The following is a 56,608-nucleotide window of genomic DNA, read 5'->3' on the forward strand; positions in this document are numbered from 1 at the left end:
CGAAGCGCATGCAAGCGAGGTGAACGAAACCACACGTGGAATGCGCCGATGCCAGCTCGGCATCGAGCACCAGCGCACGCTCGATATATGTCATCGCTCGCTGGGTCGCCACGTTTCTGGCCGCGCCGTCATACCAGGCGGCGAGAATTTCGCAGTCGGCCATGCCGACCAGCGCCGCCGCGCAGCCGGGATCGGCTTCGAGCACGGAGGAGAATTTCTTGCGTGCGGCCGCCAGACCCTCGGCGCTGCGGGCGGCAACCAGTTGTTGACCCTCCGCAAGCACCCGATAAGAACTGGAGCGACGATAGTGCCGCCAGAGCTGACGTCCGGTGTGGCTGCTGGTGGCCAGACGCAATTCTTCGATCAACCGCCCGCACAACGCGGCTTCCGCGGTAAAAGCATCGTCCAGGGCCGCGCGCTCACCCGAGGCCCAGCAGATCTTGCGATCCGGCAGCGTCAGGCAACGCACGCTCAAGTGCACTTCGGCATCGAGCACGCGGACGGCGGACTCGATCATCACCTCGGCCCGCTGACGCTCCAGCTCATCGAGCGTCGCGCCGACCACACTCACGTCGAGGCTGACTTCGGCACCGAGATGGGTAAGTAACGATTCGCGCAAACAGGCGCCGAGCCGTGCCGCCTCCGATCCAGCCGACAGTATCGCCGGGTCGAGCACGGCGATTTGCATTCGGGTCGGAGCCCGCAACACGATCTGCGCCAGCTCGAAAGTGGATTCGCTGGGCCGATACGGCACCATGAGCTGATAGCCGATGCGTGGCTCCGCCTTGATCGGCTCGATGCCGTCGAAGTACGGTGCCAGTTGCCGGCGCACCGCGACCACCAGCATCGACAGGGTTTTGTCGCCCACGTCGCGGTCGGGCCAGAGTTTTTGCAGCAGGAACTCGCGTCGCACGGGCGTGTCCGGCGAGCGCCCCAACAACACGATCAGCTCGACGCCGCGACGGCTGACCGCCAGAGGCTGACCCTCGACGCTGATACGCCGAAACATCTCATCCACCTGCAACGGTCCGAGCTTGGCTTTCACACGGTGGTCCTCTGCTGGGGAGTGTACCCCGCGACCGCGCCCGACACAGCGGGCCGTTCTCAGTCTCTTCCGGTGGCCACCCAACGACCGGTCTCGGCACTCTCATATATATGTAGCAGCGTCCGCAGCGCGCTGATGCCGAGGTCGATGCCGTTGGGGGCCGGCAGCGAGTGATCGAGTGCATGGACGAAGGCCCGCATCTGCCGCCCGAAGTGCTCGGGCGCGGCCCCGGAGGACACCGGGATCTCTCGAATTTCCCCCGGCACGGCCAGGAACAACCGGTTGGCGTAATGAAAAATGCGCAGCGCCCCGCGAGTGCCATGGACCCGAATGAAACTCGCTCCCGGCGTCCACTGACCGACGGCACCGACGAAGCCCGCGTTGTTGACCCAGCCGCGGCCGTGACTGAACAGCCCCTCCCAAGGCAGATCGGAACTCACGGTTGACTCGTCATAGGTCAGCATGCCGAGCGCGCCACACTCGTGCTCCAGCATCGCAAACTCCGGCTGCATGGCGCGGCCGGTGTAATTGCCGCGTCCCAGAACCCGCCGCACCGGGCTGCCCACCAGCCAGGGGAACACGTCGAGCAGGTGCACGCCGTGATCGAACAGCCCGAAGCTGCCGCCGCCCGGCGTTCCTTCCGGATAGTGAGCCGCCGACATGGGCACGAATTTGTCGGCGCCCTCGCCCACCACGCCACGCTCTTCGATCAATCGCACCTGGCCGATCACGCCGCTGGCAATCAACCGGCGTGCTTCGATGACCGCCGGCAGATAACGATACGATGAGCCGTACATGAGCTGCACGCCGTGGCGGGCGCAGCTTTCCTTCATCGCGACGGCATCGGCGACGCGATTGGCGATCGGCTTTTCGCACAACACATTGACGCCCGCCGCCGCCAGTTGCTCGGTGATGGCTCGATGCGAAGCCACTGTCGAGAGCACGCAGGCGATGCGAGGACGCACCTGCTCAAGCATCTGCCGGCAATCGGTAAAGCCCGGCGCCGCCACTCGCGCAGCGACTTCGCGCATCCGCTCGAGCCTGGGGTCGACGACAGCGACGATCTCGATCTCCGGCAACTCGCGATACGCGGCCAGGTGGGAATCGGCGACCGCGCCCAGGCCGATGATGGCAATCGGAACAGTTGGTGTGCTCATGGCGATAAGAGTGTCGCTCGCCGCGGTAAATCGACATCCCTGTCTCAGTAACGCGCGTTCAGCCGGCCCCACCGCCGCCTTTACCGGAATTCGCCGAGGATTTTACCGATCAGCCGCTACGGTCTGACCACCCGCGAGCGTCGCAGCCGTGGGGAACATGAATGCATCGCCAGCAACAACACCTTGGGGAGAACGGCGACTATGATCAGGAACCTTCACGGCGGACGGCCGCGGCTCGCATCCAGCCTCGCGCTATCCACGCTCTGCCTGGGGCAGCTCATCGGCGTCAGCGTGCGCGCGGACGATGCCGCCGCCGACACCGAGACACTCGATGAAGTGGTGGTGACCACCACCCGCTTCTTCCGTCCCATCGAATCCAGCTCCTCCACCAAGATGGACATTCCCATCGTGGAGACGCCGCAGGCGGTGTCCATCATCAACTCCGACATTCTCTCGACGTTCAATGTCACCAACGTCAGCCAGATCACCAAGTTCACCGCCGGCCTCGGCAACCTCACCGACAACGTCGGCGAACGTCCCAACTTCATTTCGCGCGGCTATGCGCTGGACCTGTTCGACGGCTACAAGCTCAACGGCATCTCCTACATTCCCGACCAGAACATCGACCCGATCGCGCTCGACCGCATCGAGGTGATCAAAGGCCCCACCGGCATCACCTACGGCCGCAACAGCTACGGTGGCGCGCTCAACTTCGTGCTCAAGGCGCCGCACCGGAACAATCGCAACTTCATCGAGCTCGCCAGCGGCAGCCGCGATTTCACCCGGGCCGCGGTCGACTTCACCACCCCGGTGCTCGACAACCTGACGCTGCGTCTGCCGGTGGCCTATGAAACCCGCGATGCCCAGGCCACGCCCGATCTGAAGAGCGTGACGTTCGCGCCCTCGCTGGCGCTGCAACTGAGCGACGATCTGTCGATCACCTTGTCGACGCTGTACCAGGACATCAACTCGCATCTCTCCTATGGCCTGAGCGCCATGGCGGCCGACGTGCCGACCCAGCAGGCCGGCGATTTCAACTCCTGTTACGCCACTCGGTGCGTGAGCCCGCCGGATCGTTTACGCAACCGCGAGTACTCGGTCGACTGGGACTTCGCCAAATCCAACTCGGTGCAGACCTTCCTGACCATCGACTATCGACTCAACGAGCGCTTGAAGCTCACCGTCAACGCCTCGAACTCCGATGGTCGCTTCGACAGCGATCAGCTGTACGTGAACGGCCCGATGGCCGCCGACGCCACCACCAGTTTCTATGTCGATCGCGTCATGTTCCGCACGCGCGGCCATTCGCTGGAGACCAATCTCACTGGCGATTTCGATCTGTTCGGCGGCACTCACCAGTTCTATGTCGGTGCCGACTACCGACGCTACCGCCGCTTCGAGCAGAACACCGCCGAGAGCGAAGTGCTGTATGCCCTGGTCGATCTGGACGAAGTAACCTCGCGCCGCACGCTGACCAGCATCTTCAACGACCGCGGTCTGACGCGGCCGACCTTCGTCGTCGACCGGCTGCGCGAAGGCACGCGCACCTACGCCGGCTTGGGCGCGCAAGTGATGGTCGACCTGCCCGGCGCGTTCAAGTCGCTACTCGGCGCACGCCTGGAGCGCTCGGAACTCGACTACGATGAAACACCAATTGCTCCCGGCGCGTCCTGGCTGGACTACGAGCTGCGCGACACCGAAATCCTGCCGCGCGCCAGCTTGATCTACGAATTCACGCCGCACATGAATATGTACGCGAGCTACACCGAAGGTTATGTGCCGCAGTTCGGCCAGACCCGCGGCGGCGGCAACATCGCCCCCGAAACCGGCCGGCAATATGAAGTGGGCCTCAAGGCCGAGTTGTTCGAGCGCCGCTTGCTCGCGACGCTGGCGGCCTACCACCTCAAGCGCGAAGGCGTGTCGATCAACGATCCCAACAACTTGCCCGGCGAGCAGTTCGTCATCGGCGGCCTGGAACAGACCAACAAGGGTGTCGAGGTGGAAGTGATCGGGCAGCTGGTGCGCGGCCTGAGCATCGCCGCTTCAGCCTCGGTCATCAGTGCCAAGCTCGGCGACTACGACAGCATTCTCGCCAACCGCTTCATCGCCGGCGTTCCCAAGAACACGGCCTCGGCCTTCCTCACCTATGAGACCCTGCCGGGCCAGGCGGGCAATCTCACGTTGTCGGGCGGCGTGGCCTACACCGGCATGCAGTATGGCGGCGCCGGCGAAGTATGGCGCATACCCTCCTACACCGTGGTGGACGCCGCCATCGGCTATCAGTTCAGCGACAACCTCAACTTGAAGCTGAGCGCCAGCAATCTGCTCGACGAGGTCTACGTCAACACCATCGGCTCACCGAACTATCTGACCCAGTTCGGCGAGCCGCGCACCTTCAAGCTGATCGCCAACATCTTCTATTGATCGAAGCCGCGGCACTGCCAGGGATGGCCATGCCGGCCCGAGCCGCGTGGATCGTTGCCGGGAATGACACAAATCGATGGACTAATCTGGCTCGCGGCTGCGTATATGTGTCATGGCTCCGCAAAAGTCGCGTTTCGATGTGGTCGGTCAACTGACCGCCCTGCGTCGTTACGCCCGCTCGCTGACTCGCGATGACACCAACGCCGAGGATTTAGTCCACGAAACCCTGCTGCGGGCCTATGAAAAGCGGGCCAGCTTCCTGGAGGGACGGGCGCTCAAACCCTGGCTGCTGTCGATCATGCACAACCTGTTCGTCGACGGGCAGCGTGCCCGTCAGGCCGAGAAGGAGCGCATCGAGCGAGCCGCCCGCCTGCAGGATTCGGTGAGCCCCGGCACTCAGGAACAGCAGGTCCGCCTGGAGCAAGTGCGCCGGGCGCTGGAGCAGTTGCCCGAAGATCAACGCGCCGCCATCCATCTCGTGGCGATCGAAGAGCTGAGCTTCGCCGAAGCAGCGGCGGTGCTGGATATTCCCCAGGGAACCTTGATGTCGCGACTGGCGCGGGCGCGGACTGCGCTTCGCGCGCTCGACGACACCTCCGCACAACGCCCCACAACCGCCGCGGCACGCCCGCATCTGAAAATCGTCGGAGGAGCGGATGAGCAGTCCCACTGATCCCATCACCGAAGCCGATCTGCAGGGCTACCTCGAAAATCAGTTGCCGGTGTCCCGGCGCATCGAGGTCGAGGCGTATCTGTCGACTCATCCGGACGATGCTGCACGCATCATGGCGGATTTGAGAAGCCGCGACGAACTGCGCCTCGCCTTTGCCGATGAGCCGCGGGTGGAGCACATCGAGACGCTCAAAGCCGCACGCCGTCTGGAACGAGGCATGACGCGCGACCGGCTGTTTCGTCAGTTCCGGCGCATCGCCTCGATCACGGCGCTCATCGCCGTGGGCTGGCTCGCTCACGCGCAGCTGAGTCCCGGCATCGGCGCGGTCGCCTCGACGATGCCGCCCGCTTACGTGAACGACGCCGTCATGGCTCATCGCACCTCGCTGCTGCGAGCCGTGATGATTTCACAACCGGAAACACTCGAGTACGACCCCGAGGAGATTCGCTCGGCCACGCACATCGTGTTGCCGGCGTTGCCCAGCGACTGGAGCGTCCGCGACGTGCAGATCTTTCCGTCGTCCTTCGGGCCCAGCGTCGAGATCGCTCTGCATACCGCTTATGGCGAAATCTCGCTGTTCGCGGTGCATGCCGGTGCGGTCGCCACGATTCCCACGACTCACTCACAACAGAGCGACGTCGCTGCCGTGTACTGGCAACGCGCCGATGTCGCTTATGTGCTGGTCACTCGCGCACCGTCGGGAGATCTCGACAAAGCCGCGACCCTCCTTGCGCAATCGCTTTGAACTCACCTTACAAAAGAGGTCTGCAATGGCAAATCAGGATCAACAAATCATCCAGGGCTTGTTCACCCGGCTCGGCGAAGTGGAACGGCAAGCACCGCCGCGCGATGCAGCCGCCGAAGCCTTGATCCAACAACGCATCGCCGAGCAGCCCGCCGCGCCTTATTTCATGGCGCAAACCATCGTGATGCAGGAACAGGCACTCCAGCACGCGCAGGCCAAGATCGAAGACCTGGAGCGTCAGGCCCAGGAGCGCCCGGCCAGTGGCGGTTTGTTCGGCGGTCTGTTCGGCGGCGGGCGTCAGCCGGCTCGCACGAATGCGCGTCCTGCGGCACCGATGCAAACCGGTCAGTCCGGTGGTTTCCTCGCCGGCGCGGCACAGACCGCGATGGGCGTCGCCGGTGGCGTGTTACTCGGCAACGCCATCGGTGGCATGTTCGCCGGCGATGCGAAAGCGAGTGAAGCCGCACCCTCAGAACCCGCCGATGAGCCCGCGCCCGAAGAAGAGAGCGGCTTCGACGACAGCTTCGGCGGCGACGAGTTCTGATCGACAGCGACCCTCGCCCGGGCGGCGATGCCTCATCGCCGCCCGTTGCAAGAAACATTAGAACAGCGCCGACACCCCGCCGCGGAGTTCCCCGATGATGTTGGAATGGCTGGTCGATCCAGCCGCCTGGGCCGGGCTTGCGACCCTGGTCCTGCTCGAGATTGTCTTGGGGATCGACAATCTGATCTTCATCGCCATCCTGGCGGACAAGCTTCCCGAACATCAACGCAATCGCGCGCGCCTGGTCGGCCTGTCGCTGGCGCTGCTGATGCGCCTGGTATTGCTGGCCTCGATTTCGTGGCTGGTCACGCTGACCGAGCCGTTGTTCACGGTGTTTGGCAGCGACGTCTCCTGGCGTGATCTCATTCTGATCCTCGGTGGTCTGTTTCTATTGTTCAAAGGCACCCTGGAGCTTCACGAACGCCTGGAAGGCGGCCCGATCGCCGCCGCCGGCGGCACCACTGACGCCGTGTACTGGCAGGTGATCGCTCAGATCGTCGTGCTCGACGCGGTGTTCTCCCTGGACAGCGTCATCACCGCGGTCGGGATGGTCGGCGAGCTGTCCATCATGGTGATCGCGGTCATCGTCGCGATGGCGGTGATGATGCTGGCCAGTCGCCCGCTGATGGCGTTCGTGAGCCGTCATCCGACCGTGGTGGTGCTGTGCCTGGGATTCCTGCTGATGATCGGCTTCAGCCTGATCGTGGAAGGCCTCGGCTTCCATATTCCGAAAGGCTATCTGTATGCCGCCATCGGCTTCTCCATTCTCATCGAAGCGGCCAATCAGATCGGACGCCGCAATCTCGCCCGCCGAGTGACCCTGTCGGACGTGCGTGACCGGACTGCGCAAGCGGTACTGCGCATCCTCCGCGGCGGAAAAAATGCGCCCGTCACCTCGGAAGAAGTGGCGGCCATCGTTTCATCCGGCGGCCCCGAGCCCGCGTTCACCGACGATGAGAGCTCGATGATCGAGAGAGTGCTGACACTGTCGAACCGACCGGTGCGCTCCATCATGATCCCGCGCGTGGATACGGTGTGGCTGGATATCGACGATGCGCCGGAGCGGCTGTTGCAACAGCTATACGACAGCGGCCATTCGCGTTTCCCCGTGTGCCGCGAGACGGATACCGTGCTCGGCATCGTGCACGCCAAAGATCTATTGCGTCAGCAGGAACCAGGCGACGATCGGGACCTGCAGGCAGCGCTGCGTGCCCCGCTGTTCGTGACCGAAGCGATGCCGGTGCTGAAGCTGCTCGAAGAATTCAAGACGTCACCGGTCCACCTCGCCATCGTGGTCGACGAACACGGCGCCTTCAAAGGCATCGTCACCCCCGCCGACATCCTCGCCGCCATCGCCGGCCACCTCCCGGAGATTCTCGGCACGCAGGACTCCGCCCCCGCTGCTGCCGAGCCCGGCGTCTGGAGGCTGCACGGGCGCGTGCGAATCGATCAAGTCGAGACCAGCCTGGCGGTGACCGGCATGCAGGTCGATCCAGATTTCGCCACGCTCGGCGGCTTCCTCCTGCATCAACTCGGTCATCTGCCGGCGCCCGGCGAAGGCTACGAGTGGAACGGCTGGCGGTTCGAAGTCATCGACCTCGACGGGCAGCGTATTGGGAATGTTCGCGCCGTGCGGGTGTAGCGGAGCGGCCAGCCGCCGTTGGTGTACTCATCCAGCTTGGACGTTTCACTTTGCACCGGCCGTCCACATCGACGCCGGTGTAGTAGTACTGGCTGCCAGGTCACGACGCTGATGGATTGCAGAGTATCGGCAATGTCCATATCCAGACCGGTCGCGCCTGAGCGTCTGTCCGGACCGCTCGCTGGCTTTCGCGGAGCGCAGTCTATCTCATCAGCGGCGCGCGACGAAGAACGCCCTGAGCAGGGCCGAACATTCCTCTGCCCTCACCCCGGACTCACATTCCAAGCGATGATTCAGCGCGGAATGCTGGGTGATGTTGAAGATCGATCCCGATGCGCCGGCGCGCGGATCGGTGGCCGCATACACCAGACGTTTCACGCGAGCGTGAACCATGGCGCCGGCGCACATGGCACAGGGTTCGAGTGTCACGTACAGCGTCGTGTCCAACAGCCGATACGTCGCGAGGTTTTGTGCCGCCGAGCGCATCGCGACGATCTCGGCGTGCGCGGTTGGATCGTTGCTGCTGATGGGCCGGTTCCAGCCCTCGCCGACGATGACACCGTCTTTGACGATCACCGCGCCGACCGGCACTTCACCGGCGCGTTCAGCTTCACGGGCGAGCTCGATGGCTCGCGCCATGAAGACGGCATCGGCCTCAGACGCCATCGAAGAATTCGACGACGCCGGTCTCGAGGGAATATTCCGCTCCGACCACCATCAGGCCTTCGTTGCGGATCAGATTTTCCAGCAGCGCCGAGCCATGACGCAGATGATCGACCGAGGCGCGCACATTCGAGCGCACGGCATGACCGACCAATGTATGCAGATCGTTCTTGAGCTCGGTACGCAGCAGCCCTTCGACCGACGGCCGCACCCGATCGACGATGGAGCGCAGATTGATGGACTGATTTTCCTTGGGCCGTTGCAGCTCTTCGATGGTCGCGAGCACAGCGCCACAACGTGAATGACCGAGCACGACCACCAGGCGGGTATTGAAGCGCGAGGCCGCGAATTCGACGCTGCCGACCTGCGAGGGCGCCACGACGTTGCCGGCCACCCGGATCACGAACAGATCGCCCAGGCCCTGATCGAACACGATCTCGGCGGGCACGCGTGCATCCGAGCAGCCCAGAATGATGGCGAACGGCGATTGCTCCTGCGTCAGCTCCACGCCGCGCGCGAGGTGCAGATGCATTTCGCCACTGCCGATACTGGAAACGAAGCGACGGTTACCGTCGCGCAGGCGCTGCAGGGATTCTTGAGCCGGGATCATTCGTCGCTACCCTCCGGGTGCCGGTCGTGACCGGCTGAACTGTGTTGGGGTCAAAGATTGTAGCCTGTGCCGGCAGCAGTTTCTTAGCTCAATCCGCGCTCGGTCATGCGCGGAAACAGCTTCTGGAGCACGTCGCGATAAATGCCTTCCAGCAGCGCCGGCGACGCAATTTGCTCGGTAACGCCGCGAAACGCGCTACCCTCCGAGAGCACGGTGACGAACTCGACGCGCGCAGCGGCCTCTGCCTCGGTAAGTTCGGGATAATTGACTCGGACCAGCTCCACCGCCTGCCCTCGAAGGCGCCGGTCGGCTGCGCGCACGATGTCGGCGACCGCCGGATTGCGGGTCGCTTCGGCCGTGATTTCCAGGAGCAGGACGCGCTCGCTCCATTCTTCCTCGGAGGCATCGACATGACGACGATTGGCAAACCGAGCCGCGAAATCGATTTCCTGATCGCCGGCGACCATCCACTCCAGGCGGCGGGCGACGATGCGCTCGACGATGGCATGCACGATGGCTTCCTTGCTGGGGAAGTAGCGGTAGATTTGCCCGACGCTCATGTGAGCTTCGGCGGCGATCTGGCCCATGCTGGCCGCGTGGAAGCCATGACGAACCACGCACGCCAGCGCCGCGGAGACGATCTGGTCGCGTCGGAGCTGGTCGCGTAACTCCTTGACCGGCCTTTTCTTTTCCGTTTCCACAGACATGTTCACATTGTTTTCACATTTGGCCCCTGGGCCTTTGCGTTCGGGCTCGGCATAATGGATGTTGAGAATGAACGTTCACACTCAAGTTCGACCGCAGATTAGTCCAAGGCGTTTTAGCGTGTCCAGTCCGACGACTCCCTCCGTCCCCAAGCTCCGCACCGGCTTCGCAATTCTGATTGCCGCCCTGACCGTGACCCTGGCCGGCTGTGCCCAGGATCAGGCCGGCGGCCCCAAGCGCCCGCCCACCGAGGTCGGCTTCATCACGGTTCAGCCTCAGCCACTGGTGTTGCAGTCGGAGCTCGCCGGTCGCACGACCCCCTATCTGGTGTCGGATGTGAGACCGCAGGTCTCGGGCATCATCAAACATCGGCGCTTCGAGGAAGGCTCGCAGGTCAAGGCCGGCGCGGTGTTGTATGAAATCGACGCCGCCCCTTATGAAGCCGCGGCCGCCGAAGCGAAGGCCGGGCTCGCCAACGCCAAGGCGTCGGTCGATGCGACGCGCCTGAAGTCCGAGCGCTACCGCGAGCTGCTCGCCATCGAGGGCGTCTCTCAACAGGAAGCCGACGACGCGCAGATGTCCTATCAACAGGCGCTCGCCTCCGTCGCGCAGATGCAGGCCTCGCTTGCGAGTGCACAGATCAATCTCGATTACACCAAGGTACGCGCGCCGATCTCCGGGCGCATCGGCAAGTCGACGGTGACCCCGGGCGCGCTCGTCACGGCGAATCAGGAAACGTCGCTCGCCACGATCCGCACGCTCGATCCCATTTATGTGGACATGACGCAATCGAGCGCCGAGTTGCTGAAGCTGCGCCGCTTGATTGGCGAGTCCGGCATGAAGGCCGGTCAGGCCAAGGTGCGCCTGAAACTCGAGGACGGCTCGCAATACAAACAGGCCGGCACGATCAAGTTCCAGGAAGTGGCGGTCGATGAGTCGACCGGCTCGGTGACGTTGCGTGCCGAGTTCCCGAATCCCGAGGGCGTGTTGCTGCCAGGAATGTATGTTCGGGCCATGCTCGATCAAGCCGTCGCGACGTCCGCGATCCTCGCGCCTCAACAGGGCGTGACGCGCGATGCCAAAGGCAACGCGACCGCGCTGGTGCTCACCGCCGAGAACAAAGTCGAACAGCGCACGCTCGTGGCCGAGCGCGCCATCGGCGATCGTTGGCTGATCAGCAACGGTCTGGCCGAGGGCGACCGGCTGATCGTCGAAGGCACCAGCAAGGTTCGCGTCGGCGACACCGTGAATCCCGTGGATGTGGGCTCAGGTACCAAAGCTGCCTCCGCTGAAGCCGCCTCTGCCACGACCGGAGGCTGAGCATGCTCGCCAATTTTTTCGTCGGGCGCCCCATCTTTGCGTGGGTGATCGCCATCGTCATCATGTTGGCCGGCACGGCGGCCATCACCACGCTGCCCATCGCTCAGTATCCTGACGTCGCTCCGCCGACCGTGGCCATCAGTGCCACGTACGTCGGTGCGTCGGCGGAAACGGTCGAGAACAGCGTCACGCAGATCATCGAGCAACAGCTCACCGGTCTGGACGGTCTGTTGTATTTCTCCTCCTCCAGCAGCTCGAACGGCCAGGCACAGATTCAAGTCACGTTCGAACAAGGCACCAATCCCGACACCGCCCAGGTGCAGGTTCAGAACAAGGTGCAACAGGCGCTGCCGCGTCTGCCCTCCTCGGTGCAGCAGCAGGGTGTGACCGTGGTGAAGTCACAAAATGACTTCCTCATCATCGTCTCGGTTTCGGACGAGACCGATACCGCGACCGCGAGCGACATCGCCGATTACATGGTCAGCAACATGCAGGATCCGATCGCGCGCGTGCACGGCGTGGGCGGCGTGCAGGTCTTCGGTTCGCAATATGCGATGCGCATCTGGCTCGATCCGGCCAAGATGCTCTCGTACAGCTTGATGCCGAGCGACGTGCGCTCCGCCGTCGAGTCCCAGAACACGCAGGTGTCCGCCGGCAAGATCGGCGGCATGCCCTCACTGCCCGAGCAACAGCTCAACGCGACCGTGACCGCGCAGTCCAAGTTGCAAACGCCGGATCAATTTCGCGCCATCATCGTGAAGCACGATCCGAGCGGCGCGACCGTGCGCCTCGGCGATATCGCACGCGTCGAGCTCGGCAGCGAAAGCTACGACGCCGTGCCTCGCTCGAACGGTCATCCGGCGTCCGGTCTCGCGGTGAAGCTTGCGCCTGGCGCGAATGCGCTCACGACCGCGGACGGCGTCCGCAAGGTCGTCGAAGAGCTGCGCGCGTCCCTGCCCCAGGGCTATGTCATCTCCTTCCCCCGCGACAGCACGGCGTTCATCAAGATCTCCATCGAGGAAGTGGTGAAGACCCTGATCGAGGCCATCATCCTGGTGGTCATCGTGATGTGGGTGTTCCTGCAGAACTGGCGCGCGACCTTGATTCCCGCGATCGCCGTGCCGGTCGTGCTGCTCGGCACGTTCGGCGTGCTGCAAGTGTTCGGTTACTCCATCAACACGCTGACGATGTTCGCGATGGTGCTCTCCATCGGTCTGCTGGTGGACGATGCCATCGTCGTGGTGGAAAACGTCGAACGCATCATGCGCGAGGAAGGGCTCGGCCCACGCGAGGCCACGCTCAAATCCATGGGCGAGATCACCCCGGCGCTGATCGGTATCGCAACCGTGCTGTCGGCGGTGTTCCTGCCGATGGCGTTCTTCAGTGGCTCGACGGGCGTCATCTATCGGCAGTTCTCGATCACGATCGTCTCCTCGATGATTCTATCCGTGGTCGTCGCGCTCATCCTCACACCGGCGCTGTGCGCGCAGATGCTCAAGCCGCATCACGGTGAGCTGGAACATCGCGGCTTCTTCGGCTGGTTCAATCGCACCTTCGATCGCGCCGTGACCCGCTACGAGCATGGCGTCGTCAAAGTCATCAAGCGTCCGCTGCAGGGCATGCTGGCGTTCGGCGCGATCGTCGCCGTGATGGCGCTGCTGCTGCTGAGGCTGCCGACCGGCTTCCTGCCCACCGAAGACCAGGGCCAGGTCATGGTGCAGTTCACGCTACCGGCCGGCGCATCGGTGACGCGCACGCTGGAAGTGGCCAAGGCGGTCGAGAAACATTTCCTGGAGACCGAGAAGGACAACGTCAAGACGATGTTCACCATCTCGGGCTTCAACTTCAGCGGCAGCGGCCAGAACGCCGGCATGGCATTCGTGAACCTGAAGAACTGGAAAGAGCGCAAAGGCGCCAGGAACCGCGCCGACCAGATCGCGATGCGCGCCACCATGGCGCTGTCCTCGATCCGTGACGCTCAGGTGTTCTCGCTCAACCCGCCCTCCATCGCCGGCCTCGGCCAGTCGGGCGGCTTCGAATTCCAATTGCAGGCGAATGCCGGCGTCACCCGCGACCAGCTGCGACAGATGCGCGATCAGCTGATGGGCATGGCGCATGCCGATGCCTCGCTCACCGCCGTGCGTCTGGGCAGTCTCGCGGACACGCCGCAGTTGCATGTCGAGATCGATCAGGCGAAAGCCAGCTCGCTCGGTTTGTCACTCGCCGACGTCAACACGTCGTTGAGCGCTGCGTGGGCCGGCATCTACGTGAACGACTTCATCGATCGCGCTCGCGTGAAGCGCGTTTATATGCAAGCCGATGCGCCGTTCCGCTCGGCACCCGAGGATCTCTCGCAGTGGTACGTGCGCAGCGAAAACGGCACCATGACGCCCTTCTCCTCCTTCGCCACCACCAACTGGACGTACGGTCCCGAGAATCTGAGCCGCTACAACGGTCTGGCCGCCTATTCCATTCAAGGCTCGGCGGCCCCGGGCACGAGCTCGGGCACGGCCATGGACAAGATGGAAGAGCTGGTCGGCAAGCTGCCCGCCGGCGCAGGCTTCGACTGGAGCGGTCTGTCCTATCAGGAGCGTCTCGCCGGCGGTCAGAAGGCCCTGCTCTACAGCATCTCCATTCTCGTCGTGTTCCTGTGTCTCGCCGCGTTGTATGAAAGCTGGTCGGTGCCGTTCTCGGTGATGCTCGTGATTCCGCTCGGCGTCGTTGGCGCCGTGCTCGGCGCGACGCTTCGCGGCCTGGAGAACGATGTTTACTTCCAGGTCGCACTGCTGACCACGATCGGTCTGTCCGCGAAGAACGCGATTCTGATCGTCGAGTTCGCCGAAGCGGCGTACCTGCGTGGCGCGAACCTGGTCGATGCGGCGGTCGACGCGGCGCGGCTGCGCTTGCGCCCCATCATCATGACGTCACTCGCGTTCGTCGCGGGCGTGATGCCGCTCGCGGTCTCCACCGGCGCCGGCGCCAACAGCCGTATCTCGATCGGTACCGGCGTGGTCGGCGGCACACTGACCGCCACGGCGCTCGCCATCTTCCTCGTGCCTCTGTTCTTCGTTCTGGTCCGCAAGCTGTTCAAGGACCGCCCAGCCACTGCGCCTGCCCCGGAAGGCACTGTTCGGAACGAAGGAGCTCAACATGCGTAAGCAAGCGATTTCCTTCTCTCTCGCGGCGGCCGTCACCTTGGCGTTGGCTGGCTGCACGATGGCACCTCGTTATGAGCGCCCTGCCGCGCCCGTCGCCGACACCTGGCCGAGCGGCGCTGCTTACGATCCTGCGCAGGCAAGTGAGAAGACGGCGGCGGACCTGCCGTGGCGCGAATTCATTCGCGACCAGAAGCTGCAGAAGGTCATCGATCAGGCGCTCGCGAACAATCGCGATCTGCGCAGCGCGCTCGCCAATATCCAGGCGGCTCGGGCGCAGTATCGAATCCAACGCTCGGACTTGTTTCCAAAGTTCAATGGCGAATTGAGCGCCACCCGCCAGAAGAGCCTGAGCTCGTTCAATGGCACCACGGGCTCGCCCGTGGAGACCGAGTTCTACTCCGCCAGCGTCGGCTTGAGCGCGTTCGAGATCGACCTGTTCGGTCGCGTGCGCAGCCTGTCGAAGGCGTCGCTGGAATCGTATCTCGCCACGGCAGAAGCGGGTCGTGCGACGCGCATCAGCTTGATTGCCGAAACCGCGAGCGCCTATCTCACCCTGGCCGCCGATAACAGCCGGTACGAGTTGGCTCGCAGAACCGTGGACAGCGCCCAGCGAACCATGGAAGTCACGCGCAAGCGACTGGAAGCGGGTGTTTCATCCCGGCTCGATGTGCGCCAGGCCGAAACGGTATATCAGCAGGCGCGTTCGGACCTGGCCAGCACCACGGCTCTGATTGCGCAGGATCGAAATGCGCTGGAGCTGCTCACTGGCGGTCGCCTTGCGGATGAGCTGCTGCCGGCGGAGCTGCCGGAGAATCATCAATGGCTGGCGGAGGTGCCGGCGGGGTTGTCGTCATCGGTGCTGCTGGCCCGACCCGACGTTTTACAGGCGGAGCATCAGCTCAAGTCCGCGAATGCAAACATCGGCGCCGCTCGCGCCGCTTTCTTCCCGACGTTGTCACTGACGGCCAGCAAGGGGCTCGCGAGCCCGGAACTGTCGGATCTGTTCGACGACGGCGTGTCGGTGTGGTCCGTGGCACCCAATCTCGTGCTGCCGATCTTCCGAGGGGGCGAGAACGTCGCAAACCTGTCTTATGCGAAGGCTCAGCGGGACCTGTATGTGTCGCAGTATGAGCTCGCGATTCAAACCGCATTTAAAGAAGTCGCGGATGCCCTCGCCGTCCGTGGCACGATCCAGGATCAACTGGATGCGCAGCGCGCGCTGGTCGATGCGGCAGCAGACAGCTATGAGCTGGCTGAAGCGCGTTATACCAAGGGTGTGGATACGTTTCTCAACGCGCTGGATGCCCAGCGGACTTTGTATAACGCAGAGAAATCGCTCGTGTCGGCCCGGCTGACTGCGAGCGATAACGTGGTGACGTTGTATCGCGTATTGGGCGGTGGGCTCGCGGGCGAAGAGTAGCGGTTCAAGCCATCGCCGCAGCGGGCGGAGCGCTCACTCGATGACGACTCCGAGTGCCAGCGCGTGTCCGTAGCCTTGCGCGGCGCCCGGATGACAGCTGCCGTCGGTGTAGACCTGCACTCGCTTTCCCGCCATCTTCGCCGCGAGCAGCATTGCAAACATGCGCTTCTGGCGCTCGTCTGAAACGGGAAAGTAGAAGCCGCCCGCGTAAGTACAAGTCGCCGGATTGGCCGTTACGCTCGCGACGAAATAAACCATCTCGCTGCTGGGTGCAGCCGGAAAGCCCTGCACAAACTCTGTAATCTCACCCCAGTTGGTCCAGCCAGGCGCCGCGTTCGCCGCGGGAGCTGACACAAGAAGAGCTACCGCGAGGCAGCCACACACAGGACGTAATGCGCGAGTGATGATTGAAAAGCTCATGAATGCTTTTTCCAGACAGCAGTTGCTCAAGGCCTGAGCACGACGTAGTCCACGTTTTCCATGGTGCTATCGATAGTGCAGCTGCCTGTGCCGACAACCTGCAGGTGCTGTCCCGTCGCCTGCGCGGTCAGCACGACCGACAACATTGCTTTGGCCTTCTCGGTGCCCAGGAGAAACGCGTAACGAAAACCACTGGGATGCGTGGAGGCGCACGGCCAGCTTGTGTATGTATCGGATTGCAGCTCGATGAAAACCTGAGTATCCATTCGCCCGACCACCAATTGGCCGACGGTGCCCGTGCTATGCCCCGCGTGCGCCGACAGCGTGACAAACAAACCGGCCATCGCAACGAGTGAATATCCAATTTTCATTCAAATCCTGCCTGTCAGAGAGTAGTCGGTTTACATGATCACCGTGAGCGCTCGTGCATAGCCGCACGCCGTCTCGGTCGTGGTCTGTACGGTCACCGGCATTGCCTTGGTTCTGGAGGTGAGCAGCACCGCGAACGCTTCCATGGCGCCGGCGCTGTCGCGGGGTATGGCGAACCAGTCACCAGGGCTCGCGGGAGCAATACCGGTGACGCCCGTCAAACGAAAGAAGATGCAATCCAACGTTTCATGGTTGGGCTGGATCTGACTGACTGCGGCGGTATAGGTGGCACTGGCTGCAGTCACCGGGGTGACGCCGGCGAGAACGGCCACAACAACGGTCAGTAGACGGCGATTCATTCGTGCTCCCTGCAGATTGCGAATTCTTATTTGCTGTCCTGGCTCGTTGCTTTCACAAAAGACTGCTGCCTGAAATGGCGACTGTCAATGCGCAGGTTGGCTCTCGTCGCCCGATTCAGGGATTGGACTAGCTATTCGGCCGGCGCCGCGACAGTTGGCGTTGATTCTTTCGGATGCAAGCTGAATCGAGCGATCGGAAATAGATCGATAGGGAGATCAAACGATGAGAATCATCGCGCTGCTGTTAGTTGCCCTGGACCCGTCTGAAATTTGTGTTCGAGGCATATCATGATACGTCCGCGCTACCAGATATCGGGGGTCGCAATGCCACCGACCTTCGGGTAGCCGGACGTGCCCCCACCCGAACAGCCGTCATACAGTATGGAAACCGTCGATCCTTCGGCCTTGGCGGACAGTAACAGCGCGTACATGTCCTTGTAGCGCGTTTGACTCGTGTCGAGCATCGCGAACGAGTTGCCCGAGGCGCACCCTTCGGGGTTTTGCATCGTGCTGACTTTCACGTAGACCCAGGTGCTGTTGCCAAACATATATATGCCACTCACCGTGGACGCGGTTCCCCAGGTGCCCGCAACAGCGGCTCCAGACACGATCATCGACGTCATGCAAAGGAAGGTGGCAAACCGATTCAATCCCTTGTTCCTCATACACACCTCAGATTACGCAGCCAACCATTGATTCCGAGTCAGACCGAGGGGTCCAGGCTTTTTTGACACCGGTACGATGGCCGATACTGCTCGCGGCGAGGACATTTGTTATTCGCCCTCCCTGGTCTGTCGATGTCTCTTCTGCCTTAGGTTGCGTGCGCAACGATTCGCTGTCAATCGCTCCGGCGCAGCCGAAAATCGAATCAGGGAATTGCTCAACGTGGCGGGCGGGCGTCTGCGCCGGGCTTGCCGCCGATTCGCAATCGACCTGCGAAAGCAAACATGCTTCATCAGTGTCGACCCGAGACAATTGACATTGAAATTATCCGGATGCAAGCTGAATCGAGCGATCAAGAATAAATCGATACGGAGATCGAACGATGCGAATCATCGCGCTGCTGTTAGTCGCCCTGCTCCCCTGCTCGACTTTCGCCACCGTGCGAGAGACGATCACCACCATCGATCGCATCAACGCGTTGCTTCAGTATGGCGGTGGCGACATCGTCATCGACGTCGACACGCCGGTGTCGGGCTGTACCAAAGGTTTCTGGATGAGCCCGAGCGATGACCCGGGATTCAAGACGGCGTATGCGCTGTTGCTATCCGCCTATCACACCCAGACGAGCGTTCGCCTGCAGGGCGAGGATACGCAACTGTGGAGCGGCTCCGGCAGTCTCTATTGTCGACTCACACTCGCCACCTTGCTCTGATCACCACGCGACCTGTTCGAGGAAACAGCTATGAAAAAGCTGATGGTTCGGGCCACCGCCCTCGTAGCGCTCTCGCTGACCGCGCAGTGCGCCCTGTCGGACTGTGCATCTTCTCACTGCGAGGACGTCCGCGTGCTCACGCTCTATACACCGCCGGCACCGGACAACAATACGTATCTGAAAGTCAGCGGCACGACCGCGAACTTGGGTTGTTCGTTGTACGCCGGCGTCTACGTGCGAGTGCCATCGGCCTCGACACGCTTCAAGGAATACATCGCCAACCTGATGGCCGTGCAACTGGCGGAACGTGCGGTTTCATTCGGTGTCGACAGCGGCCAGAGCACCTGTACCCTCAACTCTCTTTGGACCAACACGCCGTAACCGGGGAAAACGACATGCATGGAATGACGAAGGTGATGGTGGCGTTGGCTCTATGCTCGGCGATGGGTGCGGCATCGAGCGCCGAATACAACGGGCTGGTCTCCGACATACAGCCCAATCACAGCACCGCCAATTGCTTCTTCTTCCGGCTCGAGGGCGTCACCATCACGCCGGCATCGCCTGGCAATTGGTTCGCCGTTTCCTACACCAGCAACGGCGCAAAGGAGACGTTCGCGTCGGTGCTGGCGGCGAAACTCAGCGGCGTGCCCGTTAAGGTCACGACGCTCAGTACGACCCCGACCGTTTGCAACTACGCCGAAGCAACGTACGTCGCGCTCTGAGCCGCACCGGAGCCACCGAAGTCGCAAAGGCGTCGCTCCGGCGCCTTGCCGCATCGGCCACAGGCAATGTCACTTCTTCTTTGAGGTCTTTCTCCCCGACGCCGCCCGCTTCTTCGAGGCCTTCTTCTTCGGCCATCCCTTCTCCATCCGATCGTACGACTCCTTGCTCACCGTCGAGCGCGACTTCGGCCGGCTCTTCCCCGCGCGCTTGCGCCGATTGATGTTCGCCACGAGCGAGTTCTTGCGCTTGCTGGCCATGCAACCTCCGAGACCGGGTCGACAATCACGCCTCGGTAACGGCTGCATTCGGGAATTGGTTCGCCTGTCGGTACAAATCGCGCACCCTTGACCGCGAGTGCGTCGGCATCGCGCCGTGGTGTACCCTGGGCGTCTAAATCGACACCGCGGGCTTTCCCATGAGCGACTCGAATCTGCAGCTGCGATCCCTGATCACCGCCAACGGCGAGCTGCAGCTCTCGTTGCGTCAGGCAAAAATACCCGAGCCGGCCGCGGATGAAGTGGTCATCAAGGTATTGGCCTCGCCGATCAACCCCTCGGACCTCGGCCTGCTGCTGGGCCCTGCTGATCTCTCGACCGCCCAAGCCGGCGGCACCGCGGACAGCCCGACGATCACCGCGAAGATTTCACCCGACCTGATGAAAGGCATGGCCGCCCGCATCGACCAGGCCATGACCGTCGGCAACGAGGGTGCCGGGGTGGTCGTGAAAGCCGGCGCGGATGCGCAGAAGCTGGTTGGGAAAACCGTGGCCGCACTCGGTGGCGGCATGTACGCCCAATACCGGCTCGTGAAGGCCGCGGCCTGTCTGGTACTGCCGGAAGGAACGACGCCTGCCGAAGGCGCCTCCTGCTTCATCAATCCGCTCACCGCCCTCAGCATGGTCGAGACCATGCGACGCGAGAATCACACCGCCCTCGTTCACACCGCCGCCGCCTCGAACCTCGGACAGATGCTCAACAAGATCTGCCAGAAAGACGGGGTCCCGCTCGTGAACATCGTGCGTAACACCGAGCAGGCAGCAACCCTTCGCAAGCTCGGCGCGAAATACATTTGTGACAGCACGTCCGCGAACTTCATGGCCGAACTGACCGACGCCGTCGCCGACACCGGCGCCACGCTCGCGTTCGATGCCATCAGCGGCGGCAAGCTCGCCAATCAGATTCTCATTGCCATGGAAGCCGCCATCAATCGCAAGCAGACGACGTACAACCGTTACGGCTCGCCCGTGCACAAGCAGGTGTATACGTACGGCGTCCTCGACACTCGTCCCATCGAGATCGATCGCAGCAACGTCGGCATGGCGTGGGGCGTGGGCGGCTGGCTGCTGACTTACTTCCTGGAGAAGATCGGTCCGCAAGCCACGCAGCAGCTGCGCGCACGGATCGTGGCCGAATTGAAGACCACCTTCGCCAGTCACTACACCGCGGAGATCTCATTGATCGAGGCTCTGCAACCCGACGTGATCAGGGCTTACAACCGGCGCGCGACCGGCGAGAAATACCTGATCAATCCGAACAAAGGTTTCTGACAGATCCACGATGAATTCCGGCTCCAGTCCCTCGGCGCAAGCCGACAGCGCCGGCGTGCGCTTCGAAGAAATTCCCACGCGACACGGATTCCGCCTGGGCATCGCACAGCTCAACGCCGAGAAATCGTTGAATGCGTTGTCGCTGCCCATGATCCGGGCGCTCGATCCTCAGTTGCGACGCTGGGCGAACGATCCGGAGATTGCGTGTGTGATCCTGCACGGCGCCGGCGAGAAAGCGTTCTGCGCGGGCGGCGACATTCGCAGTCTCTACAATTCACTCAAGGAACAGCCGGGCGCTCTGCCGCATCCGGTGGCGCTGGATTTCTTCGCCGAGGAATACCGGCTGGATTATCTGATCCATCGCTATCCGAAACCGCTGCTCGTGTGGGGCAGCGGCATCGTGCTGGGCGGTGGCCTGGGATTGATGGCCGGGGCGAGTCATCGCGTCGTCACTGAGACGTCACGCCTCGCCATGCCGGAAGTCACGATCGGATTGTTTCCCGATGTCGGCGCGAGCTGGTTTCTACGGCGCATGCCGATCCGCCTGGGATTGTTCATGGCGATCACCGGCGTGCAGATCAACGGACGCGATGCCGTCGTCGGTGGACTGGCGGATCATTTTCTACGAGCCGGCGATCGAGAGGCGCTGCTCGCGCGGCTGCCCGGCGCCGGATGGACCGCCGACGCAACAGAAAACCGTAAGGTGCTGTCCGCCCTGCTCCGGGAGTTCGCGAGTCAGGCAACGGGCCTCATGCCGGCGTCCAACTTCAAAGCCAATGAGCAAGAGATCCAAACGTTCTGTCGCGGCGACTCGGCCGAGGAGATCGTGTCTCGAATCGCTCGTTACGATGGCGATGAGGAATGGTTGCAGCGTGCTGCGAAAACGCTGGTTGCGGGCTCACCCACGTCGGCAGTACTGGGCTTCGAACTGCAACGCCGTGCGCAGCACCTCGACCTCGCCGATACGCTGCGACTCGAGCTCATCGTCTCACTTCACTGCTGCGCGCGACCGGACTTCGTCGAGGGCGTGCGGGCGCTGCTGATCGACAAAGATCACCAGCCGCAGTGGCAACCGCGCACGCTCGCCGAAGTCACGCCGGAGTGGATCGACGGTCACTTCATCGCGCCCGCCTGGCCCGGCTCCAAACATCCGCTCGCGGATTTGTAACCGCGTTATTTCTTCGGCGTCGGCGGAATGTTCAGGCCCGCTTCCACCGCGGGCCGCGACAGGAACGAGTGCAGCACCCGCTGCACGTTCGGAAAATTCCTGAAACCCACCAGCTCGCCGGCCTCGTAATAGCCGACGAGATTGCGCACCCACGGGAAGATCGCGATGTCGGCGATGGTGTACTGATCGCCCATCATCCAGCCTCTGCCTTCCAGGTGCTTGTCGAGCACGCCGAGCAGCCGCTTGGATTCGTTGATGTAACGATCGCGCGGCCGCTTGTCTTCGATTTCCTTGCCGGCGAATTTATGGAAGAAACCGACCTGGCCGAACATCGGTCCGATGCCGCCCATCTGGAACATCAGCCATTGAATGGTTTGATAGCGCAGGATCGGATCCTGTGGCATGAGCTTGCCGGTCTTGTCGGCCAGATAGATCAGGATGGCGCCCGACTCGAACAGCGCCAGCGGCTTGCCGCCCGGGCCGTTCGGATCGAGGATGGCCGGAATCTTGTTGTTCGGGTTCAGCGACAGGAATTCCGGCGAGAGCTGATCGTTGGTGTCGAAACTGACCCGATGCACCTCGTACGGCAGACCGATTTCTTCCAGCGCGATCGAGGCCTTCACGCCATTCGGCGTGGGCAACGAATACAGCTGCAGCCGGTCGGGGTGCCGGGGCGGCCACTTCCTGGTGATGGGGAACGCTGAAAAATCTGCCATGACGGGGTCCTCGGTAGTGCTGCCATTGTCGCACTATCGCCGCGCCCGGCGACTACGCGATCGAGGAATAAGTGTCATGTCAGATTTTCCTCGTGGACGCGGAGCCAATCTGCAACCGACCGTCTGGCCGGTTTGTGGCGTGCAGGCCGCTGTAATCCACGTAGGTCGGATGCGGGGTATCCATGGCGTGCTGATGTGTGGCCGTAATGACCACCACTGCCGCGCCCGCGGCTTCACCGGCTCGAATGCCTGCTGCCGCGTCTTCAAACACCACACAGTCATCGGCGGTCCAGCCGAGCCGTCGCGCGGCGAGTTGGTAGCACGCGGGGTCGGGCTTGCCTTTGGGAATGTCTTCGGCGGTGATGAACACGGACGGTGGCGAGAATCCGGCCGCGGCCAGGCGCCGATCGGCGAGCGCGCGCGGCGCCGATGTGACAATCGCCCAGCGATCCCTGGGCAGCGTCGCGACAAATGCCTGCGCCCCGGCAATCGCGCGCACGCCTTCGATGTCTTCGATCTCGGCCAGCATGATCTCATGAGCTTCGGCGACGGGATCGATGCCAGGAATGTTCAGCTGACGCACCGAGTCCACCGCTCGCTGGCCGTGAATGCCGTGCAGGAAGGTGCGGGCATCGATGCCGAAGCGGGCGGCCCAGCGAGTCCAGACTCGTTCGGCGGCCTCGATGGAGCTGAGCAGCGTGCCATCCATGTCGAACAGAATCGCCGCGAACGAGCGGCCGTCGAACAGAGCATCGGATTGAGTCATTCCAGCGCCGGATTTCCAGAATCTGACCGTAAAGTAACACACCGCGCCGGCCCGACGCTCGGGCTTGCCCGGTCGCGGGCAGCCCGCCCATTGCCTCGTTCGACGCAAACCCGGTGCGCGTGTCAAACTGCGTGCATGATCATCCACCTGGTCGACGGCACCTACGAGCTGTTTCGTCATTTCTACGGCCTGCGCCGCTTCAACAAGGGCAACGACAAGCCGCTCGGCGCGGTCAACGGCGTGCTGCACACGGTGCTGGAGCTGATCGAACAAGGCGCGACGCACGTCGGCGTCGCGACCGATCACGTCATCGAATCGTTTCGCAATCAGCTGTGGGCGGGCTACAAGACCGGCGATGGCATCGAGCCTGCGCTATGGGCGCAGTTTCATCCGCTCGAGCGCGCGCTGGTCGCGATGGGGGTCGCGACCTGGCCGATGGTGGAGCTCGAAGCGGATGACGCTCTCGCCTCGGCCGCGCACCTCGCCTCGCTCGATCCGCGTGTCGAGAAGATCTGCATCTGGACGCCCGATAAAGATCTCGCTCAATGTGTGCAGGAGGATCGCATCGTGCAGATGGATCGCAAGAGCAAGGCGATGCGCAATGCCAGGGACGTGCAGGACAAATTCGGCGTGCCACCGGCGTTGATTCCGGATTTCCTGGCGCTGGTGGGCGATACCGCCGACGGTTATCCCGGGCTCGAAGGCATCGGCAAGGTCGGCGCGGGACGCCTCGTCAGCAAATACGGCCCCATCGAGAAATTCCCCCCCGAGGTGCTGAGCGGCGAGCGATTGGAGATGGCACTGCTGTTCAAGAAACTCGCGACACTGCGTACGGACGCCCCGCTGTTCGACAGCATCGATGCGCTCCAATGGCGTGGACCCAAGGAAGAGTTCACGGCGTACGCGGAGCAATCTGGCGATGCGCGTCTGCTGGAGCGCTGCCGGAAAGCGGCAGCGAAGCTCGCCGCTTAGCTATCTCCTGGAAAGATACTGCCGCGCTTCCTTGACGGCGGAGCGCGGCGAATCGGGCACGGCCAGTTCGATCAGTTGAGCGTAATACGCTCGCGCATTCGCCTCGTCCCCCGCCTCGCGAGCCGCGGTCGCCGCACCCAGGACGCTGTTGAAACGTCGCGGATACAGCTGCAACGATTTTTGATACGCCGCCAGCGCGTCGGTCGGCTTCTTTTGCTCGGTATAGAGATCGCCGAGCAACTCGTACGCCGGCAAGGTTGGCGCAGGCGTCACGGGATGTTTCGGTGTCGCGCCTTCCAGCGCCGCCGCCTCGCGCATGATCTCGACGCTCTTCGCCTCCTCACCCTGCACGTGCGCCGACCACGCCGCCAGTTCCAGATTCAGCACTTTGATACTTCGAGCAAACAGATCCTCATCCGCCTTGCGGGCGACGCCTTCCAATGCATCGAGCCGCGTGAGCGCGACCTGCACCTCGTCGTTCTTGCCTGAGTGAGCGCATCCGAGGCCACGTGCGAATCGCGCCGTGGCTTCCGCCCACATGAACCGGTCCCAATCCAGATACGCAGGCATGCGCGGCTCGATCTTCGACGCAGCTTCCCAATCGCGACGTTCGAGCGCGTAGCGAGACTGCGTGGATGCAAGATGGAACGCGGTCTTGAACGTCGGCTCCAGCCGCGGCATGTCCTGCAATCGGTGCAGCTGTTCGGCCGCCGGGTCATCCGCGCCTTCCTGCAGATACGCATAGACCAGATATTCGATGGCATGCGCAAACTCGTCCCAGACAAACTCGCCCTGCTCGCCTGCCGGATATAGCAACGCCGCATCGGCGGCTCGCAGGTTGCCCTTGATCACCCCGTCCCAGTCGCCCAGACGCGTATAGATGTGCGTCGGCATGTGCAGAGCGTGCGGATTGTTGGGCGCGATCGAGTCGTATTTCTTGGTGATCTCCAGCAGCTCGTGCTCCCGACCCGGCACGTCGTTGGCGTGCACGAGGTAGTGCATGACGCCCGGATGATCGGGGTGCTTCTGATACACCCTCAGCAGAATCGCAGCCGACTCATCCGCGTGCTCTCGCAGGTTGCCGCTGGTCGGACTCGTGGCAAGGTGTGACAGCGCGTAGAAGATCGCCGCTTCGTCGTCGCCCGGTAGCGCCTCGTAGGCCTGCTTCGATGCCTGTTCCCAACGACGGATGCGCGCCCAGTAATCCGGCGACTCAGGCTGAGTGAAGAACGCTTCGGCCGCGTTGATGAACAACACTTCCCGCGGACTCGACGGCAGCGACTTTGCCTTCTGCACCTCCTGCCATCCGCGAGCGAGCGCAGCCGCGTTGGGACGCGTCGGCCACAACGGCTGAAACAACGTCATCGCCACGCCCCAATGCGCCATCGCACAGCCCGGCTCGGTCTGAAGGGTTTGCTCGAATGCCTCCCGCGCCTGCGGATATGTCATGTGATGAAGGAGCGTGACGGCTTGATTGAACTGCGCCTTCGCCGGTGCCGAGCACGACACCGGGAAATCGACGGTTCCGAGCGAGGCATGATCATGCTCAGTGGCACCGACCGGCCCGGCCAACAGCGCCACCAGCAACAACGTTTTCCGCAAGTTGGGCCTGACCGCCATGCTCGCCCCCTTCGTGATGAGGGCCAGCGTGGGCGCATCCAGCGCCCGTTGCAATGGTCAGAAGCCCACCTGGTAGAGCAACCGGAAGCTCCGCCCCAGTCCCTTGAAATACCGTACATCGATGGGACTGGTCTGTGAGTAGTACGTGAAGTAATCCTCGTTGGTCAGATTCTGAACCGCCGCGCTCACCATGCCGCCAAAGGCGGCGATGTCGGCGCTCAGATCGACGGTGGAGTAACCATCGAATTCGTTGATCGTGAACCCGGCGCGGTTCTCGAAATCCCGATCCAAGCAGTGCCGAATCGATTGGAAATGCTGTACGTCACGCCGTAATCGGTGCGCTCACCGAGGTCCTCGGTCTTAAAAGTACTGTCGACGCGAAGGCTCTGTTCGAGCTTCCGCGTCGGCCGCCTGGTGATCAGGTTGATGATGCCGCCCGAGGCGCCCAGACCATGAATGGCATTCGCGCCGTGCAAGACTTCGACGCGTGAGAGTACGGCCGAGTCGATGATGTGTCCGTCGCGGCCGCCTTCGCGCAGCGGGCTCGATTACCCAGAGTTGCCGGTTGGTCATGAGGGCGTCCACGAGAACGTGACGCGACGGGCCGGCGGGGGTCGCTAATGAGGTTTTAATGCCTCGCCATTATCATGGGGCCGGAGACTCCGATGCACCCCAAATGCGATCCGTTCGCATTCATTTGACTACTGACTGACCGCCAGTCATTATTTGCTCCATGACACAGCACGACGTGAGCCAGTGGCCGCTGGTCGTATCCATCATCGACAGTCAGACCCTGACCGAAGACCTGCGCGAGGTCGCCGCGCGCTGGCGGGACTGGTTGTCATGGAACGAGCCATTCGCGGCCCTGCAGATCTTCAGCGCCTGCGACGAAGGGCTGCTGGCTGAACGCGATCGCGTGCTCGGCTGGTGGCTGGATGCGCAGCGTCGCTCCATTCGACGCAATGTCATCGGGCTCGCCTCGGTCATCCCCTGTGCGCATTATGAAAAGATGCCGCGCCTGGGCACGCACGAGCTGTTCGGCATTCCGACCGCGACCTTCGCCTCGATCAGCACGGCGCTGGTGTGGCTCGAGGCGCGCGCGTTCCGGCCTCATGAGCTCGCGTTCAATCGCGCGGCCGTGGAAGCCACGCTCGCCGGCGTCGCATAAGTGACGGCGCCAGCGAAAGCGCGGGGTCGCCCCCGCACCAAGCCCGCCGAATTGCGCCGTGAAGAACTGCTCGATGCCGGCCAGCGGTTGTTCGTCGAGAAAGGCATCGGCGCCACCAGCATCGATGAGATCGCGACGGCCGCCCAGGTCGCCAAGGGCACGTTCTATCTGTACTTCCCTTCCAAGGAAGCGCTGCTGCACGCCATTCAGGAACGATTCGTCTCGAGCTTTCTGCAACGGCTGGAACAGGCCATGGACCGCTGCGGCCCGGAGCGCTGGCGACTGCGCCTGCAAACCTGGATCAAAACCCTGATCGAGGGCTATCTCGACCAGGTCCGGGTGCACGATGTGATCTTCCATGAGATCCATCAGGAATACGATCGACACTCGATGAGCAACAATGAAGTGATCGATCAGTTGGCGGCGCTCATCGGCGAGGGCGCCAGGGCCGGTGCCTGGACCAGCGAAGAGCCCCGCACCACCGCGATCCTGTTCTTCCACGCCCTGCACGGCGGTGTCGATGCCGCCATCGCCGACAGCAAAAAAGTCAACCGCGCAAAGTTGATCCGCAGCATCACCACATTCATCGAGCGGGCCCTCGCCGCCAAGTGAGGCACGATCCATGAAGCCTGTGAGAACCTGGTTGTTGACCGTGCTCGGCTGCCTGATCGCGCCGGTCACGTTGGCGCAGCAGTTCAGCGTCGCGGTGTTCAGCAAGACCGCCGGCTGGCATCACGAAGCCATCAACGAAGGCGTCACCGGGCTGCGCGGGCTCGGCAAGCTGCATCACTTCGAGGTGTTCTGGACGGAAGATCCCACTCGCCTGTTCAAGGATGAGGAGCTGTCCAAGTACGCGGCCGTCGTATTCCTGCTGACCACCGGCGATGCATTGAACGATGAGCAGCAGGCCACGTTCGAGCGCTACATCCGTCGCGGCGGCGGCTTCGTCGGCGTGCACAGCGCGGCCGACACCGAGTATCAATGGCCGTGGTACACGAAGATGGTCGGCCACATGTTCAAGCGTCACCCCGCCATCCAGACCGCGATGGTCAACGTCGAGAGCCGTGCCTTTCCGGGCATGGAACGCTTCGCCCAACGCTTCCTCGCGACCGAGGAATGGTACGAGTTCGACGCCTCGCGCTCGCCTGCGATCAAATATCTGTTGTCGGTGGATGAGTCGTCGTATCAGCCTTCGCCCGAGCGGCGCGCCGAGGCAAAGTCGGTGCCCTTCCATCCGATCAGCTGGTATCAACCCTATGACGGCGGCCGTGCGTTCTACACGGCGCTAGGTCACCTGCCCGCGACCTACTCCGATCCGTTCTTCATGCACCATCTGTACGGTGGGATCTACTGGGCTGCGACCGGAAGAGGCGTAGAGCCAGCAGCACCAGCACGCCGCTGATCATCACCGCCAGCGCGACATAGGTTGCGTTCTTCGACTCCGCATAAGTGATGCTCGAGTAGAGCAAGTAAGCGCACGTCGCGATGAACAGTATCGGCAGCACCGGATAGAGCGGCACCCGGAACGGCCGGGGGCGTGCCGGATCTCGTCGACGCAACACCAGCAGCGCGATGCCGCTCAACATGAAAAAGAACCAGAACACGGGCGCGGTGAATTCAACCATCGTGGAGAAACCATCCTTCTCCAGAGCGCCGAAAGCGATGAGCGCGAGCGCAATCGCCGCCTGCACGATGAAGCCCACGACGGGCGCGTGACGCGCGCTCTGCCACCGCCCCATGAACCGCAGCGCCGGCCAGTCCTGCGCCACTGAATAGTTACTGCGCGCACCGACGATCATGGTCGAGTTCATCGACGTGAGCGAGGCGATCGCGACGATCACACCGAGCGACTGAGCGCCGAACGGGCCGAACGCCTGTTCGATCACATCGATGCCGACGGCCTGGCTCGCCTGAAGTTGCTCGAAGCCCAGGCCATGCAACACGCTGGCGACGAAGAGCAGATAGGCGAGCGTGATGATGCCGATCGAAATGATCAGCGTTCGCACGATCGCCCTCGGACCGCCGCGCACTTCGGCGGAGACATAGGCGGCCTCATTCCAGCCACCGAACGTCAAGAGCACGAACACCATCGCCAGACCGAACGCCCCTGCCCCATCCGACGATGCTTGCGCGACCGCGGGCGCCGCCGAAGGTTCGATGGTCAGGCCCGCGACGGCGACCAGCAGCACACCGGAAATCTCCACCAAAGTGAGTGCGTTCTGCATTCGCGAGGAACCGCGCAGCCCGATGAGATTGATGGCCGTCAACATCACGGTCGCAAGCGCGGCGTACACCGCCGATGAGTACTCGCCGAGACTGAACAATCGGGTGAGATAGTCCCCGAGGATGAACCCGAGCAGCGCGATCGAGCCGGTGCAGATGACGGCGCTGCGCGCCCACGCGAACAGGAAACTCACATTCTTCCCATAGGCCCGCGTGAGAAACGTATAGTCGCCGCCCGCGCTCGGATAGGTCGTCGCGAGCTCTGCATAAGTGAGTGCACCGACCAACGACAGCACACCGCCCGACACCCACGCCGTCATCATCAGCGTCGGCGAGCCCGCGATGCCCGCGACCAGCGACGGCGTCTGAAATATGCCGGCGCCGATCACGATGCCGACCGTGATCATGGTCGCATCGAAGACGCTCAGCGTCGGCGTCGGCACGTCGGGGGCAGCGATCGCCTCGGTCGCACCGTCGAGGGCTGAGCTCATGCGCTAGCGACGCGTGCCGATGAACGTGGAGGTCACGTCGTTACGCGTGACCTGAGCTTCGATTTGATTGCCCTTCAACTCGCCCTTGAGGCGCGTCTGCACGTCCCCTTCGGAGAACATCATCTCGATCCTGTTGCCATCCATCTCTGCATTGCTGATCTCATCCGTGCCCTTGCCCACCGTGCCCGAGAGCTTCTGGAACGCCTGCTCCAGAGTCACCTCGAAGCTGTCATTGCCGCGCTGCTGCTTGAAGGTCCATTGGCCGGCGACCCCGGCGGGAACGATCCACAGATACGCCGCGCCGTCGGTGGACACCGAGCTTTCATCGGGCCGCCAGTCGTCCATCAGGAACGAATGCGATACCACGCGCGTGCCCGGCTTCATTTTCAGGATCGTGGGACGCAGGCGCAGATTCAACTCCGGCAGCAGGTACAGCGTGACGACGCTGGCCGCGCTGAAATCCGTCTCGAAGATGTCGCCCTGGACGACTTTGACTCTGTCGCCGACACCTTCGGCCTTCACCATGCATTGCGCGAGTTGCGCCATGTCGGGGTTGTACTCGACGCCGACCGCGCGGGCACCAAACTGCTTCGCGGCCGCGATGGCGATCTTGCCGTCGCCGGCGCCGAGGTCGTACACCAGATCGTTCTTACCGACCTTCGCCATCTCCAGCATGCGGGTGACCAGCGGATCGTTGGTCGGTACCCAGACCACGTCCTTACCGGCCTGCCCGGTGCTCGGCTTATAAGACTTTTCGCAGTCCTCGCGCCTGACCTCCGCACTGAGCGCCTGTGCCGCAATAGCGCTGATCAGGATCAGACCCGCCCCCCAGGCAGTCACCCACGGTTGCAAACGATGGCGAATCGGCATCGGCATGTTTGATCCTCCCCCGGGCAGTCAGGCTGAACGCGGCGTCACCTCGGAAAGTTCACCGACAATAGCGTCAATGAGTACTACGGGTGTGGCGCGGATTGCGCATCCTAATGCATCCCGCCGCCGGCTGCGTCAACGGGCGCGTGATTGCCGGAGGGCCCGATACCCACACGCGGCCGGATGAAGCTCGAGAACGTTTCGGTGCCGATCATATCGGTGTGCAGGCGTGACTGAGTGACGCGATCGGCGATGGTCCAGTGCGCCGAGGGCACCGACACGAAGCCGTCATTCGGAATGATGGTCTTGCACATGGTCGGCAACGCATTGCCCGCCAGCGACGCGAGCTGCACGCCGCGGCTCTGCGGGAAGCGGCGATTGAACGCCGCCATGTCGTCCTGACGAATCTCCTGGATGACGTAGGGTGTCGTGCCCGTGAGACTGAATGTGAGGTCCATGACATCGGCGCAGGGCGTGCCCAGGTTCGGCGTCCCCAGCATCAGCAGATGTGAGACCTGCGGCCGGCCATCCTGATACGGCGCCGGCATCAATGCGTTGATGTAGTAGCGACCGATGAGCCCACCGACCGAATGCGCGACCACATCGACGTGCCACGCATTCCGATCTTCCTGAGCATAGGTGATGTAACGGCCCAGCGCCGCGGCGTTGTCCGCCATGGTATTCGTCTGCTCGGACGAGAGCACGTCGCGGCCCGTGTTGATGATTCCCTTGCTGGTGACTTCACCGACCGGGAACGCCTTCCAATCATAGGAATGGCTGGTGGTCAGGAGGTTCTGCCACGACTCGAACACGGTCCAGTTGCTCCACAGCCCATGCACCAGCACCAGCGGCTTGGGTACGACCTTCAGGTTCTGGGTCATCTCGTTGACGACTCGATTGCGTTCCTTGAGCTCGGCCTTGATCCGCTGCAAGAGCCGCGGCCGCCCGTCGTCGTACCAGGCATAGCCGGAGGAATCCCAGAGCATTTCGACGTCCCTGGTCTCGCCCGGCCCGGCGCTCACCGACAACACGATATCGCCCAACGCTTTATCCGGTTTCGCGCCGTCCCACTTGTCGCCGCGATAGGTTTCCTTGAACACCACCTCGCCGCTCTTCTGCTCGGCCGAGGTGTTCAGCACCTTGGCTTTGATCTTCACCAGGTTGCCATCGATCGTGCCACGCTGCTCGACGATGGACTGCCACTGGTTCCAGGTCGGGAACTTCATGTCCTCGAACTCGAGGGCGATGAGGCGCCAGGGCGCGCCGCACTTTTCCAGATTCCAGGTCATGCGCTCGGTGACATTCACATTGGTCAGCGCATAGGAGCCCGAGATGCGGTTGGGATTGGAGCGATTCACCCGATCGCGGCCGCTGCTGGTCAGCGCGCCGCCCTCCACTTCCACCTGCGTCGGCGGCATGGTGGTGGTCTTGCCTTCCTTCGGCCGGCATTGACCGCTGTAAGTCGAGCTCTCCGACGCCGAGCGCTGCGCCTTGATACGCGGCACGGAGACGCTGACCGAGTACGTTCCGTCATCGTTCACGCTGACGATCACATTGGCGTCGTCGCTGCCATTGCCGGAAATCGACGACTGCTTGGTGAAGTTGCCGGTCATCGTCTGCCAGGTCTTGCCCTGATCGCAGGAGTTCTTCTCGGTGGATGACGCGGTTTCGTTGAACGTCTGCTGGTGCGTGACCGTGGCCTTGCCGATGCTGCCGTCAGTCTCGCTGTCCGGATCTTCGAGGACGGCGACGTTCGCCTTGAATTCGTAGTACAGCCGCGATTGCTTGTAATCCAGGCCGCGATTCGAGACGCGCTCCACGGTCTTCTCATCGTCGACCTGCAGCGTGCGGCTATAGGTCACCGAGCCGGTCCACGCTCCCGAAGCACATGAGGGCCCGCTCTGCGCGAGTACCGGAGCACCCGACCACAATGCGGCCGTGGGAATGAGCACGAACAAGGAATACGAGCGCATGAAACTCTCGAAGAATGCAGGTGGCGCATTGTTTCGATCTCATGCGCCCGCCGGCATCACTCCGAAGAGCCAGTCGAGGAACTACTGCCCCGAGGGTCGCGGAAACCGCTCCAGCCAGGTCGCGAACGCCTGCAGGAAGCCCGTCATGAACTCACGCGTCGGGGCATTCTGCAACCGGCCGCTGTCGTCGAATAAGGTCGCCACGGCAGGAATGTAGGCTTCAGGATGAGGCATGGCGGCGAGGTTCACTGCCAGCAACACCTGCCGCAGATGATGTGCGGCGGCCATGCCGCCGAGCGCCCCGGGGCTCTGGCCTATCACTGCCGCGGGCTTGCCATCCCAGGCGCTCTGACCCCACGGACGTGAGCCCACGTCGAGCGCATTCTTCAGCACCCCAGGAATGCTGCGATTGTATTCCGGAGTGATGAACAGAATTCCGTCGGCGCTGCGCACTTGGTGTCTGAAGCGCGTCCACGGCGCCGGTGGTGAGCCGGTCTCCAGATCCTCGTTGTAGAACGGCAGGTCACCGATCTCGAGTGTGAAGAACTCCAGAGACGACGGCGCAAGCTCCGGCAACGCGCGAGCCATCAACCGAGTGAATGCGCCAGTGCGCAGGCTGCCGACGATCAATCCCACCTTGGCCATCTGCTCCTCCAGAAATTACAGGGCCGCGCCGGCACTCATCGCCGGCTGGCCCGAAAAGAAATCACGCAGCGCCTGCACGTACGAAACCGGATCGTCCAACGCGCCGAGATGACCGACGCCGCTCAATACCCTCAGGCGCGCCTCCGGCAACGCCCGAGTCATCCGGGCTGCAATGGATCGACGTTGCGGGGAATCGTGCTCGCCACTGAGAATCAGCGTCGGCACGGACACACGCTGCAAGTCACGTTCGCAAAGCAACGGCAACTCCGCCGGTTCGTTCAACAGATCCAGCGCGGGATAGCGAACGACGATTTCACGCAACAGCGCGTGCGCGCACGGCGAGCCTGTATGGAGCTTCATGAAAGGATGCTGTAGCCACATGCTGCGAAATGCATCCACGCCGCCGACACCGATCCGCTGCCGGTATTCATCGATGGGAATCTCCTTCGCACCGACCGACTGCGGCCAGCCCTCCGCCGGCGGACCGTCCAGCACCAGACACGAGATTCGTTCCGGATGTTTCAAAGCCCACCGCAGGGCGACGCGCGCGCCTTGCGACATTCCGACCAGCGCCGCGGATGAGACGGAGAACGCGTCCATCACCCGCTCGATATCGTGCACATCCTGTTCGAGACCAGGCACGCCGGAGGAACGACCGAAGCCCCGCCGGTCGAAGGCGATCACGTGATATCGATCGGCGAGCAGATCGATCTGTGCCCGCCACATTTCCAGATCGAGCGCCCAGCCGTGCACCAGTACCACGGCCGGACCCGCTCCAGCACTGCGCGCCCGCAGACTTGCGCCGTCCACCTCGATGTATTGCGCGCCGCTCAGTGTCGCCCCCACAACCGGTTCGAGGCGATCGCCGCGCCCTCCGACAATGACTTCAGCTTGAGATAAGCCACATCGGGATCGACCGGCCCGAACCCGGCGAACGTGCCGAAGCCACAGTCGGTGCCGGCCATGACACGCTCGCGACCCACCACATCGGCGTATCGACACAGCCGTTCCGCGACCAGCAACGGATGCTCGATGTAATTGGTCGTGGAGCTGATGACACCGGGAATCAGCACCTTGTCGTCGGGCAGGGGCTGCTCACGAAACACCGACCACTCGTGCTCGTGGCGCGGATTGGCGCCCTCGATCAACAATCCCTGCACGCGCGCCCCGAGCACGATCGGCAGCAACTGTTCCAGCGGCACATCGTGGTGATGCGGGCCTTCGTAGTTGCCCCAACACACGTGCATGCGCACGCGGTCGGCGGGCACGTTACGCAAGGCATGGTTCAGTACTTCCACGTGACGCGAGGCGCTGCGGAGAAAGTCCTCGGCCGTATGGTGGCGATACATCGTGTGTCGCCCCATCGCAAGATCCGGAGCGTCGATCTGCAACAGCAGGCCGGCACCGGTTATCAGCTCATATTCGGCGCGCATCCCTTCGGCCACCGCTTCGAGATAGTCGTCTTGCGTGCGGTAGTAATCGTTGGGTTGAAACAGCGCGATCACGCCCGGCGAGGCGGCGTTGAGAAAGCCCTCCGCAGGCCCGGCCGCATGCACGGCCGCTTGCAGGTTATCGACGTCGGTCTGCGCCGGACGCAGATCGCTGACTCGAATCTCCGCCACGCAGCGAGGTCGCTGGTACCTGGCCGTTGCCCCCGTGTCCGCGAGACGCTTCAGGATGCGAGGGAAATCCACCAGATCCTGGCCCGGCTCACGCGGTGTATCCCCCGCAAATCCCGTCAATCGGTCCTTGATGTAGGTGGCATAGCTGATCTTGCTCATCTCGCCGTCGCTCACCACGTCCACGCCGCTGGCGACCTGGCGTCGTACCGCGTCGATGACTCCAGCGGCGATGGTGGCACGGGCGGCGAATTCGTCGAGCGGCTCCCCTCGCTCGCGAGCAAACAGCACGTCGGTGACCGCCTGCGAGCGCGGCAGACTCCCGACGAGCGTGACCAGTATCCGATCCGCGCTGGTCTTCAAGGTGCCCCCTCCCCGATCAACGGAACATGTTGTTGGAACGATGTTCGCCCGCGAGCCAGCGCTTGAGCTCCGCATGAGCATCGGCACGGCGCGTGGCGTTGATTTTTTCCACCTCGGGATGGTCGACGGTGAATTCGACGATCATGCCGTCGGGATCGACCGCGTACAGCGAACGGCAATAGCCGTGTTCGAGGACATACATCTTCGGCTCGGTATAACCGGCCGCGCGCAGCCGCTGCTCGATCCCCTTCTGCACGTCCGCATCCACTTTGAGCGCGACGTGATGAAACGGCGTTTCCGGCATCTTCGGTCCGAACAGCGCCTGATCCTCCGGCCGCGCGAATTGAAAAAACGCGAGCGCGCTGCCATCGCCGAGCCCGAAGAACAGGTGACAATACGTGCGCTCGGCACCGAACAGCTCGTCGGACTCGCACCAGGCCGCCATCAGCGGCAGGCCGACGACATCCTCGTAGAACTGGCGCGTCGCCTCCAGGTTCTTGGCAACGTAGGCCGTGTGATGCAGCCGGGACGGCAATTTGTTGGTGGTGGCCATGTCAGTGCTCCTGTGATCCTCGAACTAGAACCGGTACGTCAGATCGACGCCCCAGCGCCGCGGCAGCGCTTTGAAAACAAAGTTGTTGGTGTAGCCGGGATTGGGAAAGAACTGCGGGCCCGGCGACCACTCCGCGTTGTACTCCTCGTCGGTGAGGTTCTTCACCCACGCCGTCGCCGACCACCGGCCGCCGTCCAATCCCAGCCGCAGGTTCAGCAGCTCCACCGGATCGCGCTTGGTGAAGTTATCAGGATAGAACCACGTCGGCCCGATCGCCTCGAAATCCGTGCGCACCAGCACGCTCAACGTATCGCCGAGATGACGGCGATACTGTAGCCCGAGATTCGCACTGTACTCCGAGACCAGCGGTGCCTGGTTGCCCACATCGGTGGCGGCGCGGTCGGACTGCTTGATCTCGCTATCCGTATACCCCAGGCCGAGGAACGCATCGAAGCCCTCGGCGAGCGCCGCCTTCAGCTCCAGCTCCATGCCCTGATAGTCGACGCGATCCAGATTGCCCAGATTCTGGGTGCTGGTGTTCGGATCGAACACGAAGAAATACGAGCCCTCGGCGCGCGTGTAGTAAGCATTCACGCTCGCGCTCAGACGGCGGTCCAGAAATTCGGCCTTCGCGCCGATCTCATAAGTGTTGGCGGTCTCCGCGTCGAACAGATCCTGGATGCCGGCAATGCCCGCCGCCGAGACACCGGTTTGATTGAACCCGCCGCTGCGAAAGCCGCGGCTGTAGCCGGCGAACAGCATCGAATCGTCGGTGGGCTTGAACCGCAGCGTAATCTTCGGCTGCCACTCATCCCACGTGTGCTTGCGAACCTGCCCCGGCTGCGCCAGGCCGACCAGAGACGCCGGAATGAACTCGGCCGGTGTCTTGGTGGTGTTCTCGCGCTCGTCGCGGTCGTAACGCAGGGCGAGCGACATTTCCACGCGAGACGAGAGGTCAACGTCGACGTTGCCGAAGACCGCCCACGCGAAGTTGTCCTGCGAGTCCGCTAGATAGGTGAACTGCGGGTTGAACAGCGGCAGTGGCTGACGGCGCACCTGTGGCACCGCGCCGGTGCCCAGATCGAAGACGTTGCCGGTGGAGATGAAACGATCGGTGGCGATGCCATACACACCGGCGATCCAGCGCACGCGCTGCCCGGCCGGTGAAGTGAAACGCAGCTCCTGGCTGATCGCATCGACATCCAGGTACTGGTGCTGCGCCTGGTCGGCGCCGAAGAATTGAAACAGCACCGACTCGGGGATGGGCAGAAAGTTGAACTGGTCGCCGGTGAGGATTTCCTCGAGGGTGTCATAGGAGCTCACCGAAGTGAACGTGCCGGCGCCGGTCTCGTAATCCAGCTTCAGCGACAGGCCATACATGTCGCGCTCGTTCACTCCCGGATTGTTCACGCGCACCGGCAGGCTGGTGTCGTTCACGCTCTCGGTGATGTTGAAGTACAGCGCCTGCGTGTCGACCTGCGATGAATTGAACCGCAAATCGGCGGTGAACGCCTCGGACGGCTCCCATAGCAGGCGCACGCGCGTCGACACGTCCCGGAAAGGATCCGCCTCCTCGCCGAGGAACGCATTGTCGATGTAGCCATCGGTTTCGAAGTAGGAAGCGGCGACCCGGTATTTCAAGGTGTCAGTGATCGGGCCGCTGACGCTCCCACGCAAACGCTGCCCCGGGCCAGACTCGTAACCGGCAGTGAAGCTGCCTTCGAACGTGTCGCTGGGCCGCTTGGTGTTCACGATGATGGCGCCGCCGATGGCGTTGCGCCCGTAGAGCGCGCCTTGCGGCCCCTTCAGCACCTGAATGCTTTCGATGTCGACCAGCTCCTGGTTGAACTGCGCTGGATTCACCATCAGCACGCCATCGATGAGCACGGCCACGGAAGGCTCGCTGTTGCGCGCTTGTGAAATGCCGCGCACGGTGACGAACGACGTTCCCTGATTCTGAGTCTGCACCAGACTCATGTTGGGCGTGAGATCGATGAAGTCCTGCGGCCGCTCGATGCCCGCCGCTTCGATATCCGCAGCCGTGAACACGTTGATCGCCACCGGCACATCGAGCACGGACTCATCGCGCTTGCGTGCCGACACGATCACCTCCTCCAGATTGGCGCCCTGCACCTGTTGCTGATCCTGAGCGGGTAAATCGAACGGGCTCATGCACAGCACCGCAGACGCGCCAGCTAACACCAGCCCTCGCCTCTTGGTAGTCATTCTCGCTCCCCCCTGACTCGCCGTTAACTTTTTTCGGGCCAGCCTCCGCCTGCAGCCAAGGCATCTCGAATCGCCGCGCCGTGCTCGTTGAGCTGCGGCGCCGATGTCACTCGCTCCGACCTCACACCATCGAACTGCACTGGCGGACGCACCGCGCGCGTGCCGCCACTCCCCGCGTCCACCGGCACGATCAGTCCGAGATGGCGTACCTGCGGATCCTCGACGACCTGGTCGATACGATTGATTGGCGCGAACGGCACGTCGTTGCGTTCGAGCTGTTCAGTCCAGTGACGCAATGGATGGCGCGCGAACAGCGCGTCGAGCTCGGCGCCGAGCGCCTCGTAGTGCTCGATGCGCCCCTGTCGGGTGTGAAAGCGCGGGTCGGCGCTCAATGGCTCGCTGTCCAGCGCGCTGGTGAGCCCTTGCCAGAATTTCTCGATCGACGACAGATGAATCGCGATCAGCTCGCCATCGGCAGTGCGAACGATGTACGCCTGCGCCAGCCGCGGTCGATCACTCGACTTCGGCACCTGGTTCAGCGCGAAGAACGCGGCGAACGGTTCCACCGCGAAGTGGGCCATCGCTTCGAGCATCGAGACTTCGACGTGACGGCCACGAGCCGTGCGCGCGCGCTCGAACAAGGCGCCGAGCACGCCAAACGCCGCATATATTCCGGTGATCGCGTCGGCCAGCGCCGGACCGAGGAATCGCGGACGCTCTTCATCGACGACGACACTGAGAAAGCCGCTGAGCGCCTGAGCCACCGAGTCGTAGCTGGGTCGGTCGACATACGGTCCGCTCGACCCGAAGCCGCTGATGGAGCAATACACCAGGCGCCAATTCAGCTCGCGCAGCCGATTGACGCCGGCACCGAGGCGCTCGGCGGTGCCGGGCCGGAAGTTCTGGATATAAACATCCGCGTTTCGCACCAGGCAGTCGAATGCACCTCGGTCGGCTGACTGGTGCAGGTCGAGTGCGACGCTGCGCTTGTTGCGGTTGTAGGCCTGAAAGTGAGGTGAGAACTGTCCGCCCTGGTAACTGCGATACGGATCGCCGGCGGGACTCTCCACCTTGATCACATCAGCGCCGAGATCCGCGAGCATCATGCCGGCGCACGACCCGGTGATGAAGGTGCCTTGCTCGACGACGCGGATGCCAGAGAGAACGGATTGCATGACGGCTCGGTTGCCTGCGTTACTGATCGGATGCCACGAAGCCTTCCGGCTTGCGTCCGTCGTAGTCGATCGCTGCCGCGCCGGCATGAGAAAGCACGAAGCCGATGGGCCGAGTGCGCTCTTCCAGCAGGTGCGCAATGAGACTCGCGGTACGCGCAAGCAGCGGTGCTCCTCTCAGCGCGAGCAGCGGATAGCCCGCATCCAGAAGCGTCGCCGGAATGGCAGCCGATACGTTCATCGCAAGCGGCTTGCCGGTAATCTCCGGCAGCACGAGCGCGATGGCCTGCGCGGCCTCGGTGTAGCGGCCGCGAGCGCCAACTTCACTGGCAACTGCGAGCAACCGTCGCGCGCGCGGGTCGTAATCTTTGTGCAGCGGATGGCCGTAGCCCGGAATCGCTCGCTGCGCGGCTCGATACTCGCCAACGATCTCGCTGGCCGCCGCTCGCATCGATTTGTTTGATTCCGCTCGCGTCACCGTTTCGTGCAACAGGCGTCCGGCATCTTCGGAAGCCCCCAGAATGACCGAGCCACACCCGAGCAGCCCTGCCGCGACGGCGCCCTGCAGCGCCTCGGGAGCGGCGGCGAGCGTCATGCGGGCTGCCTGCACACTCGGCACCAGTCCGTGCTCGGCGATCGCGACCAGCACCGCGTCGAGCACGCGACGCTGTGCCTCGCTCGGCAATTCCCCGGTCACCAGCAACCAGACGTGATCGGTGAAAGAAATGCGCCCGACCAGCTCCTCGCACAGATCATGTCCACGCACGAGGATGGCCGCCTCGTTCGAAGTGGAGATCGCCGAGGCGCGATGAGTCTGACGACCGATCTTCATGCGCCCCCCCGCCATCCAGATCGCTGAGGTCTGGATAATTTTTCGCATACCGAATATAACTTCGTCATGCGAATCATGGTGAATCCCGCCACCGCCGGCCGTCAATCGCGATCGCGGCGTTTTTTCGCTAGCCGAAAAGAGCTGTTGTTCTCATGAAGAAATCCGCACGACGCGAGGCGATGGGCGGCCTCGCGAAGGGGCTCGAAGTCATTCGCGCCTTCACGTACGACTCTGCTTCGCTGACACTGAGCGAGATCGCCAGCAGAGCGGGCCTGCCGGCCGCGACGGCGCGACGGTGTTTGCTCACGCTCGCGGAGCTCGGCTACGTCATGCAGTCGGGCCGGGACTTTCTACTGCGTCCCAAGGTGCTCGAGCTCGGTGCCGCGTATCTCGATTCGATGAACATCGAAGTGCTCACCAGAACCTACCTGGAAGACCTCGCGCGACAGACCGGCGACTCCGCCGCGCTCACCGTGCTCGATGGAACTCACATCGTGTACGTCGCTCGCACCTCCGTGCGCACCTTGATGCGACTGGAAGCTCACGTTGGCAGCCGTTTGCCGGCCTATCCCACTTCGATGGGACGCGTGTTGCTCGCCGGCCTGTCTCCGGAACGACTGCAACAATATTTCGAGCAGGCGGAAATCAGTGCGCTGACCGAGCGCACCGTCACGGATCGCGGCAAATTGCGTTCGCTGATCGATGAATGCCGGCGCGTCGGCTACTCGGCTGTCGAGGACGAATTGGCTTATGGCGTCGTCGCGGTCGCGGTCCCGGTCTTCGACAAGGCCCGCCGTGTGGTCGCGGCGCTAAACAGTTCCAGTCACTCGAAGAAGACGACACGCACGAAGCTTGCAGCGGAGCGGCTGGAGCTACTGCGCAGCGTGAGCGCCCAAATCTCACGGGAGCTGCAGCGAGTGCCCGGACTGTCTCTCAGCGCCCAGACATGATCATCTAAACCCATGCTTGCAGAAGAGCGTCGGCCTCACGCACTATGTAAGTCTCCTTCCGAGAGGTTTCCCCAAATGTCGTCATCTGGTCACGGCCTCGCGCGATCCGTTCTGCTGGCGTTGGTATCAGCCACATCCATTGCTTCTGCCGCCGAGGTTACCGCGCCGCAGATGATCGATGCCTTCGAAGGGACCTTCGGCGCCCATGCCGGCCAACGCAGGAATCACATCAAGGGCACGTGCGCGGCGGGTGAGTTCGTCGGCACGACCGAAGCTGCGGCACTCAGCCGATCCGTGCTCTTCTCCGGCAAACCCATCCCGGTCGTCGCCCGCTTTTCGCTCGGCGGTGGCAATCCGGAAGTCCCGGATGCGGCGCCGGCCCCTCGCGGCATGGCGCTCGAGTTCCGCCTTCCCGGCGGCGCCTTGCATCACATTACGATGATCAATGCGCCCATCTTCGCCGCCAGGACGCCGGCGTCCTTCCGTGATGCGCTCATTGCCGCCAGGCCGGATCCGAAGACCGGCCAGCCCGATCCGGAGAAGTTGAAAGCCTATCTCGCCACGCACCCCGACGCGATGGCCCTGCGCGAGCTCTCCAGCGGCCACAATCCAACGGCGAACTACTATCAAACGCCCTACTTCGGCATCCATACTTTCAAGTTCATCGACTCGAAGAACGCGGAACACCTGGTGAAATGGCGCTTCGTGCCGCGCGATGGCGTGAAGGAACTGACGGCCGAGGAAATGAAGGCAGCGCCTCATGACTTCCTGGAGAAGAACCTGATCGAGCGAACCGGCAAGGCACCGGCGGTGTGGGACATGATCGTCTACGTCGGCGAGCCCGGCGACCCACAGGACGACCCGACGCTGGCCTGGCCGGAGACCCGCAAACATTTCAAGGCCGGTACGCTGACCATCACCCAGGCGACGCCCCAGCAGAAGGGTAAGGCGTGCGAGCCGATCAACTTCGATCCGCTGGTCATGACCGATGGCGTTGCGCCCACCAACGATCCCGTGCTGCTGTTCCGCTCCCCGGCCTACGCGGTCTCGTTCGGAAAACGACTCTCCGGCCAGTGAGGCCTGCGGCCGGCAACGAGCGGATGAGGCAGTTCATCAGCGAACGGCTGATTGGTTCCGTAAGGCGAGCGCGGCCGTCAGGGCCAAGCCTTGGGAAACAGGCGGCGGGCATTGCCACTGTAGACTTTATCGATCACGTCTCGCGGTAACGCGAGGCCCTGAAAAGGCGCTGCAAACTCAGCCGAGTGCAACGTGTCCGCGCTGCTGAGAAAACGCCAATCGTCTCGCCACGCCTGGTCCGCTTGAGCGGCGCATGCGCTGTCCTCCTGCGGCCCCTGACAGGCAATATCCGTGGCGTACAGGATGCGATCCTGGAACTGAATGAAGAAACGTCGCACCCGTTCCCGGTCGGTGCTCGCCTGCACCTGCAGATGCGACATGCGTGCGGCGAGATCCACGGACGCATTGGGATAGCGATTCAAGAACCCGGCGATGCGATCCACGCTCCACTCGAGCGAGGCCAGATGCACACCGACGAACCGTAGCGTCGGATGGCGGTCGAGCATGCGATCGCGCGCAGCGATCTGCTGCTCATAGGACGGCCACTCGCCATGCATCGCCATGTGATACTGCGGATGTTCCTTGAAATATTCGCGGTCGCCATTGACGGTCATCTCGGCCAGCGGCAGCCACGCGTTGCGGGGCTCGCCCAGATGACCGAGCACGACCGTGCCGCGCGCTTCGAGCATGCGAAAGATCGGCGTGAATCGCGGATCATCGATCATCACCGCTCGACCATCGGCGTCACGCTGCTGCATGCCGATGTCCTTCCAGACTTTAACCGCGACTGCCCCGGCATCGAGCGCTTCGATCAGCTGTCGCTCGACACCTGGCGCCCATCCTGGCCGATCGCTGCCGGCCGCATCGAAGGTGGTTGCGAACGCCACGCGATCCGGATACGACGCTCGTAACGCCAGCGCGTCGCGATGCTGTTGTGACAGTGGCGGGAAATCGCCGTAGTTGACGTTGATCGTCAGCAGCCGGAAGTTATCGGCAGCCGCGCGTGCCACGAAGGTCGGCAGGGTTCCGTGCAAGTGAAGATGCGTGTCGATCTTTTCGATCTTCACGAAATCGGCATCCTGATACGGCGGCTGCTCAGCCTGCGCGAGCGCCGTGCTCGAGAGCAGCATCGCGAGCGTCCACGCTAGGCCGCGCATTGCTGCCTCAATGTTTGTTTCGCCGATTCATCGAGCGACTGTGCCGCGAGCTGGGCCGCATATAACGCCGCCCCGATGTCCGGCGCATAGAGCGGCACGCGATACTCGAAGCCGGCGCTCGCGGATTCGAGCGCCCGGCGGAAGGCGTCGCGTGAGAAGCTCGTGCCGTTGAAGACGCCGCCAGTGTGCGACACCGGAATGACGACGCCGTCGGGCACCGATAGCGAGCGGCGCACCGCCGCCACGCACTCGACCAATTCCTGCGCACCTCGATCGAAGATCGCCTTCGCCTGCGCATCGCCCGCCTGCGCCGCCTCGTGCACCAGGATCGCGAACTGAGCAAACACGCTGCGCACGCTGCCCGACTCGCCGTAGATGCGGGAACACAAGTCGAGGTCGATCGAGAGCCCGAAACGTTCGCGCACCCGTTCGTGGAGCGGTCCGCGCGGCGCCCGGCCATCGCTCATGCGAGAAAACAGATTCAATCCTTCGCGTGCGATCCAGTAAGCGGAGCCCTCATCGCCGATCAGCTCGCCCCACCCGCCCGCGCGAGCGTCGCGGCCCGCATATTGGCCATAGGCGATGGATCCGGTGCCTGCGATCACACTGATGCCGTCCTGGCAGCCCAAGGAACCTGCCCAACTGCACACCGTGTCGTTACCGCATCGATAGCGACTCGCATCGAGGAGCGACGCGGGCATCGCGTCCATCGTGCCGGTCGTCGCACTGTCTTCACCGTACGCTGGCAGCCCCACGAACGCATAAGTCACTTTGGCCGGCGAGCTGGCCGCTTTCTCCAGCGTCGCGGCGATCCCGCCGATCAGCAGCTCTGTGGCACCTGCGAAACCCTCGGCCAGATGGCTGATGCTCGGCCCCACATGTCGCGCACGAATGCGACCGCTCGCATCGATGAGCGCATAAGCGGTCTTGGTGCCGCCGCCGTCAACGCCGAGGAACATGCTCGCGCTGCTCCGACCAGGGATGAATGATCACGCCTTGAACGACGCGATTCACCACGCCCGCCGCGTTCGGACGATCCGGCGTCAGCCCGAGCGCCAGGGATTGCAACAGGGCGTAGCTCTGGGCCATCAGGATGTGCACGAACGACAGCTCGAAATCGCCGCTGTCGCGCGGGGCGTCGTAAACCACGTTCTCTCCTTCGGGCATGCCGTCGTGCCGGGCGCTGAGCGCCAGAATAGCGCCGGCGCGGGCATCGCGTCGAAGTTCGGCGAGCAGGTCCAGATCATAAGCGCGCGTGTACGGGTCGTTCGAAACCATCACGACCACGAGGGTCCTGTCGTTGATCACCGTCTTCGGACCATGGCGGAACCCGAGCGTCGAATCGGCCAGCGCCACGACCTTGCCATCGGTCAGCTCCAGCAGCTTGAGCGCGGCCTCCGATGCCAGACCTCGCAGCTCGTTACTGCCCAGATAGACGACTCGCTGAAACTCGCGCGCCACCAGGCGCTGCGCGACCGGAGCAGCCTGTTGTAACACTTTGGCGGCGGCACTGGCGACGGACGCAACCGCCTCGGGCCTCACGACGCCGAACGCGAGCGCGGCCGTGAGCAGCATCGAGGTGAAGCTGGAGGTCATCGCGAAACTTCGATCGTTGGTCGCCTCCGGCAGCACGATCAGATGAGCGCTGCGCAGTTCACTGGTCCGTTTCGCCAGCGCTCCGTCGGCATTGCAAGTGATGATCAGATGATGCACGTCGGCCACGGCACGTTCGGCGAAGTCGACCGCGGCAACACTCTCCGGACTGTTGCCGGAACGGGCAAAAGAAACGAGTAGCGTCGGCACGTCGCCTGGAAGAAGGAAACGCGGACCACTGACGAGATCCGTCGTGGCGATCGACTCGACTCGTCGCTGCAGCCGGACTGTCAATACCGGCACGAGACAATCACCGATGAACGACGAGGTGCCCGCGCCACTCATCACGATTCGCAGCGAAGGCTTCGTCAGCAACGGCTGCAGGAATCGATCGAGCGGTGCGCGCTGCCCGGCGACGAGCCGCTCCACTTGCGACCACACCGACGGCTGCTGCGCGATCTCGCGAGCCGTCCATTCGGCGCCGCGGGCTTGCAGCTCTGCCTGCCCCACGCCGGGAAAATCAGTCGCCATTGACTTGTTACTCCTGAGAACCGGGCACACCGCAGGCGCGCATGTAAGGGCGCAGCGCCAGTGCGATGCCTTCGTTGAGCAGCGCGTCGACCTCGGCCTGCAAGCGGCCGGCACGCACTGCCTCGTATTGATGAGGCAGGAACTGACTGAGCAGCGTGAGCGGCAAAGCCACGCCTCTCAATCGCGCGAGCAACGATTCATACGCCTGCTTCACGCGGGGATTCGGCCAGTAGTAGCGGATGCGATCGCTCAGGCTGAATTGCAGATCGAGGGTTTCGCGCTCGGCGTCGTGATAGTAGCTGCGCCAATGCCGGGGATCGTTGCGCATGGCTTCGATCGCGGTCGCTCGCAGGTCTTCCTGAGCGGCGCCGCCCGGCAACTCATGCGCGATGGCCGCCAACCCCCACAGCGTTTCGCGCAGGGCATAGGTTGCGCCCGGCCCGACTTTCAAAATCGCGAAATGATCGCGCACCAGCGCTTCGAGATTCGGCGCGGTCTGATAGTCCGTCGAATGCGCCTCGAAAACGAACTGCCGATCATCCGCAATGAACGCACTCAAGGCCTGCGCTTTGCCGGGTCGATAGTCGATCACTTTATGATGATCGAACTCGACGCCCGGCTGGACCACCAGGGCGATGACGCGTGACCACGCGGCGTCGAGCCCGAGGTCCGCAAACGCCACTTGATGCGCTTGAATGGTCGCGCGAGCTGCGGCTGGACTCGTCACCTCCAACTCGCCGAGCGATTCGGTGGCACCACCCGGCACGGGCACCTCGGTGCCGATCACATACACCGGCGGTTCACCACCCGCGTCGTGCCACGTGTTCTCGGCAATCGCACACAAGCGCGCCGCCCTTCGGGCAATCAGGGCTTCCGGCAGCGGCTCCGGATCGCCGCTGCACGCCATGGAGCAATCGAGATGAATCTTGCGAAAGCCGGCCGCGACGTATTGCCGGATCATCTCGGCGGACTTCCCCAGCGCCACGTCCGCCGGTTCGTGTCGCCAGGCATTCGGCCCCAGATGATCGCCGCCGAGCCACAGCCTCTCTTCTCGAAACCCGACCTGCTGCGCGATGTCGAGCACGAACCGACGGAAGTCCACCGGCGTCATGCCGGTGTAACCGCCGAATTGATTCACCTGATTCGACGTAGCCTCGATGAGCAGCGGTGCGCCACTGGCGTTCGCCTCACGCATGGCGCTCTCGATCACCCGCGGATGCGCCGAGCACAGGGAATAGACGCCCGCCTGCTCTCCTCGCTTGTGCCGAGCCACGATGTCGAGCAGGGTCTTCATCGCTGCGCCGGCTCCTCCGGCTGCACGGCCAGCAACAGCGCGGCCGTGAGCGCGAGCACGATGCCTGCGATCTTGAACGGGCCAGGGATCGCCCCCGCCAGCATCAACGACAGCAGCGCGGTCAACAACGGCGCGCCGGCATTGACCAGCGGAGAAACGATGATGGCTTTGCCGTAACGGAATGCGAACACGAGCGTGAGCGCGCCCACCGCGTTCAAGACCTGAATCGCCGCGGCGAGGCCCGGGCCGTCGAGGGAATAGTTGATGGGCTGTGAGAAATCCGTCATGGCCAGCGCCACCGGACTCAACAGCAAACCGCTCAGCATCATGTAGAAGAAGATGCTCGCGGCATCCATCGTCGCGTTCGCAAGCTTGATCACATACGCCTGTACGCCCCACGCAGCGAGCACGGCGAGCGCCATCGCAAACCAGCTGCCATAGCCCGTGGGCTCCCCGTCCGCCCGATAGTCGAACAACGGCAGCGACAGCAACGCGAGCACGATGCCCACCAGCCCGAGCAGTCCCGTTCTTTCGCGCAAGAGTGCAAACGACAGGGCAATGGTGAGTGCCGGCGACAGCGAGATGATCGGGAAGATCAGATACGGCGGACCGATGCGAACCGCATGAAACAACAGCAGCTGTCCGCCTGCGCCGAGCAGACCAATGGCCAGGCCCAGCGTCACCGAGCGTGGATCCCGGAGCAACGGTTGGCCACTGCGGCTCAACACCAGAATGGCAGGCGGAATCATCGTGAGCGACCACACCACGTAGTTCAGCGTCTCGGGCAGGCCGTTCTCGCTCGGCAGCCCCGCCAATGCGCCCCACACGCCCCAGAGGACGAGCGTGGTCAGGGCGTAGAGCAGCCACGGTTTCATCGCGTGGACTCTTGCCTGGCGGCGTCGCTCACGGAACGGCCGTTCGCACTGGTCGACAGCTGACGAATGCGGAACACGCGTGCCTCATGGCTCTGTACTTCCGCCGTAAACGGAATGTCGTACGTGCCAAGATCGCGGTGCTGCCACAGGTCGCGGATGCTGTAGGTATCCATGGGCACCTGCAGATCCGCACGCGGACTGAAAGTCATCGTCGCCGTCGCTGCGCCTCGATTGAGCAACAGGACCGCGTGACTGCCGTCCGCCAGCTCTCTGGCGAACACTTCGAGATCACCGTCATCGCGCACCTTGCGAGCCACGTCGCCGGCGGGGTCCTGATTGAGCGCGATGATCTCCTTGTTGGTCAGCGTCTGGAGCGAATAGGGATCGAGCTTGCGAACGTCGGCGCCCACCAGCATGGGCGAGGACACCATGGCCCACAGGCTGAAGTGCGTGCGGTACTCGATGTTGGAGGCACCGGTGCCGACCAGCTGCTTGCTCTTGCCGTCGAGCCCGACGATGAGCATGTCGTAGTCGTTCCAATGGCCCGGACCGGAATATTTCTCCAGGCCCACACCGCGATCCAGCTGATCGAGCACGTCGAAATAATACTGCTCGCGATTGCCCGGATAGTTGAAGTCATCGGAGATGTCCTGACCGATGCGCCAGTGATTGATACCGAGCGCGCCCGCCCACTCCCAGATGTCGCCCCAGCCACAATGACACGCATGCAGCACGATGCCGCGCTGCTGTGACATCAGCGCATTCGACATGGTCCGGAAGATCTTCTGCAGCTCTTCCTTGGGCGCTTCGCGATGCGAGCAGCAGCTGTCGTACTTCAGATGATCGACGCCCCAGCTCGCGAACATCTTCGCGTCCTCGGCTTCGTGCCCTTCGCTGCCCGTGTATCCGGCGCAGGTCGTCTGCCCGGGCCCGGAGTAGATGCCGAGCTTCATGCCACGCTGATGGGCATAGTCGGCCAGATAGCTGATGCCGCGCGGGAACTTCTTCGGATCGTATTCGAGCGGATGATCCCGACGGGCGCCCTTGTAGCGCTGCCAGCCGTCATCGAGATTGACGAACACGTAGCCCGCATCGCGCATCCCGTTGGCGATCATCGCGTCGATGGACTCGATGACGATCTGTTCGTCGATGTCATCGCCGAAGTTGTTCCAACTGCTCCAGCCCACCGGCGGCGTCAGCGCCAGCCCGTTGCTCCGGGGCGCCGGCTGCGCCGCCGACAGCGTCGAGGCGAATGCCAGCGCGACGATCGCGATCAGCCCCTGCAACCCGCGGCAATGTCGTTTTCGATCGGCCACAAAGCTTCCTTGGTTAGAATTTCGCGCTCGCGCCCAACAGATACGATCGTCCCCAGGTCTCGAAGCCGGCCAGCATGTCGCTGCGTCCGCCGAGATAGACGAGGTTGTACTCATCCAGCAGATTGCGCCCTTCCAGCGAGACGCTCAATGCGTCGGTGATCTTGTAGGCCACCGAAGCGGTCACCCAGGTGATGGGCTGCGCCTTGGTCGACATGTCGGCGACCGAATCGCTCACCGCGGTATATTCGCCGCTGTAATCGGCGGCGAGCTGTGCGTCCCAACGATCGTTTTCGTACAGCACTGCGACGGAGTAGGCGGACTTGGATACGTTTTCCAGCGGACCGACGTGCACGCCGCCGACGTAGGCTTTCGTGTCGGTGTATGTGTAGTTGGCGCGCACGCCGAAGCCGTTGTCGAAGAAGTGCTGCATCCCCAGCTCCACGCCGAGCACTTTGGCTTTGTCGCCATTGATCGGGCGGCTCACGTCGTACAGCACCGGCGCCTCGCCCGCCTCGCCGATGTTGCCGACCACGCCGATATCGACGTTCTCCTGCAGTTCGGTGGTGATGAAGTTCTTGATGTTCTTCCAGAACACCGCGCCGCTCAGGATGGATTTGCTGGCGAAGTACCACTCGGCCGACACGTCGAGCTGATCGGCTTCCACCGGTTCCAGATTGGCATTGCCGTCGTACACCACGAAGTAATTGCGATCGAGCGTATTGTCGATGCGCGTCGGTGCGAGCTGGTTGAGCGACGGACGCGCCATTACCTGGGCAGCGGCGAGACGCAGCAGCACATCGTCGCGCAGCCAGTAACCGACGTTCAGTGCCGGCAGGAATTTGTCGTAGCTGCCCTTCTGTTTCAGCGGCTCGGCCTCGCTATACGTGACATCGGGGCTGGAGGTCGGAATCTCTGGAGTGGGATCGTCGACGAACACGATTCTGTTGACGGCGGTCCGGGCCGTCGTATCGGTCGAGACCCAGCGCACGCCGGCACTCGCGAACCAGGCATCGCCGCGGAAGTTCGCATTCAGATACAGCGCCGTGGTTTTCTCATCCACGTCGTAGGACTGCACCGGATTGAACGCCGGCGCCGTCAGCGACGAGTCGAACACCGCGCCGGTCGGATCGCCGTGCTCATCGAGGACGGGCTGGCCATCGAGTGCACGGATCGCATTCAGATACGAGCTTGCTGAGATCGATGCGAAGCGGCGCGGATAGCTGCCGCCGGCGTTGCGCATGAAATTCGGCAGCGACATTGGCCGAATCACCTGCTCGCCGAGGCTCGCGAAGGTGGTGCCGTACATGTTGCAGTACTGGCACGAGCCACCATTCGTATCGTTCTCGATGGTGTTGCGAACCTTGTTACGATCAGTGCTGGCAGCGCCGAACTGCAGCGTCTGAAGCGCGCCGAACTCCAGCTTCAGCTCACCGGCAATGGACAGGCCCGTGACTTCATCAGTCACATCGGTACCGGACAAACCGATGTAATGCAGGCCGTAATCGGCATCGCCCAACGCCCCGCTCTGCAGCGCCGTCGCAAGGTCGCGCCCGTCCTCCAGCGTCACGCTGATATTCGGCAGACCGCCGCTGCGCATGTCCACGCGTCCGGTGTGATGGCCGCCGATGCCCGACACCATCCAGGTGTCCTTGCCGCCGGAGTCACGCACGGCCTTGGAACGATAGGCATCGAAATTGAATTTGAGGCGGTCCGTGGTCTGCCAGCCGGCATTCCAGCCGAACTGCGTGGTGTCGACGACACGATACTCGGTGATCGTGGAAATCTCGGGCACCAGCTGATCGATGCTCATGCCCGTGACCCAGTGATCCCGAATGCTCACATTGCTCCAGCGATGCAGGCCCGTGTCCTCATCGAGAATGGAATCCTCGACATAGTAGGACTGGTGATAGCCGACCGTCGGCGCATCCAGGCGCGTGAACATGCCGTCCACCGTCATCTGAAAACTGTCGTTGACCTGCCATTGCCACACCGCCGTGACGCCGCTGCGCTTCTTTTGCTGGATGCGCGCGCCGAAGCTGGTACAGCACAGGCCGAGCAGATCGCTTTCCGAGTCGGAGATTTCCCCGTCGCCGTTGGCGTCGAACTCGCCCGGGGAGTCGGCCGTGATGAAGTATTCGTGCACGGCGTCGGAGCGCACTTCGGTGTCCTGATACACCGCCGTGAGCATCACGCCCATGCGATCTTCGGCAAACGTATCGCTGAACACGCCGCTGAATTTGTAACCGGACTTCTCGGACAGATCGTTGTAATCGCCTTCCACCGACAAGGAAGTGCGCAGGCCGGGCCGATCGAGCGGCCGCGCCGTGCTCAGATTGATCGCACCGCCGATGCTGCCTTCGAGATTGACGGCATTGGCGGACTTGAACACGTCCGCGCCCGCGATGACTTCCGAGGGCAACACGTCGAAGGCGAACTCACGACCGTCGCCATCGGTCGCGAGGATGCGATTGTTCAAGGTGACGATGCTGAACTCGGGGCCCAGACCTCGTATGTTGACGTACTGGCCTTCGCCACCGCGCGTTCGTTGCAGCGTGATGCCGGTGATGTGAGATAGCGAGTCGGCGACATTGTCGTCCGGAAAACGCCCCAGGTCTTCGGCGACGATCGAGTCCTGCACGATCGGCGCCTCGCGTTTCTTGTTGCGGGATTCGGCGAGCGCGGCGCGCGTTCCCGTCACCACGATTTCTTCGAGAGGATCCGAGGCGGTGTCTTGAGCCAGCGCCGCGGCGCCGAGCGTGACGCCGATCAGGGCGAGCGAGACCGCTTTATAAGTGTGAGACATGGAACCACCACATCCTTCTTTGGGCCAGCGCTCATCCTATGTGACGATATTCGAAAGCACAAGAAACTTTCGTTTGCTTTCGTTTTAGGTTGGACCGTAAGAATTAATGGGTTATGCTTTCGGCCATCGGCAAAACGAAAGCTCCATACCTGCCTATCGCAACCATGACCAAGCCCAACAAGACTGCCCGCGCAGGCACCAGCGCCCTGTCGATGGAGGAGCGCCGGCGTCGCATTCGCTCGCTCATCGAGACGAACACGCAAGGGTCGGTGGCTCAGCTCGCGGACAGCTTCGGCGTCTCCGCCGTGACCATTCGCACGGACCTGACGGCGCTCGAACAGATGGGAGTCGTGGTTCGCACCCACGGCGGCGCCCTGCCCCGGGGCGACAGCGATGAGCTGCCGATCAACGTCAAACAGACATTGCACCGGGCGGAGAAAGTGCGGATCGCAGCTGCCGCGGCCGAGCTGATTCAGGATGGCGAGACGGTGATCCTCGATTCCGGCACCACCACCGCCGAGATCGCAAAGCAGATTCGCACCTTGAAGCTCGCATCCATCAATGTGATCACGAACGCGTTGAACATCGCGGTGTTGCTCGCGAACTCCTCGCACGTGAACGTGATCATCCCGGGCGGCGTGCTGCGTCAGAAATCGTTTTCTTTGTCGGGCCCGCAGGCCGAGCAGGCGCTCAGCACGCTGCATGCCGATGTGCTGTTCCTCGGCGTGGACAGCCTCGATCCGCAGATCGGGCTGATGACGCCGTACGTCCTCGAAGCTCAGCTGAACGCGCAGATGATCCGGATCTCACAGCGCGTCGTCGCGGTCACGGATTCATCCAAGTTGTTGCGACGGAATCTGTCGGTCATCGCACCGGTGGATCAAATGGACGTGTTGATCACCGATACCGGCGCGGATGCGGCCTGCATCGACGCGATCCGGGCGCAAGGAGTCGACGTGCGCCTGGTCTGAGGCTCAGAACAGCTGCACGAGGCCGTACACGACCAGCACCGGAATCGCGATCAACAGCAGCACCATCAAGCCCAGCAGCAGAAAGAACCCCGCGACGAACCAGCGACTGCCCCGCCGGCTGCCCACGGGATCCAGCTGATACCGGGCGAGCAGCGCGAGATTGCGGGTGTTGGATTTGTAGGCCGCGTCGAACAGATCGCCCGCGAATGGCACCGCGCCGAGGACGGTGTCGAACATCACGTTGCTCATCATTCGCAGCAGCACACTGCGTGGCGCGCCCATCGAGCGGGCTTCATTGATGATGTACGCCGAAATCAATGCGCCGAACGCGTCGCCGAGCCCCGGCACCAGTCCGATGATGGCATCGAGGCCGATACGAAATCCGCCAGGCAGCGCAATGGAGTTGTCCATCAGCCAGGCGAGCGCACGCAGCCGCTTGATGCGCTCGGCGCTGTCGACTTCTTTGGCTGTGATCAGGGTACCGGTGACCGTCTTCATGTCTTAGTGGAACGCGCTTCGCATACGCGGGTTCCGCCATGAAGATTCTAAGCCGCCTCGGCGTCGTCCTTCTTGGCCGGCTCGGCCGCCAGCGACAAGGTGTCGCCCGTTTGCGCCCGGCCGTTGAGCTTGATGTTCAAGCGCAGCTCATTGGCGGAGTCGGCGTTGCGAATGGCTTCGTCGAAGGAAATCACGCCTTCGTTATAGAGCTCGAACAACGACGCATCGAAGGTGCGCATGCCCAGCTCCTGAGATTTGCCCATGATGGCCTTGATCTCGTGAAACTCGCCCTTCAGCAGCTTGTCCGAAATGATGGGCGTGTTCAGCAGGATCTCGACGGCCGCGCGCCGGCCCTTGCCGTCCGCGGTGCGCACCAGGCGTTGTGAAATGATGGCGCGCAGGTTGCTCGACAGATCCATCAACAACTGCTTGCGCCGATCTTCGGAAAAGAAATTGATGATGCGATCGAGCGTCTGGTTGGCGCTGTTCGAATGCAGCGTGCCCAGACACAGATGGCCGGTCTCCGCGAACGTGATGGCGTGCTCCATGGTCTCGGTATCGCGAATTTCGCCGATCAGAATCACGTCGGGCGCCTGACGCAGCGTGTTCTTGAGCGCGTTGTGCCAGGAGTGCGTGTCGATGCCCACTTCGCGGTGGGTGATCAAGGATTGTTTCGATTGATGCACAAACTCGACCGGATCCTCCACCGTGACGATGTGACCCGGCGAGGTACGATTGCGATGATCGATCATCGCCGCCAGCGACGTCGACTTGCCCGAGCCGGTCGCGCCCACGACCAGCACCAGACCGCGCTTGGTCATGATGATGTCCTTGAGGGTCTCGGGCAGACCGAGCTTGGCCAGATCCGGAATGTCGTTGGCGATGGTCCGGATCACCATGCCGACGTTCTGCTGCTGCACGAACACGTTGACGCGAAAGCGCGCCACGTTGGCAATCGAGATCGCGAAGTTACATTCCAGGTCGCGCTCGAACTCCTCGCGCTGTTTCTCGTTCATGAGCGAGTGCGCCAGCGCCCGCGTGACCTCCCCCGTGAGCTTCTGGTTGGTCATGGGCTTCATCGCGCCCTGCAGCTTCATCGAGGGCGGAAAGTCCCGGGAGACGAACAGGTCCGAGCCGCCCGCCTGGCTCATGGCCGTCAATAGCTTGACGATGTACGACTTGGCTTGTTCTTCAGTCAGCGCGCCCATTGCCTACCCATTAGCTGTCGCAAACCGGCCGATGCTAGCCAAGCCGCAACCTTTTGCCTGAGACGCTCGTCGCAGGCGGGCGCTTCCGATGAAATCGTGACGGTCATTCCGCGCGGTCGATGACTCGACCGCGCGAAACTCGAGGGGAATCGAGGATTATGACGGCTGGGTATTGCCGCGCTGGCGAGTCAGGTGACCGAGCAGGCCCCAGTTCTGCAACGACTGCAGATGGAAATGCAGCAGCGGCAGCCAGCCCTTCTTGTGCAGCTCGAGCACCTGCGCATCCTCCAGCGCGCGAGCGCGATCCGGGTTCAGCAGCTTGAAGCCACGCAGCGTGAACGTCTGGCCGCCGCCGAGATCGGCGCGGGCCATACGGTCTTCGAGCATGTTGTTCTGATCCAGCCACTCACCGAAGCGGCGCGTGTCCATGTAGTGCGCCTGGAACGTTTCGTTGAATTGCAGAGCGCGCTGCAGAGCTTCGCTCGGCTTGCCATCGGTGAACAGCGGCTGCCCCGAGTTGGCTTCGAAGTTCGACGCCCCCTCATCGATGCACAACACCAGGCGCTGCGACTCCGGCACCTCGGAAAAAATGAACGGATAGCGACGCACGTATGCCGGGATGTAGCTGTCATCCCGCCACGCACCTTCGGAATTCACGAACAGGTTCTCGCCATCGCGCAGGCCCACCACGGCAAACGGCACGATCGGCGCGTTCACCGAAAACACGATGGGATACGTGCGAGCGGCGTGCGGCATCTCCGACGCGGTCAACGGGATGGCATTGGTGCCGGCGGCGAAACGGAACTCGACCTCCCGCTTCAGCCCGGCCTGCCCATGGCGCGCCGGCTCCAGCGGTACGGGGTTCTTATAAAACATCGGCAAAGGCGCGGCGGGCGCGGCAGCGGCGTCAGTCATGAGCATTCCGTATCGGTAAAAAGGCGGCGCATTCTGAACCGCCCATCCGCGCGCGGCAACGCTAAATTGATGACAGCTGCGTCGTCGTTCCCGCCACGTTCAGCACCGCCAACGACCCTCGATGACCATCGTTGGTCAGCCTGGTCGCAATAAGAGTTGCAAACCGCCCCGGACTGGATCATCTTATGCCCAAGAATGATAGCGGTATCACCAGGGGATACACCGTGTCGTACAGGGTGGAACGACAACACGAGCACCGCGATTTGACAGCGATGTCAACACCTCGCGCCGCTTCCGACCGCCGCGCCCTGCCTGCGGGCCCCTGCAACCTTGTCGATATTTCCAGGCCGGCCGACTCGTTCGCCCGGCAGATCACCGGCCGTCGCTCCCCTCTCCCGCTTCGACGCAGCCACTGAAGCAGGCGATGAGCGCACGGACATTCAATGGCGATGGTAGCGGTATCCGCGCCCTCGCCCACTCACATCGGAGCGGTTTTCAAGCAGTGAATTGATCGACGTTCGTTAATCAGGGGGACTCGAGATGATGAGAAATAACAGGCTCGCGGTAGCCATAGCCGCGGCGCTGGCTTCGGTCGCGCCTCTGCAGGGCGCATTCGCCCAGCAGGCCGCCCCTCAGCAGCCCGCCGCCACCACACCTGGCCAGACCGAACTGGAAGAAGTGGTGGTGACCGGCATGAGGGCCAGCTTGGAAAGTTCGATGGACATGAAGCGCGACGCGATCGGCGTCGTCGATGCCATCAATGCCGAGGACATCGGCAAATTTCCGGACAGCAATCTGTCCGAATCGTTACAACGCATCACCGGCATCTCCATCGACCGTCGCAACGGCGAAGGCGCGCTGGTGACGGCACGCGGCTTCGGCGCCCAATACAACATGGTGACGCTCAATGGACGCACCATGCCGGCGGCCGACGCCTTTGCCGGCGGCAACTCCGGCGACGGCGGCGTGGCCGGCCAGTCGCGCGCGTTCAACTTCGCGAATCTCGCGAGCGAAAGCATCAGCGCCATCGAGGTATACAAGACCGGCCGCGCCGATCAGGCGACCGGCGGCATCGGCGCCACGCTCAATGTGAGAACCGCGCGGCCGTTCGACAGCGACCAGCCGGTGATGAACGTCGGCGTCAA

General features: G+C 63.0%; 55 protein-coding genes (2 of these 55 cut by a window edge). 21 read left to right on the forward strand and 34 right to left on the reverse strand.

Annotated features, from left to right (window positions below):
• Window positions 1–1,045: the 5' portion of a winged helix-turn-helix domain-containing protein gene (locus tag EKO19_RS16735; protein ID WP_129777603.1), read on the reverse strand. It extends 659 nt beyond the left edge of the window; 1,045 of the gene's 1,704 nt are visible here — the first part of the coding sequence; its start codon is at window positions 1,043–1,045; its stop codon lies off the left edge, out of view.
• A gap of 59 nt (window positions 1,046–1,104) precedes the next feature.
• On the reverse strand, window positions 1,105–2,202 hold the full coding sequence (locus tag EKO19_RS16740; protein WP_129777604.1) for a Gfo/Idh/MocA family protein: 1,098 nt from the start codon (window positions 2,200–2,202) through the stop codon (window positions 1,105–1,107).
• A gap of 201 nt (window positions 2,203–2,403) precedes the next feature.
• On the opposite strand from EKO19_RS16740, the gene EKO19_RS16745 reads away from it, so the two are divergent.
• From EKO19_RS16745 to EKO19_RS16765, 5 genes are all read left to right on the forward strand, one after another.
• Complete coding sequence (locus EKO19_RS16745; RefSeq protein ID WP_129777605.1) at window positions 2,404–4,626, forward strand: TonB-dependent siderophore receptor; 2,223 nt, start codon at window positions 2,404–2,406, stop codon at window positions 4,624–4,626.
• Between the two features lie 112 nt (window positions 4,627–4,738).
• Window positions 4,739–5,299 (forward strand): sigma-70 family RNA polymerase sigma factor, encoded by a 561-nt coding sequence (locus EKO19_RS16750; protein WP_129777606.1) that lies wholly within the window; start codon window positions 4,739–4,741, stop codon window positions 5,297–5,299.
• Window positions 5,283–6,044, forward strand: coding sequence for an anti-sigma factor family protein (locus EKO19_RS16755; protein ID WP_129777607.1), 762 nt, complete (start codon window positions 5,283–5,285; stop codon window positions 6,042–6,044). The genes EKO19_RS16750 and EKO19_RS16755 overlap by 17 nt, the downstream gene beginning before the upstream one ends.
• 25 nt (window positions 6,045–6,069) lie before the next feature.
• The gene (locus tag EKO19_RS16760) at window positions 6,070–6,588 is read left to right on the forward strand and encodes a DUF2076 domain-containing protein (RefSeq protein WP_129777608.1); all 519 of its coding nucleotides are present in this window, start codon (window positions 6,070–6,072) and stop codon (window positions 6,586–6,588) included.
• A gap of 94 nt (window positions 6,589–6,682) precedes the next feature.
• The gene (locus EKO19_RS16765) at window positions 6,683–8,230 is read left to right on the forward strand and encodes a TerC family protein (RefSeq protein ID WP_129777609.1); all 1,548 of its coding nucleotides are present in this window, start codon (window positions 6,683–6,685) and stop codon (window positions 8,228–8,230) included.
• Between the two features lie 210 nt (window positions 8,231–8,440).
• Here the strand turns inward: EKO19_RS16765 and tadA are convergent, their stop codons facing one another.
• From tadA to EKO19_RS16780, 3 genes are all read right to left on the reverse strand, one after another.
• Window positions 8,441–8,896 (reverse strand): tRNA adenosine(34) deaminase TadA, encoded by a 456-nt coding sequence (tadA, locus tag EKO19_RS16770; protein ID WP_129777610.1) that lies wholly within the window; start codon window positions 8,894–8,896, stop codon window positions 8,441–8,443.
• Window positions 8,886–9,503, reverse strand: coding sequence for a carbonic anhydrase (locus tag EKO19_RS16775; RefSeq protein WP_129777611.1), 618 nt, complete (start codon window positions 9,501–9,503; stop codon window positions 8,886–8,888). The genes tadA and EKO19_RS16775 overlap by 11 nt, the downstream gene beginning before the upstream one ends.
• 83 nt (window positions 9,504–9,586) lie before the next feature.
• Window positions 9,587–10,210, reverse strand: coding sequence for a TetR/AcrR family transcriptional regulator (locus EKO19_RS16780; protein ID WP_129777612.1), 624 nt, complete (start codon window positions 10,208–10,210; stop codon window positions 9,587–9,589).
• Between the two features lie 118 nt (window positions 10,211–10,328).
• Between EKO19_RS16780 and EKO19_RS16785 the strand changes: the two genes are divergently transcribed.
• Genes EKO19_RS16785 through EKO19_RS16795 form a run of 3 tightly spaced genes read left to right on the forward strand, consistent with a single transcriptional unit; the run spans window position 10,329 to window position 16,106 of the window.
• Window positions 10,329–11,528, forward strand: a complete 1,200-nt coding sequence (locus EKO19_RS16785) for an efflux RND transporter periplasmic adaptor subunit (RefSeq protein WP_281281068.1) — start codon at window positions 10,329–10,331, stop codon at window positions 11,526–11,528.
• A gap of 2 nt (window positions 11,529–11,530) precedes the next feature.
• Window positions 11,531–14,686, forward strand: a complete 3,156-nt coding sequence (locus EKO19_RS16790; protein ID WP_129777614.1) for an efflux RND transporter permease subunit — start codon at window positions 11,531–11,533, stop codon at window positions 14,684–14,686.
• Window positions 14,679–16,106 carry an efflux transporter outer membrane subunit gene (locus EKO19_RS16795; RefSeq protein WP_129777615.1) on the forward strand — a complete coding sequence of 476 codons (1,428 nt, stop codon included), beginning with the start codon at window positions 14,679–14,681 and terminating at the stop codon, window positions 16,104–16,106. The genes EKO19_RS16790 and EKO19_RS16795 overlap by 8 nt, the downstream gene beginning before the upstream one ends.
• A 33-nt stretch (window positions 16,107–16,139) precedes the next feature.
• Here EKO19_RS16795 and EKO19_RS16800 read toward each other — a convergent pair whose 3' ends face one another.
• The 4 genes from EKO19_RS16800 to EKO19_RS16815 all read right to left on the reverse strand — a co-directional run bounded on the left by EKO19_RS16800 (window position 16,140) and on the right by EKO19_RS16815 (window position 17,904).
• Entirely contained in the window at window positions 16,140–16,460 is a 321-nt protein-coding gene (locus EKO19_RS16800) for a hypothetical protein (RefSeq protein WP_129777616.1), read from the reverse strand.
• Window positions 16,461–16,552: 92 nt separating this feature from the next.
• Window positions 16,553–16,897 carry a hypothetical protein gene (locus EKO19_RS16805; protein WP_129777617.1) on the reverse strand — a complete coding sequence of 115 codons (345 nt, stop codon included), beginning with the start codon at window positions 16,895–16,897 and terminating at the stop codon, window positions 16,553–16,555.
• Window positions 16,898–16,927: 30 nt separating this feature from the next.
• Window positions 16,928–17,254: a hypothetical protein gene (locus tag EKO19_RS16810; RefSeq protein ID WP_129777618.1), complete on the reverse strand. Its 327-nt coding sequence runs from the start codon at window positions 17,252–17,254 to the stop codon at window positions 16,928–16,930.
• 302 nt (window positions 17,255–17,556) lie between these two features.
• Window positions 17,557–17,904, reverse strand: coding sequence for a hypothetical protein (locus EKO19_RS16815; RefSeq protein WP_129777619.1), 348 nt, complete (start codon window positions 17,902–17,904; stop codon window positions 17,557–17,559).
• Between the two features lie 395 nt (window positions 17,905–18,299).
• On the opposite strand from EKO19_RS16815, the gene EKO19_RS16820 reads away from it, so the two are divergent.
• From EKO19_RS16820 to EKO19_RS16830, 3 genes are read left to right on the forward strand one after another with little or no spacing between them, the layout of a single operon-like run.
• Window positions 18,300–18,629, forward strand: a complete 330-nt coding sequence (locus EKO19_RS16820; RefSeq protein ID WP_129777620.1) for a hypothetical protein — start codon at window positions 18,300–18,302, stop codon at window positions 18,627–18,629.
• Between the two features lie 30 nt (window positions 18,630–18,659).
• Entirely contained in the window at window positions 18,660–19,010 is a 351-nt protein-coding gene (locus EKO19_RS16825; protein WP_129777621.1) for a hypothetical protein, read from the forward strand.
• Between the two features lie 14 nt (window positions 19,011–19,024).
• Window positions 19,025–19,351 carry a hypothetical protein gene (locus EKO19_RS16830; RefSeq protein WP_129777622.1) on the forward strand — a complete coding sequence of 109 codons (327 nt, stop codon included), beginning with the start codon at window positions 19,025–19,027 and terminating at the stop codon, window positions 19,349–19,351.
• 69 nt (window positions 19,352–19,420) lie between these two features.
• Here the strand turns inward: EKO19_RS16830 and EKO19_RS16835 are convergent, their stop codons facing one another.
• Window positions 19,421–19,609, reverse strand: coding sequence for a hypothetical protein (locus tag EKO19_RS16835; RefSeq protein ID WP_129777623.1), 189 nt, complete (start codon window positions 19,607–19,609; stop codon window positions 19,421–19,423).
• 158 nt (window positions 19,610–19,767) lie between these two features.
• Between EKO19_RS16835 and EKO19_RS16840 the strand changes: the two genes are divergently transcribed.
• Both EKO19_RS16840 and EKO19_RS16845 read left to right on the forward strand, forming a co-directional pair.
• Entirely contained in the window at window positions 19,768–20,898 is a 1,131-nt protein-coding gene (locus tag EKO19_RS16840) for a zinc-binding dehydrogenase (protein ID WP_129777624.1), read from the forward strand.
• A 10-nt stretch (window positions 20,899–20,908) separates the two neighbouring features.
• Complete coding sequence (locus EKO19_RS16845) at window positions 20,909–22,066, forward strand: enoyl-CoA hydratase/isomerase family protein (protein ID WP_129777625.1); 1,158 nt, start codon at window positions 20,909–20,911, stop codon at window positions 22,064–22,066.
• A 5-nt stretch (window positions 22,067–22,071) separates the two neighbouring features.
• On the opposite strand, the gene EKO19_RS16850 is transcribed toward EKO19_RS16845, so the two are convergent.
• Both EKO19_RS16850 and EKO19_RS16855 read right to left on the reverse strand, forming a co-directional pair.
• Entirely contained in the window at window positions 22,072–22,782 is a 711-nt protein-coding gene (locus EKO19_RS16850) for a glutathione S-transferase N-terminal domain-containing protein (protein WP_129777626.1), read from the reverse strand.
• Between the two features lie 79 nt (window positions 22,783–22,861).
• Window positions 22,862–23,548: an HAD-IA family hydrolase gene (locus EKO19_RS16855; RefSeq protein ID WP_129777627.1), complete on the reverse strand. Its 687-nt coding sequence runs from the start codon at window positions 23,546–23,548 to the stop codon at window positions 22,862–22,864.
• Window positions 23,549–23,683: 135 nt separating this feature from the next.
• Here EKO19_RS16855 and EKO19_RS16860 point away from each other — a divergent pair, with 135 nt between their 5' ends.
• Window positions 23,684–24,520, forward strand: coding sequence for a 5'-3' exonuclease (locus EKO19_RS16860; RefSeq protein ID WP_129777628.1), 837 nt, complete (start codon window positions 23,684–23,686; stop codon window positions 24,518–24,520).
• Here the strand turns inward: EKO19_RS16860 and EKO19_RS16865 are convergent, their stop codons facing one another.
• Together EKO19_RS16865 and EKO19_RS16870 are read right to left on the reverse strand one after the other, a co-directional pair.
• On the reverse strand, window positions 24,521–26,140 hold the full coding sequence (locus tag EKO19_RS16865; RefSeq protein WP_129777629.1) for a tetratricopeptide repeat protein: 1,620 nt from the start codon (window positions 26,138–26,140) through the stop codon (window positions 24,521–24,523). It lies immediately after the preceding gene.
• A 57-nt stretch (window positions 26,141–26,197) separates the two neighbouring features.
• Window positions 26,198–26,431, reverse strand: coding sequence for a TonB-dependent receptor (locus EKO19_RS16870; protein ID WP_157995296.1), 234 nt, complete (start codon window positions 26,429–26,431; stop codon window positions 26,198–26,200).
• Between the two features lie 442 nt (window positions 26,432–26,873).
• On the opposite strand from EKO19_RS16870, the gene EKO19_RS16880 reads away from it, so the two are divergent.
• The 3 genes from EKO19_RS16880 to EKO19_RS16890 are packed head-to-tail and all read left to right on the forward strand — an operon-like array spanning window position 26,874 to window position 28,710.
• Window positions 26,874–27,308 carry a hypothetical protein gene (locus EKO19_RS16880; RefSeq protein ID WP_129777631.1) on the forward strand — a complete coding sequence of 145 codons (435 nt, stop codon included), beginning with the start codon at window positions 26,874–26,876 and terminating at the stop codon, window positions 27,306–27,308.
• Window positions 27,309–27,920 (forward strand): TetR/AcrR family transcriptional regulator, encoded by a 612-nt coding sequence (locus tag EKO19_RS16885; protein WP_129777632.1) that lies wholly within the window; start codon window positions 27,309–27,311, stop codon window positions 27,918–27,920. It abuts the gene before it with no gap.
• Window positions 27,921–27,930: 10 nt separating this feature from the next.
• Complete coding sequence (locus tag EKO19_RS16890) at window positions 27,931–28,710, forward strand: ThuA domain-containing protein (protein ID WP_129777633.1); 780 nt, start codon at window positions 27,931–27,933, stop codon at window positions 28,708–28,710.
• Here the strand turns inward: EKO19_RS16890 and EKO19_RS16895 are convergent.
• The 10 genes from EKO19_RS16895 to EKO19_RS16940 form a co-directional block, all read right to left on the reverse strand.
• Window positions 28,631–30,022 (reverse strand): APC family permease, encoded by a 1,392-nt coding sequence (locus EKO19_RS16895; protein WP_129777634.1) that lies wholly within the window; start codon window positions 30,020–30,022, stop codon window positions 28,631–28,633. The genes EKO19_RS16890 and EKO19_RS16895 overlap by 80 nt on opposite strands.
• Before the next feature lie 3 nt (window positions 30,023–30,025).
• Complete coding sequence (locus tag EKO19_RS16900; protein WP_217705413.1) at window positions 30,026–30,898, reverse strand: class I SAM-dependent methyltransferase; 873 nt, start codon at window positions 30,896–30,898, stop codon at window positions 30,026–30,028.
• Window positions 30,899–31,002: 104 nt separating this feature from the next.
• Entirely contained in the window at window positions 31,003–32,865 is a 1,863-nt protein-coding gene (locus EKO19_RS16905) for an esterase/lipase family protein (protein WP_129777635.1), read from the reverse strand.
• Between the two features lie 81 nt (window positions 32,866–32,946).
• Complete coding sequence (locus EKO19_RS16910) at window positions 32,947–33,510, reverse strand: NADPH-dependent FMN reductase (RefSeq protein ID WP_129777636.1); 564 nt, start codon at window positions 33,508–33,510, stop codon at window positions 32,947–32,949.
• Window positions 33,511–33,525: 15 nt separating this feature from the next.
• Window positions 33,526–34,356, reverse strand: coding sequence for an alpha/beta fold hydrolase (locus tag EKO19_RS16915; protein ID WP_129777637.1), 831 nt, complete (start codon window positions 34,354–34,356; stop codon window positions 33,526–33,528).
• On the reverse strand, window positions 34,341–35,492 hold the full coding sequence (locus tag EKO19_RS16920; RefSeq protein WP_129777638.1) for a cobalamin-independent methionine synthase II family protein: 1,152 nt from the start codon (window positions 35,490–35,492) through the stop codon (window positions 34,341–34,343). The genes EKO19_RS16915 and EKO19_RS16920 overlap by 16 nt, the downstream gene beginning before the upstream one ends.
• Window positions 35,493–35,508: 16 nt before the next feature.
• Window positions 35,509–36,045 (reverse strand): VOC family protein, encoded by a 537-nt coding sequence (locus EKO19_RS16925; protein ID WP_129777639.1) that lies wholly within the window; start codon window positions 36,043–36,045, stop codon window positions 35,509–35,511.
• Window positions 36,046–36,069: 24 nt separating this feature from the next.
• Window positions 36,070–38,271: a TonB-dependent receptor gene (locus EKO19_RS16930; RefSeq protein WP_129777640.1), complete on the reverse strand. Its 2,202-nt coding sequence runs from the start codon at window positions 38,269–38,271 to the stop codon at window positions 36,070–36,072.
• 23 nt (window positions 38,272–38,294) lie between these two features.
• Window positions 38,295–39,446, reverse strand: coding sequence for a CaiB/BaiF CoA transferase family protein (locus EKO19_RS16935; RefSeq protein WP_129777641.1), 1,152 nt, complete (start codon window positions 39,444–39,446; stop codon window positions 38,295–38,297).
• A 19-nt stretch (window positions 39,447–39,465) separates the two neighbouring features.
• The gene (locus EKO19_RS16940; protein WP_129777642.1) at window positions 39,466–40,275 is read right to left on the reverse strand and encodes a citryl-CoA lyase; all 810 of its coding nucleotides are present in this window, start codon (window positions 40,273–40,275) and stop codon (window positions 39,466–39,468) included.
• A gap of 152 nt (window positions 40,276–40,427) precedes the next feature.
• Between EKO19_RS16940 and EKO19_RS16945 the strand changes: the two genes are divergently transcribed.
• Window positions 40,428–41,225, forward strand: a complete 798-nt coding sequence (locus EKO19_RS16945) for an IclR family transcriptional regulator domain-containing protein (protein WP_129777643.1) — start codon at window positions 40,428–40,430, stop codon at window positions 41,223–41,225.
• Window positions 41,226–41,300: 75 nt separating this feature from the next.
• Complete coding sequence (locus EKO19_RS16950; RefSeq protein WP_129777644.1) at window positions 41,301–42,302, forward strand: catalase family peroxidase; 1,002 nt, start codon at window positions 41,301–41,303, stop codon at window positions 42,300–42,302.
• A gap of 77 nt (window positions 42,303–42,379) precedes the next feature.
• Here the strand turns inward: EKO19_RS16950 and EKO19_RS16955 are convergent, their stop codons facing one another.
• From EKO19_RS16955 to EKO19_RS16985, 7 genes are read right to left on the reverse strand one after another with little or no spacing between them, the layout of a single operon-like run.
• Window positions 42,380–43,459 (reverse strand): amidohydrolase family protein, encoded by a 1,080-nt coding sequence (locus EKO19_RS16955; RefSeq protein ID WP_129777645.1) that lies wholly within the window; start codon window positions 43,457–43,459, stop codon window positions 42,380–42,382.
• Window positions 43,447–44,418: an N-acetylglucosamine kinase gene (locus tag EKO19_RS16960; RefSeq protein WP_129777646.1), complete on the reverse strand. Its 972-nt coding sequence runs from the start codon at window positions 44,416–44,418 to the stop codon at window positions 43,447–43,449. Before EKO19_RS16960 ends, EKO19_RS16955 begins: the two co-directional genes overlap by 13 nt.
• Window positions 44,402–45,583 (reverse strand): SIS domain-containing protein, encoded by a 1,182-nt coding sequence (locus EKO19_RS16965; RefSeq protein WP_129777647.1) that lies wholly within the window; start codon window positions 45,581–45,583, stop codon window positions 44,402–44,404. The genes EKO19_RS16960 and EKO19_RS16965 overlap by 17 nt, the downstream gene beginning before the upstream one ends.
• Before the next feature lie 7 nt (window positions 45,584–45,590).
• Window positions 45,591–46,877: a D-tagatose-bisphosphate aldolase, class II, non-catalytic subunit gene (locus EKO19_RS16970; RefSeq protein ID WP_129777648.1), complete on the reverse strand. Its 1,287-nt coding sequence runs from the start codon at window positions 46,875–46,877 to the stop codon at window positions 45,591–45,593.
• Entirely contained in the window at window positions 46,874–47,752 is an 879-nt protein-coding gene (locus EKO19_RS16975) for an EamA family transporter (protein WP_129777649.1), read from the reverse strand. The genes EKO19_RS16970 and EKO19_RS16975 overlap by 4 nt, the downstream gene beginning before the upstream one ends.
• Entirely contained in the window at window positions 47,749–49,068 is a 1,320-nt protein-coding gene (locus tag EKO19_RS16980) for a glycoside hydrolase family 27 protein (protein WP_175597091.1), read from the reverse strand. Before EKO19_RS16980 ends, EKO19_RS16975 begins: the two co-directional genes overlap by 4 nt.
• Window positions 49,069–49,081: 13 nt before the next feature.
• Window positions 49,082–51,871: a TonB-dependent receptor gene (locus EKO19_RS16985; RefSeq protein WP_129777651.1), complete on the reverse strand. Its 2,790-nt coding sequence runs from the start codon at window positions 51,869–51,871 to the stop codon at window positions 49,082–49,084.
• A 164-nt stretch (window positions 51,872–52,035) separates the two neighbouring features.
• On the opposite strand from EKO19_RS16985, the gene EKO19_RS16990 reads away from it, so the two are divergent.
• A complete protein-coding gene (locus EKO19_RS16990) occupies window positions 52,036–52,842 on the forward strand; it encodes a DeoR/GlpR family DNA-binding transcription regulator (protein ID WP_129777652.1) in 807 nt (268 codons plus the stop codon).
• A 3-nt stretch (window positions 52,843–52,845) separates the two neighbouring features.
• On the opposite strand, the gene EKO19_RS16995 is transcribed toward EKO19_RS16990, so the two are convergent.
• The 3 genes from EKO19_RS16995 to EKO19_RS17005 all read right to left on the reverse strand — a co-directional run bounded on the left by EKO19_RS16995 (window position 52,846) and on the right by EKO19_RS17005 (window position 55,463).
• A complete protein-coding gene (locus EKO19_RS16995; protein WP_129777653.1) occupies window positions 52,846–53,340 on the reverse strand; it encodes a DUF4112 domain-containing protein in 495 nt (164 codons plus the stop codon).
• Between the two features lie 47 nt (window positions 53,341–53,387).
• Entirely contained in the window at window positions 53,388–54,548 is a 1,161-nt protein-coding gene (locus EKO19_RS17000) for a PilT/PilU family type 4a pilus ATPase (protein ID WP_129777654.1), read from the reverse strand.
• Window positions 54,549–54,704: 156 nt separating this feature from the next.
• Window positions 54,705–55,463, reverse strand: a complete 759-nt coding sequence (locus tag EKO19_RS17005; protein ID WP_157995297.1) for a SapC family protein — start codon at window positions 55,461–55,463, stop codon at window positions 54,705–54,707.
• A gap of 540 nt (window positions 55,464–56,003) precedes the next feature.
• On the opposite strand from EKO19_RS17005, the gene EKO19_RS17010 reads away from it, so the two are divergent.
• Window positions 56,004–56,608: the 5' end (the start) of a TonB-dependent receptor gene (locus EKO19_RS17010; RefSeq protein WP_129777656.1), read on the forward strand. Its footprint extends 2,563 nt past the window's final position; 605 of the gene's 3,168 nt are visible here — the first part of the coding sequence; the start codon lies at window positions 56,004–56,006; the stop codon falls past the right edge of the window.

The organism is Peristeroidobacter soli, assembly GCF_004138485.1.
Classification (GTDB): Bacteria; Pseudomonadota; Gammaproteobacteria; order Steroidobacterales; family Steroidobacteraceae; genus Steroidobacter; species Steroidobacter soli.

What these genes read in the sequence shown, in the direction of transcription:
- EKO19_RS16935 (WP_129777641.1), bottom strand. Translation starts at nt 39,446, where the DNA reads ATGCAATCCGTTCTCTCTGGCATCCGCGTCGTCGAGCAAGGCACCTTC.
- EKO19_RS16805 (WP_129777617.1), bottom strand. Translation starts at nt 16,897, where the DNA reads ATGAAAATTGGATATTCACTCGTTGCGATGGCCGGTTTGTTTGTCACG.
- EKO19_RS16755 (WP_129777607.1), top strand. Translation starts at nt 5,283, where the DNA reads ATGAGCAGTCCCACTGATCCCATCACCGAAGCCGATCTGCAGGGCTAC.
- EKO19_RS16790 (WP_129777614.1), top strand. Translation starts at nt 11,531, where the DNA reads ATGCTCGCCAATTTTTTCGTCGGGCGCCCCATCTTTGCGTGGGTGATC.
- EKO19_RS16760 (WP_129777608.1), top strand. Translation starts at nt 6,070, where the DNA reads ATGGCAAATCAGGATCAACAAATCATCCAGGGCTTGTTCACCCGGCTC.
- EKO19_RS16860 (WP_129777628.1), top strand. Translation starts at nt 23,684, where the DNA reads ATGATCATCCACCTGGTCGACGGCACCTACGAGCTGTTTCGTCATTTC.
- EKO19_RS16880 (WP_129777631.1), top strand. Translation starts at nt 26,874, where the DNA reads ATGACACAGCACGACGTGAGCCAGTGGCCGCTGGTCGTATCCATCATC.
- EKO19_RS16840 (WP_129777624.1), top strand. Translation starts at nt 19,768, where the DNA reads ATGAGCGACTCGAATCTGCAGCTGCGATCCCTGATCACCGCCAACGGC.
- EKO19_RS16810 (WP_129777618.1), bottom strand. Translation starts at nt 17,254, where the DNA reads ATGAATCGCCGTCTACTGACCGTTGTTGTGGCCGTTCTCGCCGGCGTC.
- EKO19_RS16835 (WP_129777623.1), bottom strand. Translation starts at nt 19,609, where the DNA reads ATGGCCAGCAAGCGCAAGAACTCGCTCGTGGCGAACATCAATCGGCGC.
- EKO19_RS16955 (WP_129777645.1), bottom strand. Translation starts at nt 43,459, where the DNA reads ATGCGCGGCCTAGCGTGGACGCTCGCGATGCTGCTCTCGAGCACGGCG.
- EKO19_RS16990 (WP_129777652.1), top strand. Translation starts at nt 52,036, where the DNA reads ATGACCAAGCCCAACAAGACTGCCCGCGCAGGCACCAGCGCCCTGTCG.
- EKO19_RS17005 (WP_157995297.1), bottom strand. Translation starts at nt 55,463, where the DNA reads ATGACTGACGCCGCTGCCGCGCCCGCCGCGCCTTTGCCGATGTTTTAT.
- EKO19_RS16750 (WP_129777606.1), top strand. Translation starts at nt 4,739, where the DNA reads ATGGCTCCGCAAAAGTCGCGTTTCGATGTGGTCGGTCAACTGACCGCC.
- EKO19_RS17000 (WP_129777654.1), bottom strand. Translation starts at nt 54,548, where the DNA reads ATGGGCGCGCTGACTGAAGAACAAGCCAAGTCGTACATCGTCAAGCTA.
- EKO19_RS16830 (WP_129777622.1), top strand. Translation starts at nt 19,025, where the DNA reads ATGCATGGAATGACGAAGGTGATGGTGGCGTTGGCTCTATGCTCGGCG.
- tadA (WP_129777610.1), bottom strand. Translation starts at nt 8,896, where the DNA reads ATGGCGTCTGAGGCCGATGCCGTCTTCATGGCGCGAGCCATCGAGCTC.
- EKO19_RS16925 (WP_129777639.1), bottom strand. Translation starts at nt 36,045, where the DNA reads ATGGCCACCACCAACAAATTGCCGTCCCGGCTGCATCACACGGCCTAC.
- EKO19_RS16795 (WP_129777615.1), top strand. Translation starts at nt 14,679, where the DNA reads ATGCGTAAGCAAGCGATTTCCTTCTCTCTCGCGGCGGCCGTCACCTTG.
- EKO19_RS16970 (WP_129777648.1), bottom strand. Translation starts at nt 46,877, where the DNA reads ATGAAGACCCTGCTCGACATCGTGGCTCGGCACAAGCGAGGAGAGCAG.
- EKO19_RS16965 (WP_129777647.1), bottom strand. Translation starts at nt 45,583, where the DNA reads ATGGCGACTGATTTTCCCGGCGTGGGGCAGGCAGAGCTGCAAGCCCGC.
- EKO19_RS16975 (WP_129777649.1), bottom strand. Translation starts at nt 47,752, where the DNA reads ATGAAACCGTGGCTGCTCTACGCCCTGACCACGCTCGTCCTCTGGGGC.
- EKO19_RS16945 (WP_129777643.1), top strand. Translation starts at nt 40,428, where the DNA reads ATGAAGAAATCCGCACGACGCGAGGCGATGGGCGGCCTCGCGAAGGGG.
- EKO19_RS16775 (WP_129777611.1), bottom strand. Translation starts at nt 9,503, where the DNA reads ATGATCCCGGCTCAAGAATCCCTGCAGCGCCTGCGCGACGGTAACCGT.
- EKO19_RS16855 (WP_129777627.1), bottom strand. Translation starts at nt 23,548, where the DNA reads ATGACTCAATCCGATGCTCTGTTCGACGGCCGCTCGTTCGCGGCGATT.
- EKO19_RS16960 (WP_129777646.1), bottom strand. Translation starts at nt 44,418, where the DNA reads ATGTTCCTCGGCGTTGACGGCGGCGGCACCAAGACCGCTTATGCGCTC.
- EKO19_RS16905 (WP_129777635.1), bottom strand. Translation starts at nt 32,865, where the DNA reads ATGCGCTCGTATTCCTTGTTCGTGCTCATTCCCACGGCCGCATTGTGG.
- EKO19_RS16895 (WP_129777634.1), bottom strand. Translation starts at nt 30,022, where the DNA reads ATGAGCTCAGCCCTCGACGGTGCGACCGAGGCGATCGCTGCCCCCGAC.
- EKO19_RS16950 (WP_129777644.1), top strand. Translation starts at nt 41,301, where the DNA reads ATGTCGTCATCTGGTCACGGCCTCGCGCGATCCGTTCTGCTGGCGTTG.
- EKO19_RS16985 (WP_129777651.1), bottom strand. Translation starts at nt 51,871, where the DNA reads ATGTCTCACACTTATAAAGCGGTCTCGCTCGCCCTGATCGGCGTCACG.
- EKO19_RS16820 (WP_129777620.1), top strand. Translation starts at nt 18,300, where the DNA reads ATGCGAATCATCGCGCTGCTGTTAGTCGCCCTGCTCCCCTGCTCGACT.
- EKO19_RS16850 (WP_129777626.1), bottom strand. Translation starts at nt 22,782, where the DNA reads ATGGCAGATTTTTCAGCGTTCCCCATCACCAGGAAGTGGCCGCCCCGG.
- EKO19_RS16940 (WP_129777642.1), bottom strand. Translation starts at nt 40,275, where the DNA reads ATGAAGATCGGTCGTCAGACTCATCGCGCCTCGGCGATCTCCACTTCG.
- EKO19_RS16765 (WP_129777609.1), top strand. Translation starts at nt 6,683, where the DNA reads ATGATGTTGGAATGGCTGGTCGATCCAGCCGCCTGGGCCGGGCTTGCG.
- EKO19_RS16825 (WP_129777621.1), top strand. Translation starts at nt 18,660, where the DNA reads ATGAAAAAGCTGATGGTTCGGGCCACCGCCCTCGTAGCGCTCTCGCTG.
- EKO19_RS16865 (WP_129777629.1), bottom strand. Translation starts at nt 26,140, where the DNA reads ATGGCGGTCAGGCCCAACTTGCGGAAAACGTTGTTGCTGGTGGCGCTG.
- EKO19_RS16845 (WP_129777625.1), top strand. Translation starts at nt 20,909, where the DNA reads ATGAATTCCGGCTCCAGTCCCTCGGCGCAAGCCGACAGCGCCGGCGTG.
- EKO19_RS16740 (WP_129777604.1), bottom strand. Translation starts at nt 2,202, where the DNA reads ATGAGCACACCAACTGTTCCGATTGCCATCATCGGCCTGGGCGCGGTC.
- EKO19_RS16745 (WP_129777605.1), top strand. Translation starts at nt 2,404, where the DNA reads ATGATCAGGAACCTTCACGGCGGACGGCCGCGGCTCGCATCCAGCCTC.
- EKO19_RS16910 (WP_129777636.1), bottom strand. Translation starts at nt 33,510, where the DNA reads ATGGCCAAGGTGGGATTGATCGTCGGCAGCCTGCGCACTGGCGCATTC.
- EKO19_RS16780 (WP_129777612.1), bottom strand. Translation starts at nt 10,210, where the DNA reads ATGTCTGTGGAAACGGAAAAGAAAAGGCCGGTCAAGGAGTTACGCGAC.
- EKO19_RS16890 (WP_129777633.1), top strand. Translation starts at nt 27,931, where the DNA reads ATGAAGCCTGTGAGAACCTGGTTGTTGACCGTGCTCGGCTGCCTGATC.
- EKO19_RS16995 (WP_129777653.1), bottom strand. Translation starts at nt 53,340, where the DNA reads ATGAAGACGGTCACCGGTACCCTGATCACAGCCAAAGAAGTCGACAGC.
- EKO19_RS16930 (WP_129777640.1), bottom strand. Translation starts at nt 38,271, where the DNA reads ATGACTACCAAGAGGCGAGGGCTGGTGTTAGCTGGCGCGTCTGCGGTG.
- EKO19_RS16900 (WP_217705413.1), bottom strand. Translation starts at nt 30,898, where the DNA reads ATGCCGATGCCGATTCGCCATCGTTTGCAACCGTGGGTGACTGCCTGG.